We start from the raw sequence: 57,671 nt of genomic DNA on the forward strand, positions 1-57,671 counted from the left end.
TCCAGGTTTATTTGGTATGCGTATTTTTAAAAACAAATAAACAAAATATCAAGCATGTAGGCAACAAGAACGGAAGTTCGCGGAAAATCCAACCTTAGCTTGATGGGCATGGGGTATCGTCAGCATTTCGGAAAAAAACTACGCTAAGAAAAAATATAATAAGCTGCCCATATGGACCATAGCCATCAACTTAAGGAAATGAATAAAATTTAACTAAATGGGTCATCCTTCCATGCATACCGCATGGAAGGATGACCCATTTTATGTCTAAAATTAATGATGTTACACAAGAAGAGTTACGTTTACTAGGTGAAGAATTTAAAAGTAAATTTTCGATTCACCACTTACAACTACTAGCATTTAAAACTGGAATGATTCGACGAAAACGAAAGTGTAGAGCACAAGACCTTGTTTCATTATGCGTGTTTCTCAGCCAAACAATTGGGACAGAATCCCTAGTTAGTTTATGTGCGAAACTAACTAGAGCTACGGGAATCCAATTATCTAGTCAAGGTCTGAACGAACGATTTAATGCACAGACTGTACAATTCTTAAAGGAATTATTTTCACAAGTATTTCGAAAGAAGTTTTCTCCAATGACTCCTTTATCTAACCGTTTTACACGTATCCGTATACTAGATTCAACAGCCTTTCAGCTTCCAGCTCAATATGCATCTTCTTACAAAGGGGTAGGAGGAGGTGGTTCAGAAGCTGGTGTAAAAATTCAATTAGAGTATGAACTGATTTCTGGAGAATTTTTAGAAACAGCTGTAAAAGATGGAACAAGTAGCGATTGCCGTTAAGGACAGGAACGTACGCAAACATTAGAGCCAGGGGAACTTTCTCTTCGTGATCTTGGTTATTTTTCTATTTATGATTTAGAAAAAATTGCGGATCGACAAGCATTTTATGTGTCACGTATTCGCTGGAATACACAAGTCTATCAAAAAGAGAAAGGTGGAAAATGGACTCTTCTCGATTTAGAAAAATTGAAGAAAGATCTATCTGAAGGACAAATACTAGAATTACCGGAAATCTATATAGGACTTCACCAAAAACATAAAACACGCCTTGTCATATATCGTCTAACACAAACTGAGTGGGCGAAACGTTTGAAACATCACAAGAAAGCGAAAAAGAAGATGCCGAAATATGCAAGTCGTATCAACCTTCTTATTACGAACGTATCTAGTAAACACCTTCCGCACAATGAAGTGTATGAACTGTATTCTTTACGGTGGCAAATTGAAATTATATTTAAAACATGGAAGTCTATTTTTAAAATTCATGAAGTGAAACCTGTGAAACTGGAACGATTTCAATGTCATTTATATGGGCAATTAATTGGTTTGTGTTTGGTAGCTAGCATTACATATCGAATGAGAAGACTTATATGGGAGAAAAAACAAAAAGAGGTTAGTGAGTATAAGTGTACATATATCGTCAAAATTTACTTCTCTAGTATACACGACGTGCTTTTCACAACCTTTCAACACCCTGTATCAGTGCTAACCAGGCTCTTTCAGGATCTTGTCAAAAACGGACGAAAAGCACGAAGGTATAAGTGTCGTACGCCGTTCGATATCCTTAGTATCACTCAAGAATGTACGAAAAGACTTCACAAAGCCGTATAAAAAATACGAAATCCAGAGAGTCTTATTTTTTAAACTTGATGGCTATGGCCCATATGGACAGCTTATTTACATAATTATCGTTATATGAAGCTAATTTTTAATATTAGAGCAAACCCCTCCTCATTTGGAGAGAGGCACGATTCGCTCTCAATATTTTTTCTTTTTAAGTAAGTAAAGTCCTGTCAGATTAGCTCCTAGTGCAATGACACCTATAACAACAGAAACACTTAGAGAAACCACCTGATTTGGAATCAGATCAATAAAGTCTGTCGAAAGTAATATAATGGTTGCCAGCCATGTTAAACCGACAATTTGAAGCCAATTTGTTTTCTTTGCCATAACCTATTCACCTCTTTTTTTCATTGTATCAGTCAACAGAAAAAAATTGTACAAATTTGGATGAATAGGATATTCATGTAAAGTTAACATAACGTCTCATTATCAGTAGTCAATGATGCATGAAATTTTCGTTCTGGGGGTAATTAAAAATCTTAGCTTGATAGCGATGTGGCGGTACCCCAATATAAGTTGTAGTCAATGTATTCATCTAGAAACGTAAAAAAAGACACTATAGAAAGTGTCTTTTTTTACGTTTCTAGATGAAAGAAAATGTAGTGATTAATCATAATTTGTTGGATGCTTCTTGGTTAATTTTAGTATAACATTATCATTAGTGATTTTAAATGTAATTATGAATATATATAACTTTTATTATATTATGTTTATATCTATATTTTTTCTTCTTATATATGGTACATAACTTGAGATTGTATAATGCCTTTCCATAAATCCTCCCTTATTGAAGTAGAAGGAACATCTATATTGGGGAACAAAAAACAAAAAAGGAACATTTTAATAATAGAACCAGATTTTATAGTAAAATAGATACCATGGTATGCATGTACGTTTTAGATATGAGCTTAATGGACCATATGCTTATAGAATTGAGAAAGAACTTAAGACAAATAGGTTGTATATTTTAAGACAGTAATGCTTCAAGCAGTATAGATGGCACGTCAATAACTTAAATGATTTAAGATTCACACTATATAAAAGTTAAAGCATACGACTAAGGAAAAGAGGGATTTGCAGTGTGCTGCACATTCAAGAATTAATTCTTACGTAGGGAGTGCTTATATGAAAAGTTTGAAGCATGTAATATTGCTAGTATTATGTTTCTTATGTCTAAGTGGTTGTAATCAAGAAAATGGAGCTGAGGTACAAGAATATATAAAAGAAAAACACGGTATTGATGTAGTTGTAACAGATTGGAGCTCGATAAATGAAAATAATGGTGGTAATACCTACCATACTGTGCAAGAAAAAAATAACAAATATCTAAAATTCCGAGTAAAGGTACAAGGTCTCCTCTATTCAAATCCAGTAGGTGATGAATACCAATACGGAAAAAAAACATTTGAGGAATATAAGAAATTCAAACCAACTCTAGAAGAAATAAAAAAATTAGGCTACGTGGAATCTGAAACAGAAAATCCTCTTCAATATATATTAGATAATAAAGATCCAGATGAAGGAAAACCAACTAATGAATTATTATTAACTTTGCAAATGAGTAATGAGACTGACTTTAGCCAATTGAATTCAGTAGAATTAGATCGTTTATATGCTCTATTTCAACTCATTCAGGAGAATAATAAAAAGATAACAGAACTTGAAATTAAGGATCATACTGGCCAATCTTTAGGTGAACCTTTTAAAAATGTGCAAGAAATGATAACAAAAGAAGAACTGTTACTAACAATAAAATCTACGATGTCAGATGCCATAAATAAATATTGGGAAAACTGGATTAGAACACACACCAAAGTAGAAGAAAGATTACATGAAATGCAAAACGATCGATTTGCAATTAAAAGTATTACTTATTCAAGTTCAGATGAAGAGGATAGTCGAAAATATTTAGTGACTTTAGTTATTAATACCACCAATAATATATTTGAAAACAATCCCCTTTTAATTGAGGATTTAATCAAAGTAACCACAATCCTTAAAGAAGAATTATATAATGAAAAATTTAACATCTATTTAACCAATAAGACAGGAACAATAAATGAAAATTGGTTATCGTCAAAAGAAATCAAAGAAGCAAATAACATCGAAGATCTTGTAAAAGAAAGAGATCCTGCGAATTAAATTTAAAGTCCTCTGCATGTTTGTTATTTGATGTGAATGCACAATATTTCGAAGTCCCAACCCAGGCTAAAAATCAAATGTATTTTTGAAAGAAAAGGGCTTATATTTTCATTTTGAAGTATTTACTTTTCATAGCTTGATAGTGATGTAGTGCTATCTCTATATGTTATTATTAATTGCACTAGGAGCATAGGAGCGTTATAATATTCCCTAATTACATATAATGAGGTGCAGAAAATGAATAAAACAGAATTAACAAAAGTAGTTGCGGATAAAGCAGAACTTACACAAAAGGATGCTGCTACAGCGACACAAGCTGTATTAGACGCTATAACAACAGCTCTTGCAAATGAAGAGAAAGTACAGATTCTTGGATTCGGTACATTTGAAGTACGTGAAAGATCTGCACGAACAGGTCGTAACCCGCAGACAGGTGAAGAAATGCAAATTGCTGCCTCAAAGGCACCTGCATTTAAAGCTGGAAAAGAATTGAAAGAGGCAGTGAAATAAGTATCCTAAGAGAAAAAGGATCTGATACTCATATCGGATCCTTTTTATTTGTAATACACCAATTTCTAATTTAAAGTGTAAAAGGACAATAAATCTACTAAATTTTTAAAACCAAACACAAGCATAACCCCATTCTAATTTAAGGACGGGGTTAAAATATAGTTGTTTCTATAGTGTTTTAAGAAAAGATTGTACTTTTTAATAGACTACATGCTACTGAATTAAGTGAATAATTCTTTGTGATAATTCAACCTAAAATTCTATTCTATATTTTTTTTAGCTGCGTAATCACCATAATAGTAAGTATCATATAAATCCTCACTTTTAGGAGTAGCAATTATAGTATATTCACCATTTCCATCGACTTCAAACAAAGCAATATTATCATATTCTGGTTCTATAAAGTGGGGAAAGTGATCAGGATTTGAATCATCTACTTTCATTTTGATACTGTATATCCCTTTTGCTAATACTCCACTTTTTTGAAAGCCCTCAATTAGATCTTTGGCTTTTGGAATAGGATGTTTATTTTTATTCATGTCAAATTCAAATAGAAAATTCACCACCCCTAGATACATGCCATTACGATTTTTATCTTGTAGGTCACTTGGTATTAATTTAGATAAAAGTTCAGTAGTATCTATCTTTTGGGTCTTCTTAAAATTATCAAGTAGGTCTTGGTGATTATTTACATTTACCCCAATGTTGTCGTAAGGAAATATACGAATAGAACCATTTTCTTCTGGGACAGCTTTATTAGAATATTTTACCAACCTATATTTTTTTATAATCTGCTTCATTACTTGAACTACTTCTGGATGTTGCTCAATATATGCACCCTTGAATTGTTCGAGATAGATATCGTCACTATCATCTTTTAATATTTTCAAAGTATCTTTTTCAATCATTAAGAACGGATAAGCACGATATGGCTTTTTTATTTCTACATAAGTTTGATGGCCAATATCTACAAGCCAATCATTACTTGTCTTAATAACAGAAAATTCACCTTGTATTCCATAGTTTGTTTTTAAATATTCTTGTATTGGTTGATTCAGATCATCTTTAGAGAAACATCCACTAAGAATTAGGAGTGGTGTACTTACTAAGATAACTTGAATGAATCTTTTAATACTCTTCATTTTTCACCCTGCATTTCTAAAATTTTATTAATATTATAACATTTTCCATTAAACTAAACTGCCATGTTGATTTAAATACACTTCTTAACAATGTTAACGAAACAATTAATAAAATCACTCTATAATCTGGCCTAATTGCTGAATAACATGACCGGCATTTTTACAACAACTCTATTATTTCTGTACAAAAGGAGATTTTATGTGAAGGGTATCGTCAGGTTTGTAGAAATACCCCCGTTAAGAGTATGCAAATTTTTATGCGGATTTTCGACTAATTCAGTAACAAACGAGAACTCTAAAACCGAGCTAGGATAGGAATGTACAAAAAATACTTAGATCCATAGCACAAAAAAGAAGGTTCCTCTGTGAGAATATGGTTCCCCTTTTCGATGCTACCGATAATGAGACGTTTTGTTAACATCACATGAATACCCTATTTATGCGAATTTGTACAAAATTGTCTTTGCTGATGGTACAATCAAAATCATGGAGGGATATTATGGGGATTTTTTATGTGATACCACTTTTTCTAATATTCGGCACTGCAACATTTTTATTTATCAAGGCTGGTTCACCAAAAATTAAGAATAAAAATATATCATTGATAATGGTTTGTTTAGCGATAAATACACTCATAATTCCAATATCTTGTTTGGTTGGTTCGTTTGTTTCTTATACAAATGAGGCGGCAACAGAATTTACATATAATAATCCATTTTATTTTTGGAAAGGATTTTTCTTGATTCAAATAATACCGCTTTTCGTGCTATTTGTGGCTTTTTTGAAGTTTGTAATAGCAAAGAAAATAAATCAAGTATAGAAGTACATAATGAAAGGGTGGATTCCTTTTTAGAGGAGGGATCCGTTTTTTTCTTGCTATCGATTATAATGCGTTATGTTAAATAGAATTGTATAGAGCATTCATTTATTTTTCTTTCATAGATCAATTCATAATATAATATAGAAAATATTTCTTTGTTTCGTCGATTAAGGAGGAAATTTAATATTGGAACAAGAAAAGATTGATATTTTAGCTGAAACCTTATTATTGGAGGTTATAACACAAAAAGTTGAAATGATAGAGCAGCTTCCCATTATGCTAAAAGGTATTGCCTATTTAGATGATTGGGCAGAAGTCATTTCAAAAACAACAGAATGTGAAATTTTTGAATCAGATGCACCCAGTGTTATGAATAATTTTGCCGTAGGAGAAAAAGTTTTAATAGAGCTAGAGATGCCATGTCTTATATCAACATGGCAGGATAGAGAACAACTTCTGAGAATTACAACTACTGTGAAAGTAAAATGCTTAGTTTCTCATACAGAAGTATTTGATTGGAACAATATGAATAAAAAAGAATTGTTAAATCGCCAAAAAGATGTGCAATTTGTAGAGTTAAACTATATAAATACTGAATGTGATGATATTCGTGCTTATTGAATTAACTAAAACAATAAATTCCAGTTTTTGTTTTTAGCGTTTTTTACATAAAGGGGTAGCATCCAACCCATCAAGCTAATATTTTGATGTCCCCTAAAACAAAAATTTTATCTCTTCACAGTTAGTTATCTATGAGAATTGAGTTCATTTTTTTGTTTTGGATATTCGCTTTTCTTAGCTTGATGGCAATGGCCCATATGGACAGCTTATTTACATAATTATCGTTAGCGGAAGTTCCATTTTTCAAAACGACTCCATTAAATATGATTGGATGTATAAAACACATTAATAAAGAATTATACTTGACTTTGGTCTACCGCAGATGCTTTCTCTTAATCATCGATATGAATAAATGACTTACTTATGATCAATTTGTAGTTGTTGTTTTTCGTTAAAACACATTGAGAATTGTGGATGTTTTTCTGCTTCTTTCTTTGTTCCTATAAAGAATTGCGAATATGTCAATCCAGCTTGCGATGATACTGATGTATTGTGAATATCTTTGCCTTCTTCTAACCTCTTAATTTGGTTTCCGCTTTTGTCTACATAATAGTATTTTACATTACCCCATCCAGAATCAAGGTCACTTTTCCTACCAATCCTTTCATTCGATGATGTTTTTAATAGTCCATCTTTAGTTACTTGATATATAATTTTCTTATCTTCAATTTTTAGGGGTGGTGCATCCTTGATGTTATAAAGGACACCCACACATCCTTTGTAACCATCAGGTATTAAAAAGACCTTCTTAGCGAAAGAATTATACATATCATATATCCAAACAATAGGGGTACCTAGTATGATAACAGACAAAAAAAAGGCTATTCCAGCATAAGCATATTTATTCTTACGGATAAAGTACCATGCCAAAAATATAAACAATAAGAAAAGTGGTATTGCTTGAATGAAGAGAACTCCTTTTAAAAAATCAAGTTCAGTACTGTCTGGAGGGTCTGTTGTCATCCCGCCTATAAACAATGCTAATGGAGCTGTGATGAGATTCAATCCTAAACTAAGATAAATCAATAACAACAGGTTTTTATTTTTATTTTTATTTTTTGGTACTTCATCCATCCGAATTCCTCCTACACTTAATTCAATGAAATTCATGTTGCACCGTAAATCCTATCCCATTTTGAGGGAGACATGATCTGCTCTCAATATTTTTTCTTTTTAAGCCGATAAAGCCCTTCAGATTGGTTCCCAGTGCAATCAAAGTCATAACGATATAGATACTTAGGGAAGTAACCTGATTTGGAATCAAATTAGCAAGGTTTGCCCAAAGTAATGCAATGCTTGCTAGCCATGTTAAACGGATGATATAAGACCAACCTGTTCACTTCCCTTTTCCTAATTGTACCATTTGGGGTAATCGATTTGTTAGGATTTTTGAATGTATATTCTATACATGCTCGGTTAACATAACGTCTCATTATTGATAGCAAGAAAAAAGTGGATCCCTACTCTCACAAGGAATCCACCTATTCATTATATGCTTCTATATTTGTTTTGTTTTCTTTGCTAGTGCCAACTTCAAAAAAGCTGCAAGTAGTATGAGAAGCGGTATTCCCTGAATGAAGAGAAATCCTCCCTAAAAATCAAGTGCAGTACTATCTGGAGGGGCTGTTGCCATCCCGCCTATAAAAAAAAGCCATTGGACTTGTGAGTAGATTTATCCCTAAACAGACCATTATCAACGATAGGTTTTTAGCCTTAATTTTTGGTGAACCAGACTTAAAAAATAAGAATATTGCAGTGCCGAATATAAGAAACAGTGTTACATAAAAATTTAACATAATATCCCTCCATGACTTTTTTACAAATGGCTGTATTTACGTCTGCATACAGTAATTTTAGAATGGCTTATCTGTTCACTAAACAAAAAACATAAGAGGCCTCACCATACATGTCCATCTCCCGAAAAGAGGGAATAAGAAAAAATAACGTTTTTTTGTACTTAGGGGTAGTGAAAATTCTTAAGTTGATGGCGATGTATGTTGACCCCTAATACAACGATTATTGTGTTTTAAATAAGGAACGACTTCTCACAAGAGAGTCCCTTTTTCATCTTTAAAAATGGTAAAATGTAGTTTAAGGAAGGGTAAGAATGAAAAATGAACATAGGGGGATTTAAATAAGGGATGGGCAAAAACCCCAACTATGATTGTATGAAATATATAATAGAAAAGGGAGAACTTGAATGAGGAAACCAAAAGTAATTGTTTTTATCTTTTTATTGAGCATATCACTATTCCTATTAAGTGGTTGCTCTATAGACACAAAACTATTAGAAAAACCAATAGGAGATTATTTGTCCGAAAACTACGGGATAAAGAATGGGGATTTTAAAATTCTTTCTACTGATAGTGGGTTTGGAGCTTCTGATCAACAGACTTACGTGGAAATAAAAAAACCATACCGCACTCTTGCTTATTTACTTGTAGACAAAGAATCATATGAAATAGTTAAAAATGGAAGCGATGATGTTTTTCTAGAAATATTTAAAGGAGCTTATGTTGAACAACATCGTGATGTTTTGAAACAATCCGATAAGATAATAAAAAAGTATAACTTATTAAGTGAATTCTCCTATCGTAAAAATAAACCAAATTTCTATTACTATTTAGATATACATATAGATAAAGAAAAAGAAAAGGAATTAATTGAAAATTTCAAACGTGATCAAAAAATAAACACTGACAATATAATGAAAATGTTAAAAGATAGTAAACCTAGAGATCATGCTAATTATACAGGAGTTATCAATTTTAATTACTATTACAATACCTACAAAAATAGTGAAACTGTTCCCAATGCTCAAAGTATTATGGATGATTTCGAAAAGAGCCACGTGCTAACAGAGGGCATTTATAAGATAGCTGTTGTGACCATGTATTCCAGCCCTAATGAAACAACCATAGGAGGAACGGACAGTCGTAATAATAATGTCATGTTTACCGTGGATAAACAAGGGAAATTCGAAATATTAAAAACAACTGTAGATTCTTGATAAAATACGTCAATTGTTGTGTTTTAAAAAAGGGTCGACTTCCCACAAGGAAGAGGAGGCACTGAAAAAGTCCTCATGGTTTAAAAAGTGAAACCGACTTATGAGCAGCCCTTTCCTTTTTGAGTATACAAAAAAAACGGCCATCCATTTTTAAAGAAATAAAAAAACCAGCTATATTATGCAAGGCTCTGGTGCAAAAATAGAATAAAAGATAATAAAGCGCATAGATTCCTAACGGAATCATATCTTATGTTGCAAGTCCAAACAATTGATGGATGAATTCTTTCTGATTTTGGACAGACTGATCCTGTAAATCAACCTGTTCTTTTTTAATCATATGCATGGCTTCTACTCCAGAAAGAATGGATGTAGCTGTGTCAAAACATTTGAATCCTAGCATAGAGCGTACTCGTTTCTTAATAAAACGATGATCTTGTTCCACAATGTTATTCAGATATTTTATCTGCCTGATTTGGATGCCTAGTGGCATCTTTTTTTCTTCCTTCAATTTTTCTATGGCTATTGGATAAGCTGGATTTTTATCAACTGTAATCACACGAAGTTTAGAGGCATGGAAAGACCGCAAAGCTTTCTTGAAGAATCACTTTGCAGCCTTTTGGTCTCTTGTTTTGCTTAGATAAAAATCGATTGTGTTTCCTTTCGAATCAACAGCACGGTACAGGTACATCCATTGCCCTTTAACTTTGATATATGTTTCATCGACTCTCCAAGAGTCATTGGTTTGCTTGAGGTGACGACGAATTCGTTTGTCCAATTCAGGACCATACTGATGAACCCAACGCATAATCGTGGTATGAGAAATAGATAAGCCCCGTTCCTCCATCATTTCCACCAAATCACGAAAGCTTAGGTTGTACCGTAGGTATCATCTTACCGTTAATAAGATAATATCAGTCTGATAGTGCTTCCATTTAAACGGATTTTCCTTTTCCATACTGATCACGCACCTTTTTTAGAGTTATACTATCAGTATGTCCAAGATTAGGAGATTACTTGCAAGGATTTTGGAGTTTTTGCACCAGAACCACCACTTTAATTTAAATAATTTATATTGAACTCCCATTCAAGTATTATTTTTCCTAATGAATAATTGGTATATTCTGTCTTACTCCACCTTTTCGGGGGATGGGCAAAAACACCCATATAGTGTCTCATTATCAGTAGCAAGAAAAAAGCGGATCCGTACTCTCAAAAGGAATCCAATCTCTCTTTTTCTATAACTATATTTTTATATGGGGTAGCACCCCATCGCTATCAAGCTAAAAAGGATGGGTTACCTCAAAACAATAAAAACGAGCATAATACACAAAATTTTCGTTTTGGGGTATTTCAAAATTTTAAGTTGATGGGCATGTGCCGTACCCCTATTAAAGTGGAAATTTCTCAAACGAAACTTTAATATATATAATTAATATACTATTCATATTAAAAAATTGAAAAGAGGTGGCACTTCGAACAAATGGGCTATATTATCTTTATTGTGTGTACCCTACGCTCTTTTAACTATAATAAATGAGGATACATTAGAGATAGGTGGATCAGCAAATATCTTTTGGAAAATTGGTTTATTTGCACCACTTATAGGCGTTTTATTTTCAGCTGGAGCCAGTAAGACTTACCAACGCGTTATGCTTGCAATATTTAATTTAGGTTACTATTTTGGGCTTTACATCTATATGCTATACACTTTTTAAAATACTCTTTTTATATTCGTTTTGTAAAAATATATTTAGGGGAGAAAACAATGAAAAAGAAAATATACTATTTATCAATAATTTTCACAAGTCTTGTTTTTTTATTTTTATTCATAAAAGCATTAGGATTTATCTTCTGGATAAATGGTGCACCAATAGACAAATGGGTAGCTTGGGTTAGTTTATTTGCTATTCCCACTTTCATTTACTACTCTTTCCCAGGACAAAACTTCAAAAAAACACAAAAAACGGTAACCATAATTATCATAATAGTTCAAGTAATATGGCTAAAATGGGCAATTAATCAACCTAAATATTATGTATATATTAACAATGATAACATTCTCCCATCTCCATATATAATTCAGGAGACTCCAAATTCGGATACTCCTATTTATCTTAGCCAAATAATTTTAACTAACTATACATCTTATAAATCAATTAATTCATATCTATTTGTAAAAGAAAACGTTACAGAAAACAATCGAGGCTTGGTTGATTGGATAAAAAATTTTGGTGGCGAAGTAAAAGAAAAAGAAGACGGGCGCATTTATATAGACACTTATAAGGGATATTTATTTTTCAAGTAAATTGTAAAAGGGAGAAATCGGTGTGAAATCTCCCTTTTACGACTCTCAATCGCTATAGGATAGGCCTGATTTTTGTCTACTGTAATCACACTGGGTTTTGGAACATGAACAGATTGCAAAGCTTTCTTAAAAAAAAGCCATTGATAATAGCTATTATTTTTGGAAAAACAACTTACAAAAAAGATAATTATAAAAAGTCGATTCCTTATCTCAAATAAGGAATCGACTTTCAAATAAATCATATACTCGTTCTGGTGTCGATATGTATTTATTACAAATTACCTTTAACTTTTCCAACGATCTCGTTTATCGTATTTCGATCTAGCTTGTCACTAATTTCGAATAGCTCACGATCTCCTACTAATTGTACGCCTACGATGTCGTTGCGGTCTTTACCGTATTGCACTTCAATAATAGATCCGCGCTCTATTTGTTTCCAAATGTAACCAGCTTCATCTTTATTGTCTAAAAAAAAGCTGTTTTACTAATAATGTTACGAATTATTTTTGATACAGTATTTTGTTACAGCTAGTTCAACAATTAGGATATTTCATATTTTCAAACACAAAACGTAACAATAACGAACGCGTTTATGTTACAAATGTCTCTGAAAAATAACGTCTGGAAAAAAATGTATCACTATGACCTATTTTTACACGTATCTCGGCTGTACCCCATTTGGACTACCCCACCTTTCTATATATAATTATAAACGGATTCAATGTTTAATTATCATCGGTATACCAGCTATCGCTCAAATGATTTTCTTTCTAGTATTTAAAAATATCCAAATGGGATATTTACTTCACTTCAATTACAATTTAATTAGTATACTTTTTAACTACATAGCTTCTATTTAAAATATTTTATAAATAAAAACAAAAGAAAAGGTACCCCTGCTGCAAGGTACCTTTTCCAAGGGGTATAACTCATTACCTAAGCGGCCGTTGGTTAAGTATACCGCTTAATCTATTACATGAGTTATAATTTTATTATACATTGATCATAACAAAAATATTATCAATGGTGAAATTAACTTTAATTATTTATCATTTTAGGGGTAGCACCACATCGCTATCAACCTAAGATTCTTAATAACCCCCCATAATGAAAATTTTATCTCTATACAAATTGTATTACTATGCAACTTTAAGACAAGTTTTATTATCATTACGACAAGTTAACTTGTCATAATGATAATAAAACTGTACAATGAAAATATAATTAATAAGGGGTGGTTACTATGATGCAAAAAGAAGAGATATTAAGAAAATACAAAAAAATGGGGAGAGATGAACGTAAAGAACTTATAGAATTAGATTCATCTAGTTACGGTTTAATAGCTGTACTTGTTTTAGTCCTATTTTTTGGTTCTTGGAAATTGATGCATGGTATTAAAAGCTACGAATTAATTTCAATTTTTTCTGGTTATATAGCTAGTACAAGCCTTTATAAGTTTAAAAAATTGAAAGAACAAAAATTTCTTATTGCAAGCATTTTAGCAATAATGAGTACAATTGCAAGTGCCATAGTTTTCTTTCTGGAGGGATGATAATTGAAGGATGAATTAGTACTGCAAAATCGTTTGAAAGTAGCAAGAGCTGAGAAAAAAATATCACAGGGAGAATTAGCTGAAATGGTAGGAGTATCTAGGCAAACCATTAGTTCTATTGAAACAGGACAATTTTGTCCAACTGCAAAGTTAGCATTAGTACTTTGTATAGCACTAGATAAAAAATTTGAAGAATTATTTTATTTTTGATTAATTGGTATACTAGGAGTCAAAACAAATCCCTATCAATCTAGTTTTTTTATTATCCATAAAGTAAAAAATACGCTATCCTTGCTATATCATCATAGGAAAGGCTGGCGTTTTTGTATGTCTATTTCTGTATCTGATGAATTACAAATATTTGCTCGAGAAATTCAAAACTTCTTATCTCCAAATTTCTTACGAGATCTTGCTAGAGATGTTGGTTTTGTACAACGAACCAGTAAGTACCAAGCAAAAGATTTAGTAGCTCTATGTGTATGGATTAGTCAAAATGTCGCTAAAACCTCTTTAACTCAGTTATGTAGCGGTTTAGAAGCATCAACAGAGGTGCTCATTAGTCCTGAAGGACTGAATCAACGATTTAATGCCACAGCCGTGCGATTTCTACAACATGTGTTAGCCGAACTTCTCAACCAAAAGTTATCTGCAAATAAGTTGCTCTCTTCTCCATACACTTCTATTTTCAAGCGTATTCGTATCTTAGATTCCACTGCATTTCAACTTCCCAATGTATTTTCATCTGTTTATCCAGGCGCAGGAGGATGCAGCCATACAGCAGGGGTGAAGATTCAGCTTGAGTATGATTTATTAAGTGGACAATTTCTTCATATTCATACAGGTCCAGGTAAACAACATGATCGAACCTACGGTTCCCTGTGTGTCCCAACTGTAACAGCGAATGATTTATGTATCCGAGATTTAGGTTATTTTCATTTGAAAGATCTTCAACACATACAAGATAAAAAGGCTTATTATATCTCACGTATTAAATCGAATACACGTATTTATCAAAAAAATCCTAACCCTGATTATTTTCAAGATGGCAGAATCAAGAAAGGTACAGAGTATATCCAGATAGATATGGAGGTTTTAATGAGCTCTCTTCAACCAGGACAAACATATGAAATATCCGACGCTTATGTAGGAATGACTGATAAAGTCCCAACTCGTGTGATTGTTCATCGGCTAACAAAAGAACAACAACAAAAACGATTGCAAGATCAAACTGTAAGAGAAAAAAAGAAAGGAATAAAGTATTCTCCTCGTAGTAAACGACTCAGTGGTATCAATGTATATATGACAAACACACCAACAGATATTGTCCCGATGAGACAAGTACATGATTGGTATTCTTTACGTTGGCAAATCGAGATTTTATTTAAAACGTGGAAATCATTCTTTCATATTCATCATTGTAAAAAGATAAAACGAGAACGATTGGAATGCCATTTGTATGGGCAACTAATTGCCATTCTCCTATGTTCCTCTACCATGTTTCAAATGCGGCAATTACTTCTTATGAAAAAGAAACGAGAACTGAGTGAATATAAGGCCATATATATGATTAAAGATTACTTTTTTCTTCTTTTTCAAGCGATACAGAAAGACACCCAAGAGCTATCAAAGGTGTTACTTCGCCTGTTCAATCTCCTACAGCAAAACGGGCGAAAATCTCATCGGTATGAGAAGAAAACAGTCTTTGATATCTTAGGTGTCGTTTACAATTGTACCCTGTCTGATAATCAAGCGGCTTAATTCAAAAATGGAAACCCGTTAGGGTTTATTTCGTATGCAAATCTTTAAATTCCCTACGCATATCCTTTAGAAAAAAGAAACAGCCTCTACTATAATTGACGCTGTATGAGCTTAGCTTGATAGCGATGGGGTAGCACCACATTGCTATCAAGCTAACAAAAGTAAATACTCCAAAACGAAAATTTTATCCTTCCATACGAATCCCAACATTTTTTTGTTTTATGAAACCATTCAATTTTTAACTTGCTGACAACGTGGAGTAATACAAAACATAAATAGAAAAAATCCCTAACAATATCCAAAAAAATTGATAGGGATTTTTTTATTCTTTATTAAAAGACTAACCAGTGACTTGCAAAGCAAGTTACCTGATGTTAAACTCTAAATACACGCTAACTTGCTTTGCAATCTACTGAGAGGAGATGAATCGATGCATAGCCAAATGCTAAAAGGAGTATTAGAAGGCTGTATTTTATATATCATCTCACAAGAAGAAGTATACGGTTATGAACTAAGTACCAAATTGAATCAATATGGTTTTACGTTTGTAAGTGAGGGCAGTATTTATCCACTTTTATTGCGAATGCAAAAAGAAAAATTAATCGAAGGAACTTTGAAAACCTCTAATCTAGGACCTAAACGTAAGTATTATCATTTAACAAAGAAGGGATTAGAACAATTAGATGTATTTAAGGTGAGTTGGGATATGGTATCAACAACTGTAAATCAGTTACTAGGAGGGGGAAAACAAAATGAAACCAGATGAAATGGCTAAAATGAATAATAAAAAAAGAAAGTTACTAACAGAAGAAAATGAACTAGCTTATGAAAATATGTTGGTGTATATTCGCTGCTCAAATGTTCCTGAAAGGCAATCAGAAGAACTATTATTGGAGATTTTAGACCACCTTATTGAATCTCAAAAAGAAGGAAAAACTGCTTATGATGTATTTGGGGAGGATCTTCCAGCTTATTGTGACGAATTAATTGCTGCCTTACCTCAACAAACAATGCTTGAAAAATTTTCAACAATTGGCTTTATTATTAGTTTACTACTTGCAATTCAATTTGGAATAGATACGATATCTGCTGTAATAACTTCGTTTTTTCAAAAAAAATACCCAACTGATGGTGTATCATTTGATATTTTGGAAACCACACTATCTGTCACAATTCTTATTGGGGGTCTTTATATTATTTTATATGTAATGAAAGGATTCTCGTTTAAATCGATAATGAATTGGAAGAGTCGAATTATATTTATATTATCAATTTCTATTCCATTTGGAATATCAGTATTATTACATATGCATTTTAAAAAATACCCTTATCTTTCTTATAACTTAAGTTTATGGCAAGGTGCCTTGATAGCTCTATTTTTCTATATTTTATATAAATTTTTATTTAAAGCATCAAGATTCTAATAACTTATTTAAAGAGCACATATATCGTTATTAAGCTAACAAAATTAAATTTTCTTGAAATGAAAAAATACGCTATTCTTTCTGTAGAATCATAGGAAAGGATGGCGTTTTTGTATGTCTATTTCTGTATCTGATGAATTACAGCTATTTGCTCAAGAGATTCAAAGCTTTTTATCTCCAGATGTTTTACGAGACCTTGCTAGAGATGTTGGTTTTGTACAACGAACCAGTAAATACCAAGCAAAAGATTTAGTTGCTTTATGGGTTCTGGTGCAAAAACTCTAAAGCTCTTGCCAGTAATCTCCTAAACTTGGACATACTGATAGTATTACTCTAAAAAAGGTGTGTGATCGGTATGGAAAAGAGAAATTTGTTCAAATGGAATCATTATCAGCCGGAACTAATCTTATTAACAGTAAGGTGGTACCTAAGGTACAATTTGAGCTTCCATAACCTGGTGGAAATGATGGAGGAAAGAGGATTATACATTGCTCACACAACGATTATGCGCTGGGTTCATCAATATGGACCTCAACTAGAAGAGAAAGTACGACATCATCTAAAATCAACAAATGATTCATGGAGAGTTGATGAAACCTATATTAAAGTAAAAGGGCAATGGATGTATTTATATCGTGCCGTTGATTCAGAAGGGAATACCATTGATTTTTATCTAAGTAAATCAAGAGATAAACAAGCCGCCAAGTGTTTTTTCAAGAAAGCCCTGACTTTTTCGTACGTTTCTAAACCTCGCGTGCTAACAATAGATAAGAACCCTGCCTATCCTGTAGCAATTCAAGCGTTGAAAGAAGAAAAACATATGCCTGAAGGCATAAAGCTAAGACAAGTTAGATATCTCAATAATATAGTGGAACAAGATCATCGTTTTATTAAGAAACGTGTGCATCCTATGTTGGGGTTTAAGTCATTTAAAACTGCAACTTCTATATTGAGTGGTGTTGAAGCCATGCATATGATTAAAAAAGAACAGATTGATTTACGGGACCAGTCTGTCCAAAATCAGAAAGAATTCATCCATTAATTGTTTGGGCTAACAGCATAAAATACAATTCCGCTCGAAATATATGTGCTATATTCTCTTTTATTTTATCTTTGCACCAGAACCCAAAAAATAACCGTAGATAGTAGCACGAACACTGTTCTTGTTATAATTAATTTTTTTCAGAACGTCTATAATCCTCTTTTAAAAAATATATGTAAATATAATAAAAAACGAATGATTAATAGAAATATTCTACGCCACTCGTTTTTTATCGGACTTCTTTTTACTGCACTTTTATTTTCTTTATGAGTTATTAGAAAAATAATTGTCTATATAAGTCTTTATTTTTTCAAAATCCTTTTCCATAAATAAGATTGCTGGTACTTCAATTATTGGAAGATTATTTTCATTATCAAAAGGTGGACACGGTTTGGGAACTACCAAATAGTCAACTGAGTTTTTATCCCTAATATAATTAATTGAGACATCATAATACTTAGAAAAATATTCCTTCAAATCATCCTGATTCCTTAAAAATGGTAGAGAAAATATTGAACCATAATTTATACCAGCGTCGACAATTAATACAAAGCATATTTTTTTCATGATACACCCTCCTCGTATAATAAGTTTTAAGTTAATAACTGTTCCTTGAAAATTAAATAGTTTTTATCTTCAAGAGCTACATCAAAAAAATGATGTATGGGTAAAATTTAGTCTTGGATACTGGGGGATTTCCCTAGATAATGGAAGTATGGAAATGGATCCATCGGGAATATGCTTACTCCTCCTGTAGTTCGACCACGTTAAAAGACTGTGACCCAGACCAAAATGCACTGCATACGCACAAGCTGTATCGGTTTCCTTCACTTACCTCTCATAGTGGTGGGAGGGCAGCTTAGGTGAAGGCAATCATTGAATACTCATACGCGAGGTTGTGGCTATGTTTTGGACTCTAGGGAGATCCCACAGTATCCAAGCTCATTCCAAATACTATTCAAAGAAAGGAGGTCCTTTCTTTGAGATTATTCGTAGCTATTGATGTAAGCTCTGAAAAACTTGATGTATGTTTTCTTGACAGTCATGACACTGTTTTGAAAGAAATTTGTCTTTCAAACGATGTGAATGGTGCCAACGCCATTAAGGAGGATGTTCTCCATTTTCACCAGTTGTACAACTATGAAAAAATTGTCATTGGCATGGAATCTACTTCCGTCTATAGTTTCCATCCTTCCATGTTCCTAACGGAAGATAAGGATTTGAGGGCTTTAGACGTGGAAGTGGTCGTACAAAATCCAAAAGCCATCCATCGGTATAAAAAACTCTTTGAAGAAGATAAGACCGATAAAATAGATGCTTTCCGTATTGCCGATTTTTTACGAATCGGGCGGTATAATAAGTTTCTTATCAAGGAGGAAAAATACGTTGCCCTTCAACGTTTAACACGATCTAGATATCAACTCGTTCACCAGCAAACAGAATGTAAGCAACACTTTCTGGAGAACCTTTACTACAAATGTAATACGTTATCGAAAGAGTTAAATACCTCTGTTTTTGGTGCGACGATGATGGAAATACTCTCAGATTCCCTTTCGTTGGATGAAATCGCAGAAATGGATCTAGAAGCACTCGCTACTCTTCTTCAGAAAAGGGGAAAGGACGCTTTAGCGACCCGGAAGATTTAGCGAAAACCATCAAGAAAGCCATACGTGACTCCTACCGACTAGGTAAGGTCGTTCAAGACTCTGTGGACGTTGTATTAGCCACTTATGCACGATTGATTCAAACATTGAAAAAACAAATCAAAGAGATAGAAAAAAGCATTACTGCTTTATTCGAAGCCATTCCAGAAGCGAGATATTTAACAAGTGTTCCAGGCATTGGAGTCGTATACGCCGCGGGAATCATTGCGGAAGTTGGACAAATTGAACGCTTTGAGAACGAAGCACAATTGGCCAAATACACCGGTCTTTACTGGAAAAAATCGCAATCTGGAAACTTTGAATCGGAACGAACACCCATGACACGAACGGGAAACCAGTATCTTCGTTATTACATGGTTGAAGCTGCCAACTCTGTACAACTTCGTGAAGCTACTTACCGTGCTTATTATTTAAAGAAATATGATGAAGTTCCGAAATACACACATAAAAGAGCCCTTGTCTTAACAGCGAGAAAACTAGTGCGTCTGGTGGATGTGCTACTACGCAACCACCAACTCTACATGCCATAAAGGAGCGTGTAAATCAAGAGCTAACTACTGCTTTTGATATCCTTTCAAGGCGGCTTTAGGGATATGAACAAACATTCATGTTTCTCACCTAAAAACACGAACTAACGTTCTGTGCGTTCCTAAGGTTTAGTTTCCTGCGCTCTTTTTTAGAAATTCTTCTCTAGCTTTTATCAATCATATACTTGACTTAATACCACAAGTCTTATTTAACTTTATGTAACCGTTACAATTTATATTGTAACAATAAATTTGCGAAAAAAACATTGAGTTTAAGATAATTTATTTAAAAAATATAGCTTATGGGGTAGCGTCACATCACTATCAAGCTAAGCTTATGCAAAGTCAATTTCAAGTGAGATTGTTTCTTTTTTCTAAAGGGCAAGTGTAGGTGATTGAAAGATTTGCATACGAAATAAACCCTAACGGGTTTCACTTTTTTGAATTAAGCGGCTTGATTATCAGACATGGTACAATTGTAAACGACACCTAATATGTCAAAGACTGTTTTCTTCTCATATCGATGAGATTTTCTCCCGTTTTGCTGTAAGAGGTTGAACAGGCGAATTAAAATCTTTGATAGCTCTTGGGTGTCTTTCTGTATAGCTTGGAAAAGAAGAAGAAAATAATCTTTAATCGTATATATGGCCTTATATTCACTCAGTTCTCGTTTCTTCTTCATAAGAAGAAATTGCCGCATTTGAAACATGGTAGAAGAACAGAGTAGGATGGCAATTAGTTGCCCATACAAATGACATTCCAATCGTTCTCGTTTTATCTTTTTACAATGATGAATATGAAAGAATGATTTCCACGTTTTAAATAAAATCTCGATTTGCCAACGTAAAGAATACCAATCATGCACTTGTCCCACCGGGACAATATCTGTAGAAGTATTTGTCATATATACATTGATACCGCTAAGTCGTTTACTACGAGCAGAATACTTCATTCCTTTCTTTTTTTCTCTTACAGTTTGATCGTGTAATCGTTTTTGTTGTTGTTCTTTTGTTAGTCGATGAACAATCACACGAGTTGGGACTTTATCAGTCATTCCTACATAAGCGTTGGATATTTCGCATGTTTGTCCTGACTGAAGAGAGTTCATTAAAACCTCCATATCTATCTGGATATACTCTGTACCTTTCTTGATTCTGCCATCTTGAAAATAATCAGGTTTAGGATTTTTTTGATAAATACGTGTATTCAATTTGATACGTGAGATATAGTAAGCCTTTTTATCTTGTATATGTTGAAGATCTTTCAAATGAAAATAGCCTAAATCTCGGATACATAAATCATTCGTTGTTACAGTGGGGACACACAGGGAACCGTGGGTTCGATCATGTTGTTTACCTGGACCTGTATGAATATGAAGGAACTGTCCACTTAATAAATCATACTCAAGCTGAATCTTTATTCCCGCTGTATGGCTGCATCCTCCTGCACCTGGATAAACGAATGAAAAAGGATCTGGAAGTTGAAATGCAGTTGAATCTAGGATGCGAATACGCTTGAAAATAGTAGTGTACGGAGAAGGGAGCAGCTTAGCTGAAGATAACTTTTGGTTGAGAAGTTTGGCTAATACTTTCTGTAGAAACTGCACGGCTGCAGCATTAAATCGTTGATTCAGTCCTTCGGGACTGATGAGTACTTCTGTTGATGCTTCTAAACAACTACATAACTGGTTTAAGGACGTTTTTGCTACACTTTGGCTTATCCATACACATAAAGCTATTAAATCTTGAGCTCGATACTTACTTGCTCGCTGTACAAATCTAACATCTCTAGCTAGATTCTGTAAGGTATTTGGGGATAAAAGACTCTGAATCTCCTGTGCGAATAGTTTTAGTTCGTCAGATACAGAAATAGACATATAAAAAACGCCATCCTTTCTTATGATTCTACAGAAAGAATAACGTATTTTTTATTTTAGGGAATTATGTTTTGTTTGCTTGATAGCGATGGGGCGTAATTCCTATATCTAGTGAACCGTTTTTATACTTTCCGAACAATAGCCAAATAAATGGATGATGCTATACTTTGAATAAAAAACACAAGCATTACATAATAAATAAAATATTCCTTATCTATTAATTTAAATATCGCTACTAATGCTACTCCAATTAATATACCAACCGTAAGAACAGAATAAGATAATGACTTAATTTTAAAAATGAAGATTTGTCCTCTCTCATCTTGTGACTCCATCCGACGTTCAAACGTAATTTTGTAAAATTCTGCAATGAACACTAATACTACCAACACACAAATTACAAGCGTAGCAATATTAACCATTATTCATCCTCCTCATATTTAAATACATCAGTTATCTCTTTCTCAAGCGAATTAGCAATTTTGAAAGCTAAAATCAAAGAAGGGTTATATTTATTTTTTTCTAAAGCTACTATAGTTTGTCGACTGACACCAACTGCATCTGCTAATTGTTGTTGCGTCCATCTTTTTTCAGCTCTTCCTACCATTATATTATTTTCGAGCATGTCATTCCTCTCTTCTATTATGCAGTTATCTCAACTCGATAGTAATATATTTTTTACAAAAAGTAAAGAATACATTACTACAAACCGAATAACACATTATATGTTTAACTGAAAAAACGTGAAAATTATAAGCTATTACATTTATTTGGGATAAATACCACGAATTCTTTGCACTAAAGATTATTTTGGCTAGAAACCTTGTTACAGTTTTAGTAATTTGTTTTTGGAGTATCTTGAAGTATCCAAAAACAAAAAGTTTGTACATTTTCACCTGGAGATGCCAATTTTCTCGTTTTAGGGGTATTTGCATTTCTTAGCTTGATAGTGATAGAGCGTGTCCCCTTTTAGAACAAAAAAATAGGATTCCCCTGACCAGGAGAATCCTATTATATACCTTAAAATTATAACAAATAATGGCATAAATAAATTATTTTATCAAGTGAAAATCAGTGATCACAGCTTTTTTCGTACCAATATTGACACCTAGCAAGCGTTAAATGGATAAAAAGGCTTTTCTTTAAGTAGCTCAAAAAAGAAGGAATTCTTGCCGTACCTCTTTTTGAATTCCGTTTCTATAACTTGGGAATCAAATGATTATGGAAAAATTCTATAATTCTACTTATTTGAATGCTTTTCCGATGGGATATTCCGCTGCAACTCATTAATAAATTTATAAGTTAATGGAGCTTTTTCTTCTAACTCAGCCTTCGTGTCTGGACCAGCATAAAAATAGGCAAAGGCTTCGGCGAAATATTCTTCCTTGTAATCGAAATATGGATTGTCATTAAAATCATCATGCTCCAAAGCGTGAATTTCAGTAAACTTATTTGAATAACTAATATTGTCAAATACATAACAATCAATGGAATGGGCTGTTTCATGCAGCTCAAGGCTTACAGAACTATGCATCTTTTTATAGCTGTAACCGATTCGAGCAACAACCGTCTGCCCACCTGCACCTGGCACATCATCCCACGTATATGGAGTATGTTCCCATCCCCTAGGAACGGTTCCCCTTAAATATTCATACTCCGGCAAATCAGTAAGAGGGAAATTAATCAGTTTAACCTGAACTCCCTGTTTATGCATGGTGATCAATATATTAGTTGGGATGCTCCAGAGACGATCAACCATATTTCGGGTCTCTTCACGATCAAATTCACCCTTTGTTTCAACCGTCACAACCCTTTCAAGAACATTGTTCATTTTAAGTGATTGGGTAGTTCCGGATTCTCCAAATGCAGCAGTAGAAAATGAGAATGTTAAAACTGTGGTCAATAATAACGCGGAAAATGCTTTTTTCAATAAGTTCCTTTTCATAAACTCCTCCTAAATTTAGTATTTTATAGTTAAATATTTGACAATTAATTCTTTTTCCCTTTATAGGGTACGACACATGCCCATCAACTTAAGAAAACAAATCCACCGCAAAACGAAAAAAGAGCTTTTTATTACAAGTTAGGACAAAATCTCGTTCTGGGAGAGTTGTATTTTCTTAGATTGATAGCGATGGGGTAGTACCAAAAATACGAATTTCGTACTCTAAGCAAAATTTCATAAAGAAAAATTCGATATTCTAGATGGGTAAGAATTATACAGTGTTGTAGGTAGAAAACATATCCAGATGATTTAAATCCGCTTATATTAATTTGGTCAATAATCTTTAAGGGAATCCACTCTAAGTAAGTTGGGTAATGAAGAAAAGCCTTGAATCTTATTAAAATATAAAAGGAGTAGAAAAAATTTTCTACTCCAATCTCTTTTTGGTAATTTGTATTTTATTTCATTTTAAAAATGTACTTTATACTTTGATATTCAATATCTTTAATGCTATGATAATTTTTTTAATAGCTATGACCTATTAATCCTCATAATCTTCAATTGGACTTTTCAATTTTCTAGATAAGAACTCATAGAAATCTTTAGCTTCAAGTACTGTCTTCTTACTTACAAAATCCCACGTTACCACTGGGCATTCACTATTTACAAGACTTGATGTATCTAGGCAATATACGTATTCACCTACATCCCATATCACAACATAACTGTTAGGAAGTCCCATTTTATGATGCACTCCAGTTTCTGAAAGTATTGGTGAATTATCTATGTAACCTGCACATGTTAAATCTATTCCGAGTATACCTCCGCCACCGTAATGCTTTAAAAACCAGCGATAGCTATCTGGAAATTTACAATCTAATCTTTTTTCAAGTTGGTTAATAAATTCATCTTCAACTCCTCCAAAAAAATCTCCTTTTTCCTCCCGTTCGGAAAAAATGTTAGCAATCCATTCCTTCATTTATATTACTCCTTCTTTTATTTTTGATAATCTTGTGCTCTTTGTTTCCAGTAATACTCACGAAATCTCTCATACTGAGCTGTTAAAACTGGATCATTTCTAAAACTATCTCCATCCTCAATTGTATCATGAGGCTGCTTTGAGTATTTCCGATGTTTACTAGCCGATAATTCAACCATGCTTCCTGGTTCTCGCTGAGTCGTATGGTGCAGTTGAATTTGTGTATCATCCTTGTAAAAAGGATTCCTCTCTTTTTTTGCTAGTTCTAAATTTGATAAAGCTTTCGCTTGCGGGTTTGATGATACATAATTCCAATCAATATCTTTCATCTGATATACACGTCTATCTAAATTTTCGTTATAAAGGAATAGATGGAAAAGAGACTGTAACGAGACATGGCTATGAGGAGTATATCTCAACTGATAAAAATAAAGTTATTTCACACGTAGCAGTTCTTGCCTTCCCAAATGTAAATTTGCATTGCATAATGCCTGTATTTTTAATAGAAATACAAGCGAGTAAGTTTACACGAAAAACAAACGAAGAAGGAGCGGATTCTTCATTACTTAAAAAGGAATAAGTGTCTCGTTGTGGACACCTGTTTTTCTTTTCTACTAGAGAAATATATGTACAAAGTACAAATTGGTACGAGATTTAAGTAATATATACTTTACATTAAGTAATATATAAGTTACATTTATATAGGAGGTTGCATATGAAAAATCACGTGAAGCTTGCTCGAGTAAAAGCAAATATGACCCAGCAGCAATTAGCTGAGGCAGTTGGGATTACCAGACAAACTGTTAGCCTTATTGAAAAAGGGAAGTACAATCCTTCATTAAAGTTATGTTTACAAATTTGTTATGCGACAGATGCAACATTAGACGAAATCTTTTGGATAGAACAGGAGGATTATGAATGAAGAAAATTACAGATGAAAGACTTGTACTAAGGAATCTACAAAATATCCGTATTCTATTCTTTGTACAAACTATGGGTATACTCTGCATTCTTGGATATGATTTGATACATGGCGGTTTTGAACATATGCGTGATAATCCGCTATGGATGCTATTTATTATCACTTCGGTCGTGTCAGGTTATTTATCCATGAGCATCAATGTGCAGCAAGAACATACGAAAAAGAATCCTAAAAAATCACTCCTTACAAGTTTACTCGTATTGGTAGTGATTGTACTTGGCACATCTTATCTTACATCGATCAGCCCAGAATCTAGTACAAGAGATGGGCTACTGTTAGGCATTATCTTATTTATTTGCGGACTCATTCCAATATTGTATGTTTATAAGTTACGAATGAAACAACTTGCTGATTTAGAAGAGGAATAATACATATTTATATACTTTTACTCGTACTACCAAACCACTTGGACACTTGTCTAAGTGGTTTGTTTTTTGTGAAATTTGTTGCAACTCGACTAGTGAAATCGAAAACAGTACAGTAACAACATGTTTGAATGATAGACTCGTAATTACAATTATGACTTCTTATATTTATACCACCCTTCTGAAAATTCCCAGAAAACATAAATTTCTATTCACTAGCAGTTTATGTTAATCAGCAAGAAGCATATACAATAAATAATTCTGTTTTAGATAACACGCAACCACTCAAAAAATCCAGTCATAAAAAAAAGAGGGAGAAGGCATCTTTTATTGAAGTTTGTTTATAATAGTTTTTTAATTTGTTAGGGGGAATCGTAAAGGAGATTAGTGATCTCTTTGATAATTTTTATTTTCCTTATAGTATTTGGCATATTGTATTAAAAAATTCAAATTTTGAAGGGAGAAAGAGATTATCAAGTTCAATCAAAAATCGAAATTCCTCTTTGGAAAGAACAATTAAAAGCACGAGGTCACGTTGATTATCGACTATATCCAAAGTTAAATCACTTCTTTACAGAAGGAGATGGGGAATTAAGTAAACCAGATGAATAGTATAGTCCTGCTAATATCCCTGAGTATGTTATAAATGATATTGCTGCTTGGGTGCAAGGAAGATTGAAATAAAATTAGAAACCATATTTTTTAATAGAGGTCACGATACATGCTTATCAACTTAAGGATGGAAATTAAATGTATTTTTGTTCAAATAAACTAAATAAAGGGGTGTTCTTTATGTGTACTAGTTTGACATTACAGACAAAAAGCGGTCAGCATCTTTTTGCAAGAACGATGGATTTTACATTAGATTTCAATCAAGAAGTAATAATAGTTCCTCGAAGTTATCAATGGAACAATATAACTGGTGAAACCATCGAGGCGAAACAAGCTGTTGTCGGGATGGGGATTAACCATCAAGGAAGGATAATACTGGCGGACGGAGTAAATGAATTAGGTATGACATGTGCAACACTCTATTTTCCAGGATTCGCTACTTATAGTAACAGTATAGATGACAATAAAACGAATCTGGCTCCATTTGATTTTGTGGCATGGAGTCTCACACAATTCAATTCTGTGGAAGAGTTAAAGAAATCTGTAGATAGTATTACCTTTTTGGATGTACCATTACCTGTTTTAGGAGTTACTCCACCGCTCCATTGGATTTTAGCGGATAAATGGGGAGATTGTATTGTGCTAGAGCCGACAACTGAAGGACTAAAAATATATGATAATCCTCTTGGGGTAATGACCAATAGTCCTGAGTTTAACTGGCATTTACAAAATTTAAGACAATTTATTGGTCTTAAATCGCATCCATATGCACCAACACAATGGAGTGATTTGCCGTTAAGTGCTTTTGGACAAGGATCGGGTTCGATGGGGCTACCTGGGGATTTCACCCCACCATCAAGATTTGTGCGGGCAGCATTTGGGAAACAAAATATTCAAGGTATAGATAACGAAGAAGAGGGGGTATCGGCCATGTTTCATATCTTATCAACTTGCGAGGTTCCAAAAGGTGGAGTGATAACGGACGAAGGTACATTAGACAATACCATCTATACAAGTGCAATGTGTATGGAATCCGGTACATATTATTACCATACCTATGATTGTAGACAAATTATAGCTATTCATTTATTTCATGAAAATTTAGATACAGAAGAAATAAAAACATATCCCTTCCACAGGAAGCAGAAGATATTTTATGAAAACTAAGTAGATTTAGAAGAATATTTAAAAAGCAAACTTAATTAAGTTTGCTTTTTTATAATAGACGATACCCCGTTACCATCAACCTAAGAAAATAAGTCACCCCCAAAACGATTAAAATAAATTTCAGGTCTATAAAAACATAAAATTTCCATTTAGAGGGTACTTTAAAATCTTATCTTGATAGCAAAACATCTCCGTATATATAATGTTTTTAACTAAAATAGGTCGCCAGTCATTACAGTCATAAACTCCTTAAAAAACTGTTCATAATTCATTTGTACTGCAATCCTATGTTTTGGACGATTACCGAATGTTTCTGGTTCAAAGGTAGATCTAAAATCTCCTATACTTTGTCCTCTTACAGTATCAAGTACATTAACTGTCACTGCTGATTGATGGTACGTAAAAATATCATCACGATTAATCGCAATTAATGTAAGTGCATCATGAACCGGGCTACCTTGTATTCCAGGAACTTTTTTTTGATAAAATTGATAATAGTAATAGTCTAAAAGAGGTTTTAAAAATTTAGTTTTTCCTTTAGAGTGGATATAATTGACCATTTCTGGTGTTACAATAGCCGATTGTGTAACATTCAAAGGATAAATTGATAGATTCTTTGCGTATCTCATTACAATATTGGCCGATCCAGGATCGCCATAAAAGTTAGCTTCAGCAATGGGAGTAACATTTCCTGGATATAGAAAAGCTCCTCCCATAATATAATAAGAATGTACATATTCCATCACCTCTCCATAAAGGAGAAATAAAGTTGCAAGTGAAGTAAGCCTTCCGGTATTCACGATAATAAGTTCATTTTTATGCTGCTCAATAAGTGTGAGAACCTCAAAAAAATTCTCAAATGTCTGAACCTCTAGTCCTGGATAAATGGGCCCTATCCCAAATTTACCGTGAACTTCTGGATAAAAAGTTTCAGCTTCTGAAGACATGGAATGCTCCGCCCCACCAAAAACTTTTATATATTCTTTTCCTACACTTTTAAGTAAAAAGCGAACATTTCTAACAACTTCAGCTTTAGGTACGTTCCCGTAGTCTGCAACAATTCCTATAACATCAATTTTATCTGTCAAATGCGCGTATATGATAGCTATCGTATCGTCAATTCCGAAATCCCCAAAAAACAGTACTTTTTTCCCCATATAATGTTGCTCCTTAATGTTACTAATTTTTAAAACGGATCATAATTATGTATCGTAGGATAAGATTGTTCTCAAGTTTTTTTGTAATACGGTACATGAATGAATTCATCAAGTTAACATACACTTTCGTTAATAATGAGCAAATTCCTTTTGTATGAAATGGAATAGTATGGACTTACTAATCTTAACAAGTTTTTTCTGATACCCTCTACTCATTATGTGGTCCTTAAAATGATAAAAATACGTTATCCTTTCCTATTTGTTTTAAATCGACAGTAAAACCACAGAAAGATAAGTGAAATTGTTGCTTAACAACAACTTTCACAAGAATCGTTATAACAAAAAACATACATTATTGATACAATATAATTATTCATCAAAATAAGGAGAAAATAAAATATATATTTAGGAGGAAAAATACTTTGGAAATAGATCAAATAAAGAATATCCTAAGAAAAAGAGCAACCATCTTTCAAACAGGCGGAAAAAGACCCGATTTATCTATAAATGAAAGTTGGATTGGAAAGATCCCCTATTCATTACCAAATGAAACTTACCCAATCGACCGCTATCAAGACAAAATGTATGCAACCATGATGATTAATTTAACTCAAATACCTTTTGTTGCAGAAGCAGTAAAAGATATGAAAGCCATCGCAGTATTTCTTTCTCCAAACTTTGCTAAAGACTTATCCAACTTATCAGGAAATTTTTGCATTAGAGAATATGATTCTTTAGAGAAACTAGTACCAAATGAGATGTCACTTACGTTTCCAAATCTAAAACCTTTTCCCTTAATACCTAGATTAGTAACTAATGAGTTTCCACAATGGGATACGGAAGATTTTCCAAACAATATGCAAGATAGAATTTTAGAACTTGAAAACACAAATGAGATTGACTACTACGAGGATATTTTTGAAGAAAATCATTACATACATAAATTAGGTGGCTATGCTTGTTTTGCCCAATCAGGCATCCAATGGCCCTCAGATTATGAATTTATTTTTCAAATAACAGACGATCCAAAAGCACATTTAAAGGTTATTCATGGTGGCGGAATTTATTTTGCTAAAAATAGTAAAACAAATGATTGGATCGCACATTGTGATTTCTTATAGGGGTCCCGCCACATGCCCATTAACTTAAGAAAACAAATCAACCCCAAAATGAAAAAAGAGCTTTTTATTACATTTTAGGACAAAATCTAGTTCTGGGATTAGTTACATTTTCTTAGCTTGATAGGTATGTGGTGGACCCAAAGAAAGAGATTTAGTTGTTGAAGCTCGGATGAATTGATTAGCTAGAAGTTTAAAACTTGGAAAAGCGAAATGTTCATATATTTAGTCTGAATTATGAATGGGAACGAGAGTTATTGAAAGAAAAGCAAAGAGTCAGATTAGATATTGTTAAAAAAGGGGGACAGCTGGGTCGTCCTCGTAAGTGTGGAAAGAAACATGAAGGGATGGAACATGCTATTCATTTATATAAAGAAGGTAAACGTACAATAAATCAAATTTGCAATATTACCAAGTGAGTCGTTCAGTGTTTTATCGTGAAATTAATAAGAGAAATTTGAAAATGAATAAATAAAATTAATAGAACATTGGAAAATTTCATAATTTCAAAAATTACTTTGCTAAATATTGATGCTAATTTTTATAGATATTGTTGGAAGTGGGGTAATATTGTATGAAATCGATAAATGTAAATGGGAATATATATCATATTGAATGTATTCCTTTTGAAGATAAGAGTGAGCAGGACGAAGAGGGATACTACGAATATTTTTACAAAGGAGTCTATTTATTGTTTCACTCCGACAAAGAAACAATAAAAGCCCGAATTTATGACGGAGAAGAAGTAATATATTTCTTGAAAAATCCAGTTCTTGCTTTGGATAAAGATTTTGAAGAGATGAAGGTATATATAATTAAAGAATATGATGTAAAAAAATTTAAGGTTCCGGGTGGGGAAAAAGCCTATATAGAGTTATAGCCATAATAGGTTTCTGTCTTTACCATGGATATATTAAATACAAAAGGTAGGTAGTTATATGATTCGTGAAGCTGAACCAAAGGACAGCAATGTAATTGAAAATCTATATAAAAAATTAGCACCACATAGCAAAAATATTAAGGTTTTACCAGAAAGAATTGAGCAGATAAGGAATGATTCTAATAATTTTTTATTTGTCTATGAGGAAAGTGGTAACGTCAAAGGAAGTATATTTATGACGTTTTGTCTTGATCCTGGATATCAATTTAGACCGTATACTGTTTTAGAGTATGTGATTGTAAATGAAGATTTTCGAGGTAATGGGATAGGGGAAAAGTTATTGAAACATGTAGAAGAGATATCAATTGCAAGGGGATCCACAAGAATTATCTTATTAAGTAGTGCAACTAGAATAAAAGCACATAAATTTTTCACTAAAAATGGATACAATGGAACCATAAGTAAGGGTTTCAAGAAGTATATACCAATTACTTGAATTTTATTTATAAGTGTTTTTTCTTAGAATGCTCCTTCATGATTCTAGACCAAAAACGAATTTCATTTAATGATCGTTCAACAAACTTTACAGACGTAACACCCGTATCAGGGTGTAATGAGGTTTCATCCCTATTCATTCTTAATCCCCCACTAAATACTAAGCTAGTTCTATTCTTATGAGTAAATATATATATAAATACCATCAATAAAAATTCATGATGATAATGATAAATCTCATATACATGTAATATTAACCTACCTTATTATTATCAGTAACCAAAGTAAGTCTACTCCTTATACAAAAATAGATAAGGAGCGGGCTTACTTTTCTTCTGAATTTTTATCATTTTAGCCAAGAAGACTCCTTCCTCAAGGAACGCTAAGTGAGTAGGTGGGAGATGAATTGGCTTCGGACAAGGGATGGCAGGGAGCCATCTTAATTGTTCGACATACATAAATTGTTACTTCACTACCTATCGAATGTATGTTTGCTATATAATAGATACATATCGAAATGGAGGTGAAATGAATGATGATCAATAAAGCATATAAATTTCGTATCTATCCAAATAAAGCACAAGCGACCCTAATCAATAAAACGATTGGCTGTTCTCGTTTTGGATTCAATCGTTTCCTATTTATTTTCAAATCTTTACAGTAATCTCTTTTGTCATACTCAATGTAAGCTATGTGACCATCGGGGCGAATTAAAATTACATCCATATTTTTTAACTGAGAATCCTGTATTTCTCCTACAACCACCTTTATGTGCGAATTAATGTTCATTTTATCTATTTCTTCTTTATAAGACGGATGTATTAATAAAATATATTTACCATCTTGCATCAATTCAAAGAGTTTATAAGTTTTCTTATTTTGAGAAGAAATAGTAAGATTTATACATCTTTTCCCTGTAAATGGGTGCCTTTCTTTCGTATGCATAGAGGAATATATAACCCCTAAGCCACTTACTCTTTCAGCTAAATCTTGATTCACCTCTGGGTATGTGAGTAAATGCGAGAATAACTCTTTTAACTCTATACCTGCATTTGAAAAGTTTATCATTAATTGTTCTTGCGCTTGTACTTCCTTGAAAAATTGTTTTCCTACATCATGTCGTTCAATATGATAACTTCCTAATAAACTTTCATATTTTTTATGTTTTATAGCTAGTCCCAATTTCCATCCTAAATTAAAAGCATCTTGTAATCCTACATTCAAACCTTGTCCTCCAGCAGGGAAATGAATATGCGCTGCATCTCCTGCCAAGAATACACGCTTATGTTGATAAGTATTTGCTAGTTTGGTTGCATTTCCAAAACGAGAAAGCCATATTGAACTCTTAATTCGAATATGTTCACCTGTAATACTATAAATACTATCTATAAGCTCTTTTTCTGTGACAGCAACATGAACAGGTATTGTCTGATTCTTAGGATCTACAATTGCAAAACGAAATACATCACGTGCAATAGGTACCATCATTATTATCCCATTTATATTAGATGTAGATAAAAATGGGTTATCTGGTACATTTTCTAAAATCACATCACCCAATATAGCAGTAGTTGTTGTATCTGTTCCATTAAACGGTATATGTGATAACTCACGAACTACGCTTCTTGCTCCATCAGCGCCTACTACATATGGAACTTCTATTTTATATATTGTTTCTCTTTGCTCTATTTCTAGTTGTACAAATGTATCATACTGTTTTAAATTTTTTAAAGTATGACCACGTTTAATGTCTACACCTAATTCCAATGCACGCTCTTCTAATATTTCTTCTGTAATAGATTGGGGAATAAAAAGCGTATATGGAAAATCAGTATCTAAATTTTTAAAGTTTAATCTTGTATCTAGGGCAGCAAAATGGCTTGTATCTGATTTCTTCCCTCTAGATAAAAATCGATTTTCAATACCTCTCATAGCCATTAATTCTAAGGAGCGGGGGTGAAGTGTGAGTGCTCTAGAATTTCGTATCCGATTTAACCTTCTCTCTAAAACGACAACTTTTACGCCTTGAATAGCTAATTCACATGCTGTCATAAGTCCAACTGGACCACCGCCAACTACCGCGACATCATAATGATTTTCCATGTCATGCCCTCCATTTATTTACGTAATTAAAAGCTAATGCAAATTTAATTATAATATATTTTAGTTTCCGAGGAAACTAAAATGGGATGTCTTAGACTATTTCTTATATTAAACATCCGATATAGGGTCTAATTGGATTCAATATAAGAAAGATAACAGATCAATCTATTTCTAATCATTTAAAGGGAAGGGTATGTGATTGAGATGAATAATACATATAATGGAAAGATACATACTTGGATTAATTGAGACACCTAATTCATCACACGGCTGAACTAGTTGATTATATGGAATTTGCAAGAACTTATGAAGTTAATACAAAACTTATAAATGGACAAGGAACAATAATTTCTCGAGCAGGAAGTTTTATTTTGTGGAAAATAAAGTAAAATGAATATTTACGTTATAGAAGAAGTAATGTAAAATATTGTTTGTATTAAGAATTTTTTGTCTATTTTAATATTATTATAGGGGATGTTTTATTGAATAATATGTCATTATTTCTTTATTCTGCAAGTGTTTTTTGGAGGTCATGTAAAAGTCATTTAATATTTTTAGTGACTATTAGAGTTATAGAAGGTTTCATACCAGTTATTAACATTTTTCTTTTTGAGCGTTTAATAAATGAAGCAGCAAGATTTATAAATCATTCTGGTAACTTGGAGCAAGTATTTGTGTATTTAGCGTGTCAATTGGTCACTTTTCTAATTCAATATATTTTAGAACATCTTAGCATTATTAATGACAAATATATTAATCAAAAAATTGGTTTGCATATCAAAGAAATCACATTTAATAAAATGGAAAAGTTAGCATACATACATTTTGAAAATCCCGAATTCCAAAATAAACTTCAGATGATTAGTGGTATTGATCAGCGTATCGTAAATAATGTAACGAGTTCTTCTAACTTGTTAAAAGAATGTATAACACTAATTTCTATATTAGTTTATTTAATAAATATCCACTGGGTATTGGTAGTTATATTATTTCTTGGAATCATACCATTATTTATTATCGAAATAAAAAACGGTTCATCTAAATATGAATTAATGAGGAATTTAACGCCAGTAAATAGAGAAATGTTTTACATATCTAACCTATTATATAGAAGAGAGAGTGTTAAAGAGCTACGCTTATTTCAGATAACAAGTTTTCTAATAAAAAAATGGCGTCAAAAATATCAAGAAAATAATCTGGAGGAGATAAATTTATTAAAGAAACAAACTGTTTGGTTATTTGCTTCAGAAATTATACTTGTATTGGTATATGCGCTAACTAGTGCTTTTCTCCTATACTTAATGAAATTAGGAAGAGTGTTAGTAGGGTCATTAGTAGCAGTATTACAAGCTATTCAAAACATCCAAGCCAGTTTAAATAGTCTAATTAGATCTATATCAAATATTTACGAGAATTTATTATATGTGAAGGAGTTCTCATCTTTTATCTCTTTACCTGAAATTGATGAGGTGGAAGCTAAAGAAGAGATTCATAGTATTCAAGAAATAAGTGTTCAACAATTAAATTTCACCTATCCTAATCAAGGTAGACAAACATTGAAAGATGTTAATTTGAAAATTACGCCAGGTAAAAAAATCGCAATTATTGGTGAAAATGGCTCAGGAAAAACCACTTTAATCAAATGTTTAACAGGTTTATATGAGACGGATTCATCTATGATACATGTGAACGGTATGCCTTTAAATAAGATAGATTTAAACAAATATTTCAAGAAAATTTCCGTTCTATTTCAAGATTTTAATCGCTTTGAATTTACGGTAAGAGAAAATATAGGTTTTGGAAATTTAGAGGATTTAGCCGATACAGAAAAATTAAAAGAAGTAATAAAAAGGGTTGGATTAGAAAACCACATTAAAAGTCTACCTTATCAATATGATTCAAGATTGGGAAGGTTTTTCGATGGAGGAAATGAACTTTCAGGGGGGCAATGGCAAAAGATTGCGATAGCTAGATGTTTATTTAGAGAGTGTGATCTTATAGTATTGGATGAACCAACATCTGCTCTTGATCCAAAATCTGAAGTAGAAATTATGGAGGAGTTTTTTCGATATTCCAGTGATAAGGCTGTCATATTTATTACTCATCGCCTTGGGGCAGCGTGGTTGGCCGATGAAATTATTGTAATGGAACGAGGAAGAATTGCTGAACGAGGTACACATCAGGATCTCTTACATTTAGATGGTATATATAAAGAATTATTCGTTTCTCAATCGAAATGGTATATGGAACATAAAGAACTGGTAAAAGGGAGTTTTTAAAAATTAAAATAGGAGGAGTATGATGTCGATACTTTTAATGTTCATTTGTGTTTGGTTATTACTATTGTGCATTGTATTGAGGCAGATACATTTTTTAAAAAAGGAAATAGATTTACTTCCATTAATAGAGAGTGGAAATTTTAGCTATAAGGATAATAATCTTATGGGAGTAAATATGAAAAGATATTTCTTAGAAAACCATTTGAATTTTGAAGATATAACTATAATTGCATTTACGTCAATTACATGTCCTTTTTGTAAACAAGCATTAATAGAAATGATTGAGGAGAATAACGATATCTATAAAATACCACTAATAAATATTGAAAAGATATTTGAATTGCCAGGTAATAATAAAAAAAACACAGATTATAAAGGCTTTGTCAAGATACAGGAAAATGAGAGCTTTTTTACTACCTTAGATATAGACACTTTTCCAACATTCACCCTAGTTGATAATAAAGGAACAATAATATATCAAAATTCGTATCATAAGGGAATTTTCTCACATTATGAAAAGATGAGAAATATTAAGGAGGATAAAGTTATTTAAAAATATGAGGTGAATAAAAATGATTTCTTTGTTTTTTATGATGAAAATTGGAATTGCGACTTTATTTATTAGTACAGGCATTGATAAAATTAAGAAATTTAATATCCATCAATTGATTATAAAAGAATATCAGATTATTCCTGAGAATCAAATTAGGTTATTTACTATTATAGAAATTTTTGCGGAATTATTTATAAGTTTATGTTTGTTTATAGGGTTGTTTCATACATTTACTCTAATTTGTGCAGTAATACTACTTCTTGTATACTCTGTTGCTATTTTAGTAAACTTACTTAGAGGAAGAAAGGAAATATCTTGTGGATGTGGCGGTGTATTAGGAAATCATAAATTATCATGGATGTTAATTGTTAGGAATCTTTGTATTGGTGCTGTTTCGGTAATCTTATTAATGTATCCGGTATCATTAGGGAGCTTAGATCATTTATTAAAAACTAATCAATTTGTGCTTGATATCTTTAATTTTCAGTATTTTACTTTAGTATTTACTAGTTGGATTATTATATTAATAGGAATAAATATGATACAACTATATAATATTTCTTTACGAATAGACCGTTTAACAAAAAATTGAGTTAGTTCAAATTATTAGGAGAGGACTTAAAAAATGAGTGAAAAATGGTATGTCATTTCTAACATCACATTGTGGATTGTTGTTATCTTCCAAACTATATTAATACTATATCTGGGTAGGCTAGTTGGACAATTTTTAAATCGTTTTCGGATTCGTGAAAATAAGCAAATTGGACAATTAGAAGAAAAATCATTAGCAGTCGGACAAAAGGTACCGGTGTTTCAAAAGAACTCTATGGGAGGAAAAACACTAGTAGTACCATCTGATGAATATGAATACACTTTACTTTTATTTGTAAGTAATACATGTTCTAGTTGCAAAGAACTATTTAAGAAGATGCCTGATGTTATAAATAAATATGATATTAATTATATCTTTGTTTCTAGTGAAATATTAGATAGTAACATGATGCAAAGCAGTTCAAATGCACACTTTATAGTAAGTTCGGATATAGTTGAGGATTTCTTTGTCCATACCTCACCTTATATATTATTAATTGACAAGTTAGGTGAAATTAAGCATATTGCAGATTTATCAAACTTTGGTGAACTAATAATGAAACTAGATAGTATTTTAGAACAAGAACTGGTTAATGTGTGATATAAACAAATCTAGCGATTTATTTCTGATTATTCAGAATGTTATTGACAGTTACAAGGAATAAATGTATCCTAAAGTTGTTGTTTCCAATTAAATGTAATAGGAGGGATAAAATGTTAAAAAGATTGCTAGGTATAGCACCATTAAGACCTGTATGTTCTTGTACTGTCGAAAGGTATTCTTGCGAGGGTGGTAGAGAAGTATATCGCTACTATGATTGTACAGTAAATGAGTTATGTGAAACGATTCGTACAAAGTATCCGTGCTAATTTGTTAGATAATTATTTTTATTTTTTTAATGAGAGGATGATTAAAATGTTAAAGAAAATATTAGGAATAAGTAATAAAGCAGGAGAATGTGCATGTGTAAGGTCTCATTATGAGTGTGACAGCAGTGGACGCGTTTATGATGTATATATAAATTGTATTGGTCAGGTATGTAAGAGAGTTAGCACTCCGATGAGGTGTAATTAATAGTTAGAAGTCTAAAGGGGATCAAGCAACTTCTATTAGCTATAAAAGACTCGAACTATTTTTAAAATTAAAAGCACGTTACTATTTTCTTGTATTAATGAGAAAGGGTAACGTGCTTTTTATAAATATATCTCAAAAACAAGAATTGTCTTCATTTACCTAAAATTCTAGCGCTATTATCCTGATGCTAAAGGGAAATACGTATTCCACAGTTTTACCTATTTTATTATAAATTTTTAAGCATACGGAAATATGACTATCAGGTCAAACAACCTAGTATCATAGGAATATCAACTTAAACACAAAATAGCCCCATGTCTATTTTGTGGGTTAAATATATTTCTTTGGAAAAGTAACTGTAAAAGCCCTGGATAATTAATTTTATTGGCTTTCATTCCAAGCAAAAAACTGTCATAAAAGGAGGGGGAGAAGACATTTTTTGTTGAAATTTGTTTGCAAAAACTTCTAAACTGTTAAGGGCAATCGTAAAGTAGACTATTAATTTTTTTAATAATTTTTGCTTTCCTTGGCATACTGTGTTATAAAGTTTAAATTTTGAAAAAATAATTTGAAATTTTATATATAGCATTTTTTATTATATTTCTAACCATTCAAAGAGAAGGGTATGTGATTAAGATGAATAATACATATAATGAAAAGACACATACATCGATTAAACAATTATATAATAAGTTTTCATCAAAAGCTCCTGGATTTGCATATATTTCTAGTTTCGATAGCGGTGTAACTTATAAAGGTGCAGTTGGCTTAGCTTCTATAGAGAAAAATTTACCCATAACTACCAAAACCGTTTTTAATATAGCCTCAGTTTCTAAACAATTCACAGCATTTTCTATATTACTCTTAGAACAAGAGAGAAAATTGAGTTTAGATGATTCAATTTTAAAATTTGTCCCTTCTATAGGTGCATATGCTGAACCTGTAACATTGAAACATCTAATTCATCACACGGGTGGACTAGTTGATTATATGGAATTGGCTGAAGCAGCAAATATTAAATATACGGACACATTAACTGTAAAAAAATCGCTAGAACAACTTAAAAGTCATCAAATTGCAAGGTTCCCAGTTGGAACAAAATTTGAGTATAGCAATACAGGATATTTTTTATTGTCACTAGTGGTAGAGAAGGTAAGTGGCAAGTCTCTACGTCAGTTTGCAAAGGAACGAATTTTTGATCCTTTACACATGAAAGACACAACAATTGTGGATTGCTACCCAACTACTATATCAGTTGCTAATGGATATTCGAGGAATGAGCAAGGAACATATAAAATCTATGAAAGCCCTTGGGAACATACAGGGGATGGGGCAGTTCATACAACAGTTGAAGACCTGGTAAAATGGGGAGAAAATTTAACCACAGGTACCGTTGGTGGAAAAAATCTTGGTAAAAGAATGAGCGAAATAGGTCCGGAAATTTCTCCAACTGGGGATACAATTATTGACAATGAAGATTATGCTTTTGGGCTAAGGCTTGCTGAAGGTTTTAACTATCGGTACTTGGAACATTCAGGAAGTTGGGCGGGTTATCGTTCACACTTTATGCGGTTTCCAAAAGAATATTTGTCCGTTGTAGTTCTAAGTAATTATGATGGATTTGACTCTAAAAAATATGCTAATAAAATAGCAGAAATTGTTTTAGAAAAGTAAAAAATAGAGGGTAGAATACAGTATTGGGATTTAGTTTATCTCACGTTGTTTTATATTGTTTTAACGGTATTTGCCTTACACTTCCTCCAAATCTAATCAAACAAATGGAAATAACCTCAGAATCAGAGTTGGATTTTTTATGTTTTTATTTCTCTTTTTACATTTATCTTTTAATGAGATGAATGCTTTTTTAGTTCATAATAAAAAATAACCAGAAAAACTGTCACAAAATCCGTTTTTCTGGTTTCTCTATAATACAGGTATCAAATAGAGAGTAAGATTTAAACTAACATGTTAACCATAGAAAATGAAGAAAGTCATGCGTCTGCTATGACCTTTGAAGATTTATTTAAGCAGTAATATGCTTTTGCTGTGAAACATATCATATGGATTGTTATAGATAAATATATCGCTGAAGAGTTAGCATAAGAAGTATTTTTACAATTATATCGTAGCGATTGGGTAAGTTTCATTACCAAATGAAACTTACCCAATCGACTGCTATCAAGACAAAATGTATGCAACCATGATACTTAATTTAACTCAAATACCTTTTGTTCCAGAAGCAGTAAAAAATATGAAAGCCATCGCAGTATTTCTTTCTCCAAACTTTGCTAAAGACTTGTCCAACTTATCAGGAAATTTTTGTATTAGAGAATATGGTTCTTTAGAGGAACTAGTACCAAATGAGGTGTCACTTACGTTTCCAAATCTAAAACCTTTTCCCTTAATACCTAGATTACTTTTTGGGAATATAGAAAAGCAAATAAAACAACACTTCAAAAAGTTCATTTTTTCATTTTGGGGTAATTCTAAATTCTTAAGTTGATGGATATAGATTATTACCTTAAAACATCATAATTTCAATTATCTAGAGAGAACGGTCTTTCATTAATATAATAAATGGAAGGTTATTAAATTCCCTATTTTTGGATATGTAAAATTACATAAAAAAACATGTTTAAATAAGGCGCGCTTTTATATATAACTAGAGGTAGAGAAGAAAAATTATTGTTTAGGGTTAATTTAAAATTTTTAATTTAATCGATGTGTGTTGGTATTCCATTTAGAGAGAAATTAAGCAATTAGCCTTTGCTAATCGCTCTTTTATTAGAGCTATTTAACTTTCGTTAATAAGATGAATATCCGCATAAGAATCTTTATATTTAGAAAGGGATAAAAAATGAAAAAAATCGTATCAACACTATGTATAGCTGGAGTGACCTTAACTATTTTAGGAGTATGTCCTCAAAGTAGTTATGCTCATCTCGATCAAATTGATTTAAATGAGAATGATCCTATTACTGCAAGATGGTCTGCAGAAGCTCCGTATCATTCTGATAAAAGTACACATTTATGGATTGCAAAACAAGCTATTGAAATTATGAAAACAGAATCTAATATTGAAGCAAATAAGCAGGCTGTGGACTTTTTAAATTATCCACAATATAAAGATTTATTTTCTAAAGGATTATATGATGCAGATTATAATGCAGAGTTTAACGATGGTGGTACAGGAATAGGTGGCGTTTTTAAAGGCGGATGGAAATCTCATTTTTATGATCCTGATACTAAACAAAATTATAGAGGAGAAACAAATCCAACCGCTCTTACACAAGGTAAGAAATACTTTTATGAATCTGGAGAACATTTACGAAATAAGGACTATGAAAAAGCTTTCTATTACTTAGGAGTGGCCACGCACTACTTTACAGATGCTACTCAACCTATGCATGCAGCAAATTTTACTGCAATTGATACGAGAGCTATAAAATATCATAGCTACTTTGAAAATTATGTTACAACCATTCAAAAGCAATTTGCAGTCAATACTGGAGGGAACTATAATAATTCTCTATCCACACCTGAAGAATGGATTGATTATGCAGCTCGAGTAGCTAAACCTGAAATCCAAAATATTACTAATGATAAAACATTTAAGTATTATAATAGTGGTAAGGCACAATTGTGGCAAGAAATGGTTACCCCAGCTGTGCAGCGAAGCTTAGGAGAAGCTCAGCGCAATACAGCAGGTTTCTTAAATCTGTGGTTTAAAACTTTTACTGAAAATGTGAAAGCTCCAAGTATAGAGACTGCATTAATCTATGATATAGAAGGAAACGTCATAGAAGCAGGGAAAAACTATTATATCGTACCAAGTGAATCTCCTTATCAAGGTCTAACATTTGAATGGTATATAGCAAATCGTTACGATTATGTTACACTTGCAAATAAAGAAAACAATGGTTTATCTGGTACACCTATGGAATTTGAATTCTACAAAGAAAATGATGCAAAGCTACACCACGGGGAGAGTATATATCTTCGTATGAAGCACTCAAATTACGACCAATTCCAATATTTAAATTGGTCTAATTATTCTAGTTGGATTCACCTTGCTCAAAAATCTGATAGTTTAGCTGATTTTAAAATTAAAATTAACCTGGATAATCCTACAGAATATAATATTTTTACAGATGACTATCCATTAAATTATGAGAATATAAATGCAAAGAAAAATTGGATTGTACTAGGTGAAAAAAAACAAAAACCTAGCTCATGGAAGTTTATCCCTGTTAGATAACCTAAAAAGAAAAACACTCGTCCTTAATCAGAACGGGTGTTTTTCTTTTTAGGAATTATAACCCAGAAATTTAATGTTAAAATTTTATCGTTTTTCGACAGAAGACTCCTTCTTCAAAAATGAGAAGGTGTGAAATACCAATTTTAGGTGAACAAAAATTAGAACATAAAAATGAATTAGTTTATTTTGTAATTGCTGAAAATAAGCAAGTATACAATTCATATCAAATGTAAAGCATGTTCCAATCGTATAACTTGTTTGTTTGAAAATTTATTTCATGATTTTACATTTGTAACCATCCACGTTTTTTGAGCTCTTTATACAAATTACTCACGTGGCACCCCATTTCCTTTGCAATATCTGGATAATTTACTCCTTGATTATATAAAATTATTGCTTGTTTGCACTTTTCATCCCATTTTTCTTCTATAGTTTTTACTTTTGTCAATCTCTTTCTAAATTCTTTTTTACCCAGCGTAATAAGTTTTTTTCCAATTTCGCATTGTTCAATACAATACTGTTCTACATCCGTTTGATATTTACAATTTTTACAATATTCATCCTGCAAACGTATTATTCTTATTTTTTTCGCGACCGCTCTCATATCGTATTCACTCCGATTTGATTTATATATATCATAATTTTACGAGCGTACTCTTGCTATTTACGTTAATCTTATAATTAATTCCAGTAAAAGCTTTACCGGTGGTCTTATTCTCTGTCCTTTCTTAGCAAAATTTACTGTTGACAAATATCATTCCACTTTAATTTCCTAAAGGGTAATTTTATTTAGAATTGTTAACTTGGAACTGATAAATATCCAAAAATGAATGCATTAATAATTCTGTATTCCTAGAAGAATGATAGTGGCCATCACTATCTCCAAAATAGAAGAGATTACTAGTACTATAACTAAATAAATCCACAAAACAGGTTTTATTTGCTTTTGTAGACAGTCTAACAATAGGAGGTGTTTCGTCTGTTACAGGTTACCCACCAATCTGTAGTAAAGCTTTACTTAAATTTTTTTCTTGAAAATTGTATTTAAAATGTACTCTATACGTAAATTGATCCATTTTTTGCATCCGTATTCTTTGTTTCGTGTATCTTTTGACCTGTCTTTAATGCTTTATATTTTCAATGATTGCTTTTTCTTTTGATATAATAATTTCTATCTGATATATATTACTATTAACTTCCTAATATTTTTATGCTTATCTATATAATAAAAAGAATTTTAAGAATTGAGACCAGCCAATTATATATATATTTTCTCAGCCATTGTGAATCCTTCATCCCTTGCCACGAATTTTTACAATGTTATTTTTTTACTGTGTTTATTTCATTTTTTAGCGATAATTCTAATGAAAAAACAACAGATTGATTTACGGAATCAGTCTGTCCAAAATCAGAAAGAATTCATCCATTAAAAATAGAATAACATATAGAAAATCATATATTATAATTAATAAGCTTAATTTTATTGAAAATTGAAATATTAAGTAATATCCCTATTGCTATTAAATTAACCATTAAAGAACTTCCACCAAAACTTACAAATGGAAATGGGGTACCCGTAAGAGGAAGTATTCCCGTAATACCGCCTAAATTAACAACAGATTGCAAACCAATCATACACCCTATACCAATTGCTATAAAACTTCCGAATGAATCTTCACATAGCTGTGCAATTTTTAGTGAGCGAAGAACTATAGCTAATACTCCGGCCATTATAATGAATACACCAATGAATCCTAATTCTTCAGAAACGATTGCCATTATAAAATCAGTATGTGGTTCGGGGAGATAACCTGTTTTTTGAATGCTATTTCCAAATCCACGTCCAATAATTCCTCCTGAGCCAATGGCAATAAAAGAATTTACAAGTTGATATCCATTTCCTTGTGCATCAACAAAGGGATTGATAATTGTAGTAATACGTGTCTTTTGAACATCTGACAAACTAAATTGAATCAAAAAATATAAAATAGGTAACCAAAAAATAGCACCTATTATAGTTCTTTTAATTAATAGATTTATATTTATTCCCGAGCAAAGAAATATGCTAAAAACTATACCTAATATTAAAAGTGCAGATCCTAAGTTTGGCTGTTTATAGATTAGGAAAAAAATTGTAGCTAAAAAAAATAAAAGTTTTCCGCCCCCAATCCAAATTTGTTTAGCTGACCCTTGTCGCAATGCAAAAAAACGGGCTGTTACAAGTATTGTTCCTAATTTAAGAAATTCAGCTGGCTGTATTCCAAAGATCCATGATTGAGCATTATTTACCACCTTTCCTTTCCATAAAACCATAATTAACAAGAAAATCCCTCCAATCATAATACAGATTGAGACTATTCGTTTTTTCCATATTTCATATGGGAGAATAGCACAAACTATTAGCCCAATTGTTCCTAAAAATAGTTTTGTTAATTGAGAATCAACAAAATGCCTACTGTTATAACCGTAATGTTGAACAGCAACAATGGAGCTAGCGCTATACATCATGATAATACCTAAAGTACATGTTATGAATAGAGGGAGGAGCAATAGATAATCGAGTTTTATTATTTTTTTCATTTTAAAATCCTCCTGATTTACATTAACACTTAATATTACATTTGCTAATGAATAGAATCTTGTTCTCAACAAGTATTAAATAGTACTTTTGTTTTGAGAGATTCTATCGCTTACACCCTGTTTTCTTACGCAAAAATCCCCCTTAGTTACATACTAGGGAGGATTCAAAATGGCATGACTAAATAAAGCTTTTCTCCCCCTAGTAGAGCTTTGGCACTATACAACGTAAAGTAATGGAAATTCATTACTTAGCTATCTTAAGAAGAGCCTTAATCCGACAATTCCTGTTCTACCCATTGGCGTCTTTCGACATTTTTGGGCAATAGCCTGTGTTTGTATAGGAGCCTCACCTAACAGGATTAGCAATATAAATTTTATGTGTTTGTTCGTGTAGCCAGCATAAATACTTTTTTTTTGCTTGTCAAGTAAACGTATTGCTAACTTTATATTCTTTATTGCTTTATAAATCTTTGAGAAATGATGTGAGAAATTATATTTAATTGTCTCATATAGATACATATTTGCGACTTGGAATGTATAATTTGATTAAGTAGTTTAACCATATAAATTTGATAAACAGTAAAGAAGATATTAATCATAAAATAAGATTTTTTGAAGAATGTTCTTTTGAAGTACGGTATGACTAATGATGTAACTACTGCTATAAAGTTACGAATTAATCATAAACAATAAGTTTCTTATACGAAATTTCATATGTTTTATAACGTTTTTTTGAACTAATTGTATTTAAATTTTAAATCTTTTAAGCTGAATTTCAAATTTGTAATAGAATCTAATTACATTTCTCTAAAAAAGAATTTTTTATGAATCAAATCGAAAGTTAGTTGACAAATATTAAATTCTGGTTTAAATTTTGAAGTAATTCAATAATCTTTGTTAGGTGAGGCTCCTGTATAGAGAAACGCTGCTGCCCAAAAATGTCGAGAGACGCCAATGGGTCAACAGGAACGGTCGGATTAAGGCCCTTTTTAATGTAGCTGGTTATAAAAACCTATGCTATACAGTGCTAAAACTCAACGAGGGAGTGGTATACGATTTGATAGAAAGGCACCTCTGGGATTATTGCAGAGCTGTCTTAATAATCATTTATTTGTATTGTAAAAAAACCTTTACTCCTTTTTGAGTAAGGTTTTTTTTGTTTAATGTTATTTATACTTATCTTGTCTATATTCAAAAAGGAGGTAGTTCTTAATAAATTGATTGCAATGTAACTATTAATGCTCTAATCAAAATTTTAGACAGATAAAATAATACAAAACCACTCATGAAACTCTAGAGTCTCCCTTAGCAATATGAGGAGGAGTTAACATGAAGAAATTATTAAATGAATTACTTGTAACCCAAAATGATTTGGATGCAGATAAAGTTTTACGTCATCCGTCGTATGATGTTGCGCAAGAAATAAAACGGTTTTCAATTGAAGATCAAGTCATATTACTAGATAAGATTCCTGTATTAAAAAGCTCAAAAATTCTACAACATTTGAGTACAGAAGAAAAATATAATATCTTAATTCACTTATCTGAAAACAAAGCTAAAAAGTTACTAAATTTACAACCGATTGATGAAACAGTAGATTTACTTCTAGCGGTTCATCCGGAAAAACAAGCTAAATTAATGGCGTATCTAAATAAAATTACAAAACATAATGTGAAAAAATTAATGGCTTTCAAACCTGAAACAGCAGGAAGTCTTGTCACAAGTGATTTTGTTGCAGTTAGAGGGAATTGGTCAGTAAAAATGACATTGAAGTACATTAGGGAACATTCTGAAAATGTAGAATCAATTTCTTATATTTATGTTCTTGATAGTCATGGTTATCTTAAGGGAATCATTTCCATACATGAGTTATTACTAGCAGCAGATGAAGAGATATTATCTAATATCATGATTCGAGAGGTGATTTCAGTACCTGCTGAGATTGATCAGCAAGAAGTTGTAAAAAAGCTACTGAATTATAATTTAGCAGCAATACCCGTAACAACAGCAAATAATGAAATGATTGGTATTATAACATTTGATGACGTAATGAATGTTATGGAAGCAGAGGCTACAGAAGATATCCAAAAGTTAGGTGGAAGTGAACCATTAAATCAATCTTACTTTGAATCTAGTATTTGGAGCATTTTCTTTAAACGTCTACCATGGTTATTGCTTCTTTTTGTTGCTGAGGCATATACAGGTACAGTACTAAAGTATTTTGAAGACGAAATTGAAACAGTAGTTGCCCTTGCTTTCTTTGTTCCATTATTAGTGGGTACTGGAGGGAATACAGGAACACAGGTTGTAGCAACAATTACTCGTGCAATCGGTATTGGAGAGGTGAAATTTAAAGACATTTTCCGTGTAATGAAAAAGGAATTTGCAATTGGCATGCTTCTCGGACTTGCACTTGGGGTAGCTGGGCTCATTCGTGCTTATATGTTAGGGGTTGGAACAGAAGTTGCACAAGTTGTAGCAATCACTTTATTATTTATTGTTATTTGGGCTTCGCTTGTCGCAGCTGTTTTACCTTTGATTTTGAGAAAATTCAAATTAGATCCTGCAGTCGTTTCTGGTCCATTTATTACAACATTTGTTGACGGAACAGGATTAGTAATATATTTCTTGGTTGCAAAAACGTTATTAAATTTGTAAATATACACTGAAATAAATAAGAAATGTAGAATAAGTATTTTGCCTTGCTTGCTAAGACATAGTGAGGAACTCGGGAATAAGGGAAACAAACACTTTTGTCTTTAGGTAAATAATATTTTAAAGGATTCATTGAATGTAATTAATGCCGGAGGATATAACTATGAAACATCTAAGAAAAATCTTCAAACGAATTTTGCTTCTTCTTTCTATTTTCATGCTTATTGGCATAGGAATATTATTTGGTACTAACTATGGCCGAGATCTTCGTGTAACAATTGCTGGGAGTATACTAACTTCTCAGCATCCACAATATGCGAAATATACATTCCTATCCCAAAAGGAACTAGATAAATTACAAGATAGAATTAATCATCCCAAATGGTCAAATAGTGATGAGAATATTTATAAAAAAATAGCAGGAAAAAGATTAGAAGAATTAAAAAATCAGCCATTAAAAATTGACGTAGAAACGATTAAAAGTAACAAAGATAGTCGCTTTCTTTTCGAAGGAAAATTAGTCACTATTAGTAACCCTTTCAATGTTAAACTTGTTAGCCATCAAGGAACACAGGGCGATAAAAGAGGAGAAAAAATTAGCGTAATGGCAAAACGTAATCATGCACTTGTAGCTGTGAATGCAAGTGGATTTGCTGATGAAACAGGAAGGGGTGGAGGAAATATTGCAACTGGAATAGTAATAGAAAATGGGAAAGCAATTGATACAAATATAGATAAAAATACCCCTACAATTATTACGGGCCTAACAAAGTTTGGACAAATGATAACAGGGAATTATTCTACCCAACAACTTTTGGATAAACAAGTCGTTTCAGCAGCAGGATTTATGCCACAGTTAATTGTAAATGGAGAAAAAATGATTACAGAAGGAGACGGTGGTTGGGGCTCTGCTCCGCGAAGTATTATGGCACAAAAAGAAGATGGCACAATAATGTTTCTAGTGATTGACGGTAGGCAGACACATAGCATAGGAGCTACGTTAAAAGAGTGTCAAGATATTCTATATGAAAAAGGAGCAATAAATGCGATGGCTATGGATGGAGGTTCTTCTGCTACGCTATATTTAGGAGGAAAGGTTATAAATTCACCTTCTACATTATCCCATGAAGATCGTTATTTACCGAATGCTTGGATGGTAACAGCAAACCAAAAACAAGAAATAAGGGTGACAATAGATGGGGAAAAAATAGATACTAAAAAATCAGATGAATTTGATGCAAATATTGCAACTGATTTATGAATGCTTAAATAAATGAAGGTTTAATTAAAGTTTAAAAACTAACATACAAATAGTGTAATAAAATTGAAAGTTTTATCATTTAAAATTCATTAAAGAAAAGCGTATAGAGATACTCAATCATATGGATAATCTCCAAGAATTTAAAAGAAGGATAATTAATGTATACAGCTTATACTCATATTCAATTATATGCTTTTAATCTTATAGTATTTGCTACAGCTATGTGAAATGGACAACCTGTAAAAATAATTGTTGTGATCAGATGAGTAAAGATTAATGCGCAGAATGAATTAGTAATCATGCCTGAAGACATTTCATCAAACATCAAAGCAACACATTAGTCGCTTTGATGTTTGTAATGATAAAAGCATGGCATATTGTGTCACTCTTTTTTACACTTCATAACAAATAAGGATAAAAGAACAAAGTAAGTTATGCTTTAAACATTTACTGATGAGAAAATGCTTGTATAGACCCACACACTTATTATTGGGTAATGTATGAAAGAAATTAAAATGATAAGACACAGACTTATAACTACACAATTGAATTAAACAATAATATTTTGAAACAAGAGTAAAGTTAAGGTGGGGATAAATATGAATGCTAACCAAAAAACGTCCTTATTGGCAGCATGGATTAGTGTAATTAGCAATATATTTCTGACTCTCATCAAAATTATAGTCGGTTTACTTTTCAAAAGTCAGGTATTATTAGCCGACGGGATTCATAATGCTGCCGATGTTGTAGCATCCGTAGCCTCATTGGGATCAATGAAAATTTCAAACCAGCCAGCTGATGAAGATCATCCTTATGGACATGGTAAAGCAGAAGTTATATCATCAGGAATTGTAGCTGTGATTTTAATTTTAGCGGCTTTATTTATGGTTTATGAATCAATAAAGTCATTATTTGAACCAGCGACAGAACCCCATATAATTGCTTTTATAGCAGCGATTATTTCATTAATATGGAAGCAAATTTTATATGTATACACAATACGAATTGGTCGAAAAACAAGCAGCAAAGGGCTTATAGCAACTGCTTATGATCATCTTGCTGATGTTTATGCCTCAATTGCAGCTGTAATTGGAATTGGTATTGCTTTGATAAACAATATCTATTCCATTCCATATGCAGCTTATGGGGATCCTTTAGCCGGTATTATTGTTTCTTTTTTCGTATTAAAATTAGCGATTAGTATGGGGAAAGAAGCAATATATATATTAATGGAAGGTGGTATTCCTACCGAGAAATGTAGTGAATATAAGAGAGTAATTCAGGCCCATCCTTTTGTAAAAAGAATTGATAGAATGCGCGCACGTGATCATGGTCACTATGTATTAATTGATATTAGAATTAGTGTTCCGGCACATTTAAGCATCCAGCAAGGACATGATATTTGTAGGGATATAAAAACTACTATTATAAATCAGAACCCAGAAATATATGAAGTACTAATTCATTTAAACCCATGGTATGAGGAGAAGTAGGTTAATTGAATTATAGATAGATATAAGTAAGTAGTTAAACCGTCCTTTTTAGATATTGGAGAATACATTATTTATAGAAGAAAAAACGTCCTATTAAAATATAGGACGTTTTTATCTATGATTTACTAATTTCCCAACCTTCGCGTATTTTTCTAATTCAATTACAATTACCTTTTTAGAATCTTTTTTTACAAAGCATCAACAAAATCTGAAAGATAAATATCATTGAGGGGGAATGAATTAATATATGAGGGTTCATTTTCATTATTTGGTTCTCAAATGAAGCAACTTTAGTATTCACTCAAAAATCCATTGTCTATGAAACAACTAGATTTTTAAACGGTTTTAATAGACATCTGCCAAAAATACAATAGACAGATATCTATTGTATTTTTGGCGGCAAGATTAAATAGCTTTTTTGTTACTTTACAGTAAAGTATACTTAATATCAGTAATTTATGTAATTAGGAGTGATTTCTATATTTAAGGAAAATGTAAAAAGGTTACTTCTGTCATTAGTAACAAATCCAATACTAATAATTGTATACGGGATTTTTTGTTATGAGTTAGCCTTATACTGTAAGTACGGAAGGATGAATTATAATATTTATATTTTATTATTATGTATAGTACTTTTTATATCCATCACTACATTTACTACAATGCGGGTGATAAAAAATAGAGAATATGAAACTAACAAATTAACTAATTCAATAGCATGGAGATCCATTTCTATTATCATTATTGTTGCAATTACATCATTTTATGGGCTGCAGATTTATAAAAGTGCAATAAATTACAATGGCAAATTGGCATGGTTTATAGAAAGGTTAAAACATGAAAGGTCAGTTAAACTTAAACATAATAATATATATGAATCTGGAGTAGAAGGTATTTTTGAAGATATAAATAAAAAATTTTCTTTGCCAAAGAAATTGTATATGGCAACTGATTTTGATCTTACATTTCATTCAGATGGAACAATCACAGCGTTTGATACATTTGTTTATGGGAAAAATGTTGATGGAAAAGAAGAAACTTATTTAATCTCTTATAATAAGAAGAAATCAGAGGATATTACTATAATACGAGACGGGTATGCAAAGCCTGATTATAATGATGATAAATTAGTAGAGCCTTTAATTAAAACGGTTAATGCGATTCCAGTTAAGCAAACGGTTAGAAAGTGGAATGAAAGTAAGTATGGGTTGATTTATTATGGAAAAAGAAATTGGGGATCAAATACAGAGGGAATTATTAATATTACTGAGGATGGTAAGGGGCAGAGTCTTAAAGAAGCAGCTTCTGAAATCATTGGATATACTGTATCTATATTTGTCCCTGGAAAAGAGAAAGAGCTAGTACCTGCTAGATATAACTTAATATGTGACGCAAGTTGGAGTAAATCAAAGACGCCTCCAAATGAAGATAGGCTTAAAGAGAAGAAACAACAAGATTTAAAGAATGAAAAAGAACAGTTTTTCCTATCAAAAGAAGTTGGTTATAAATTAAATATGACAGATAAAGCATTAGGGAGCGCCTTTTATTCATTAAGCAGGACTAGTGATGAAGGAGAAACATGGGAGGTTATTAATCCAGACCCATTTAATAGGGGGATTGGGAGTGTATCAGGAATCACTTTTATAAATAATAAACTTGGGTTTTTAGGAGCTGTTAGACCTTCTGGTAATGAGGGAGAGTTATATCGCACAGATGATGGGGGAGTATCTTTCAAAAAGGTAGAATATCCGCCGCATGAAGTGAAATTAGATCATACACAGTCCACAATAAGTCCTTTTGATTCTCCTAGTATGCCATATGAGAAAGATGGGGTTTTTAATATGTTAGTTGGACAAGGGGCAGATGGAGACTACAATGGCGATAGTAGTGCACTTTATCAATCAAAAGATAACGGAGAGACATGGGGGTTTATAGAAGAAGTGAAAAAGAAATAGTCAGAATGTTTTTTTTGAAAATAAGGTAACTACTCAGCTATACATTTCATTTAGAAGTTAGGTATGGAGCATAATTCCAGCGATGAAGATAAAAATGGACCTACACCTCGCTTCCTTCCTTTCTTTGTTTTAAAGCTTTGCGCGTGGCAGGAAAAGGCCCTGACCGCTTCTATGCATGACCAGTCCCTCTTGCCCATTTAAAAAGATGCTTTTCTGGCTTTTTTCATAGAGGGGCTGAGTAGTTACTAAAAGTACATAATTTAAATCGAACCATAAGCTTACCGGCAAATTTATGGTTCGATTTTTTTTAGTGCAAAGATAGCGTTCTAAACGGGTATCACCACATCGCTATCAACTTAAAAGAGTAAACACCAATTGTAGGAATCTAAAATTTTCATTTATCTAATTCTAACAAGAGACAGTTTTTATATACCAATTAAAGTAGAATTTTAACTATGTATTTTTTATATAATAAAATTAAATATGTAATGAATAATGCATGACATTTAAAACCACTACACTAACTCTAGCAGAGAAAAGAATAAAAGTTCAGCAATTTTGCATTACTGAACTTTTATTCTTTATTTTTTCCAATTCTCCCCAAACTATCTTTGATAGTTGTTTCTCCAAGTTGAGTGTATAACAAGGCTGTATCTTGACTGGTATGCCCAAGTTGTTGCATGACTTGTAACGAGTCTTTTTCCTCCATGTATAGCTTATTTGCCAGTGTGTGTCTTAATTTATGAGGAGACATTTTTTTGCCATAGGCCTTTGTATATTTTTCTACTATATCCTGTATAGCTCTAACCGAAAGAGGCTGTGCAGTATGTTTATACTTCGATAAAAACACATTTTTTAATTCTTTCCCTGGGGCGTATTTGTTATCTCTAATTTCCATATACTTTTCAATATCATTCAATGCAATTGGGGTAATCCATACTGAGTCTTCTTTATTTCCTTTGCGAATTACATCAATTAGTCTTTCTTTTAGGTTTATATCCTCCATACGAAGATCGGCTAATTCACTTACACGAATACCACTACCAAGAAAGAGGGAGAGGATAGCTACATCACGATCTTTATCTCTTAGGAAATAGAATAACTGATGTTTTGTTAAAGATTTTTCATGTTCGTACTTAACGTAATTCAAAAATTCTTGATCGTCATCATTATGGAATATTTTAGATCTCATACGTTTTGCACGAGCATTTAATGTTTCTTTATCTTTATGTATTTCTATTTTAGCCATTACATTTCTATAAAAATAACATTCTCCATCTTCATTCTCTGATAGGGAGGTAAGATACTTAAATAATGATTTTAAGGCTGAAATTTTTCTGTTAACAGAGGAATTCTGCATGTTTTGTTGTAGTTTTAAAAATCTCATAAAATTTTCAACATCTTTTTTCTTTAAATTTTCCAAATCAGAGAAGGATATGTCTTTAATGGGTTTCAATTCAATAATTTGTTCAGATAATAACCAATTAAAGAAGACTCTAAAATCATATACATAATTCAGTAGGGTGGAGGGAGAGGCATCATGCAATTCTTTGTACTCCACAAATTCTTCTATGTAAAAGGGCATTTCATTTAGATTTTCGTATAATTTCTTACGATGTACGGATTTTTGACGTTGCTTGCTGTATTCCATAAAAATCACCTCATATACAATATAACAGAAAATAGACACGAACACAAGTTCGCATTAAATTCAATTTTTACACAGACTTATTTACATAATTAAATTATGGGATGATAAAATATACTCGAAATTAAATAAGGATAGTGTAGTCATTCTAATAAAATTATAGATAAGCACATGATAAAGCTGTATTAAGTTATAAAAATTAGTACAAAAATCACATTCATAGGTGTGCAAAATAAAACAATTTTCATATATAAATTCATACAAAATGAATACACGAAAAATTTTTAACAGTTGTTATAAAATACGAATTGGTTAATTTAATCATGATTATAAGGAGTTAATTAGATCATCATAAGAAAAACTTTTATAAATTTAAATGTAATTTGCTATAAAAATTTTGCAATGAGTAATTTAGTATTTGATAATTTCTATATAAAATATGAATTATATAGAAATTATCAAATACGGAGATTCATGCTAATGAGCTCGAAATCCCTAAATACTGTATTAGATTTTTATTTATACATCTTATTGTTCGTAAAATTGGTATTTCGCGCGAAGTTGTAAATGTTTATTTTTCTCTCCTTTTATAAAGGTATCATATACCTTATCTTTCATCAGTATAAATATGGTACATTCAGCTATACATATTTATATTGATGAAATTGTTGCTTATAGGACATTGCCAGTGTATAACATTTTAATACAAAACAGTTAACTTTAACTCCTTAAGACAAAATAGATGGTGTATTTTACAAAATTTAATTGTTGTGATGTCGAAGTAGAGCATTTCCTTTAATTCTTTTTATTGTACTTGGTTTAGCTGAGCATTCCGCTAAATATTATTTAAATACAGATTTTAAAATATAACTACTAAATTTCTCTTTCTGTCTCAATGATATAAGTATTCTTTTCTTTTTGAGATTTATTCACTTGTTTTTTACAAATACCTATGTGATGTATTATGTAAGTGCGAATCCGTACATCCGCATTCGCACTTACATAATAACATGCCAATTTGACTTAGATAACTGCAATCCAGTATATATCGTTTAATCTTTTGATTATCAACCGGGATTGTAATGGCGTTTGCGCGAGATGCGTATATATTCTATCTTTTAAAACTCTCACTACTAATACTAACTAGATCAATTCTTTATTTTTTTTAGATTCATATATTCTTCTAAAGTTAGCTTTTCTTGATATATATTGTCAGCGATATCTCCTACATAACGAATATGCCAAGGTTCATATGCATATCCTGTTATACTTTCCTTACCTTTTGGATAACGAATGATAAATCCTGCACGATGCGCGTTATCTTTTAGCCATTTGCCTTCCTTCGTATTTGCAAAGGCTAGCTCTAGTCCATTGTTCGCGCTTTTCGATGAAACATCCATTGTTAACCCTGTTTGATGTTCGCTATGCCCTGGCTTTGCAGAGAAGCGATTCGTATGCTCTTGCCCATTCTTTTTAACATTGCTGGCATACAGGCCTTTTTGATACTCATAGGAACGAAATCCTGACACAGCATTCAACTGTATACCATCTTGCTTAGCTAAAAAGAATAGTTTTTCTAACGCTTCCGCTGCCTCTTTACGAAGGTGACTTTTTTCTACCGTTCCACTAAATGAGAATGGTACATTTGGTACAACTAAATCCTCTGGTTTATAGTTTTCGGGTAAACCATATTCCTTATTTATTACAGCCTGTATACTTGAAAAAGAGCTTGCAATCTTACTTGAAGTCCCATTTTGCTTTCTATTTTTTTCATTATTTATGGAGTTTTCACTAGTTTCATGGTTTGTCTTATATGGCTCTTTACCAATAGATATATTGGTGTAAATGATAAAGGTACCTAACATTACTACTATACAAGTTAAGGTTCCTACTAATTTAAGTCTCATCATTCATTTCCTTCCTGAAACTCCTACAGTTACTCGTTTATCATACTTCAACCATATCAAATCCATATTAATTCCCTGTGAACTTTTCTTCATAACGTATTTCTTAATAGATTGATAGTTTTTCTTCCTGTTCTTTTTACACCCTTAAAATACCAGTTCTATTCATACATGTAGAAAAATAATTTAAAAATTTGTATAACAAGATAAGAAGTGTAGCATTCTATTATAGAAAGGTCTTGGTATAATGCTAGGTATTGATGTAAAAAAAACAAAAGAAGCGTTAATTATTTCATGGCAATTGGCGGAGGTTACGATCCCATTACGTGATGTGCTTGAGGTTACCGAAGATGCTACCTATGCTGGAGTTGAAGAACCAACTGCAATCCGTATTGGAACAGCATATGGGACAACTGACCGTATATTAATTAGAACTGTAAAACAAAATTATGTATTATTTACTACAAACAAAGTGTCGATTTTAAAAGCTATTCTTGCTTAAATATGGTCATATAAATAGACTCCAACAAAGTTCGAATAAAGCAAAGGAGAGAAGTCATAAAATAGACTCCTCTCCTTTATTTAATTGAAATGAATATTATAATCTATACTCATTTCAGTATAGCTTTTACAACATAAGAACGTCTTACTTTTTTGATTCTGATATTGCTAATCAAATTAAGACCAAATCCACACATCATCATTATTTTGAGTGCTATTGTTTACATCATGCACTTTTTCGATGTGATCAACTGTGTTGTAATTAATAGAAATGCCGCCCCAGCCTACATACTTCATATCAATTTTCACTTTCTCACCTGTTTTAAATACTTGTCCCTTTGTTAAGAACACGTCAATAACGTCTTTCTCCCCATTTTGTGTTGGATACTCAACTACGACATATTTAGTAGTACTGTCTTCCATCTTACCTACTTCTGATACTTCACCAATCAAATAATCAGGTGAGCCATTTTCTTTCAAATGCATACCTAATTTGTTTGTAGTATTCTCAACTTCTGTTGCAACCATATACTCCGTAAAGTTACGCATCATAGATCCAGTCGCTTTTACTTCGTCTCCTACTTTCACATTTGAAATATTTTCTATATAAACACTAACTGGTTCTTCATATTGTTTAGATTTCACAACAATCACACCATGATCCACTTCTACTACGCGTCCTTCTAACGTCGAATAATTCGTTTCAATAGAAGCTGCACTCGCTTTTGTTGCTTCTAATCCTGGTAGATTTGTTCCTGATAATGCTGCGAACCCTAAAGCACCTGCTAAGATTAATTTTTTCATACCCATTCGATAACATCTCCATTCATGATGATTGTATTTGTTTGATTGGTATTCACCAACCTGTAACAATTATAGTTACAGGTTGTGCAAAATTGCAACCATTTTACACATGCAATCTTGCATATCATTATCCTAAAATATAAAAATGTGAGCTCACGAGCTTTTATTTGTGTAATTTTAATTTATTTTAATAAAAAAATACGGGAGCTTTTCTACATTTGAAATTATTAAGACCTAAATTTAAAAAGGTTAATGAATTAAAGAGCATAATA

At 32.0% G+C, this 57,671-nt stretch carries 48 protein-coding genes, 15 pseudogenes and 2 riboswitches; of the genes and pseudogenes, 41 read left to right on the plus strand and 22 right to left on the minus strand.

Annotated features, from left to right (window positions below; genetic code table 11):
• Positions 1 to 263: 263 nt before the first annotated feature.
• A pseudogene (locus tag ACS2MN_RS24780) lies at positions 264 to 1,564 on the plus strand (IS4 family transposase).
• A gap of 217 nt (positions 1,565 to 1,781) precedes the next feature.
• On the opposite strand, the gene ACS2MN_RS24785 reads toward ACS2MN_RS24780, so the two are convergent.
• Entirely contained in the window at positions 1,782 to 1,973 is a 192-nt protein-coding gene (locus ACS2MN_RS24785; protein ID WP_044438556.1) for a hypothetical protein, read from the minus strand.
• A 798-nt stretch (positions 1,974 to 2,771) separates the two neighbouring features.
• Between ACS2MN_RS24785 and ACS2MN_RS24790 the strand changes: the two genes are divergently transcribed.
• Both ACS2MN_RS24790 and ACS2MN_RS24795 read left to right on the plus strand, forming a co-directional pair.
• Entirely contained in the window at positions 2,772 to 3,788 is a 1,017-nt protein-coding gene (locus ACS2MN_RS24790) for a hypothetical protein (protein ID WP_346994550.1), read from the plus strand.
• Positions 3,789 to 4,025: 237 nt separating this feature from the next.
• The gene (locus ACS2MN_RS24795) at positions 4,026 to 4,298 is read left to right on the plus strand and encodes an HU family DNA-binding protein (RefSeq protein WP_001043938.1); all 273 of its coding nucleotides are present in this window, start codon (positions 4,026 to 4,028) and stop codon (positions 4,296 to 4,298) included.
• Between the two features lie 260 nt (positions 4,299 to 4,558).
• On the opposite strand, the gene ACS2MN_RS24800 is transcribed toward ACS2MN_RS24795, so the two are convergent.
• Positions 4,559 to 5,440 (minus strand): hypothetical protein, encoded by an 882-nt coding sequence (locus ACS2MN_RS24800; protein WP_346994551.1) that lies wholly within the window; start codon positions 5,438 to 5,440, stop codon positions 4,559 to 4,561.
• A gap of 499 nt (positions 5,441 to 5,939) precedes the next feature.
• Between ACS2MN_RS24800 and ACS2MN_RS24805 the strand changes: the two genes are divergently transcribed.
• Positions 5,940 to 6,260 carry a hypothetical protein gene (locus ACS2MN_RS24805; protein ID WP_346994552.1) on the plus strand — a complete coding sequence of 107 codons (321 nt, stop codon included), beginning with the start codon at positions 5,940 to 5,942 and terminating at the stop codon, positions 6,258 to 6,260.
• A gap of 186 nt (positions 6,261 to 6,446) precedes the next feature.
• Complete coding sequence (locus ACS2MN_RS24810; RefSeq protein ID WP_346994553.1) at positions 6,447 to 6,881, plus strand: hypothetical protein; 435 nt, start codon at positions 6,447 to 6,449, stop codon at positions 6,879 to 6,881.
• 357 nt (positions 6,882 to 7,238) lie between these two features.
• On the opposite strand, the gene ACS2MN_RS24815 is transcribed toward ACS2MN_RS24810, so the two are convergent.
• Both ACS2MN_RS24815 and ACS2MN_RS24820 read right to left on the minus strand, forming a co-directional pair.
• Positions 7,239 to 7,955: a DUF6843 domain-containing protein gene (locus tag ACS2MN_RS24815; RefSeq protein ID WP_430384454.1), complete on the minus strand. Its 717-nt coding sequence runs from the start codon at positions 7,953 to 7,955 to the stop codon at positions 7,239 to 7,241.
• Positions 7,956 to 8,379: 424 nt separating this feature from the next.
• A pseudogene (locus ACS2MN_RS24820) lies at positions 8,380 to 8,677 on the minus strand (hypothetical protein).
• A 404-nt stretch (positions 8,678 to 9,081) separates the two neighbouring features.
• Here ACS2MN_RS24820 and ACS2MN_RS24825 point away from each other — a divergent pair.
• Positions 9,082 to 9,891 (plus strand): hypothetical protein, encoded by an 810-nt coding sequence (locus ACS2MN_RS24825; RefSeq protein ID WP_346994554.1) that lies wholly within the window; start codon positions 9,082 to 9,084, stop codon positions 9,889 to 9,891.
• 247 nt (positions 9,892 to 10,138) lie between these two features.
• Here the strand turns inward: ACS2MN_RS24825 and ACS2MN_RS24830 are convergent.
• Positions 10,139 to 10,846: pseudogene (locus ACS2MN_RS24830) on the minus strand (IS6 family transposase).
• 499 nt (positions 10,847 to 11,345) lie between these two features.
• Between ACS2MN_RS24830 and ACS2MN_RS24835 the strand changes: the two are divergent.
• On the plus strand, positions 11,346 to 11,606 hold the full coding sequence (locus ACS2MN_RS24835) for a hypothetical protein (protein WP_346994555.1): 261 nt from the start codon (positions 11,346 to 11,348) through the stop codon (positions 11,604 to 11,606).
• A gap of 50 nt (positions 11,607 to 11,656) precedes the next feature.
• Positions 11,657 to 12,196 carry a hypothetical protein gene (locus ACS2MN_RS24840; RefSeq protein ID WP_098338419.1) on the plus strand — a complete coding sequence of 180 codons (540 nt, stop codon included), beginning with the start codon at positions 11,657 to 11,659 and terminating at the stop codon, positions 12,194 to 12,196.
• 29 nt (positions 12,197 to 12,225) lie between these two features.
• Here the strand turns inward: ACS2MN_RS24840 and ACS2MN_RS24845 are convergent.
• Positions 12,226 to 12,330: pseudogene (locus ACS2MN_RS24845) on the minus strand (IS6 family transposase); the annotation flags it as partial.
• A gap of 137 nt (positions 12,331 to 12,467) precedes the next feature.
• Positions 12,468 to 12,665: pseudogene (locus ACS2MN_RS24850) on the minus strand (hypothetical protein); the annotation flags it as partial.
• Between the two features lie 193 nt (positions 12,666 to 12,858).
• Between ACS2MN_RS24850 and ACS2MN_RS24855 the strand changes: the two are divergent.
• The 8 genes and pseudogenes from ACS2MN_RS24855 to ACS2MN_RS24890 all read left to right on the plus strand — a co-directional run.
• Positions 12,859 to 13,056 (plus strand): annotated as a pseudogene (locus ACS2MN_RS24855) (hypothetical protein); the annotation flags it as partial.
• Between the two features lie 386 nt (positions 13,057 to 13,442).
• Positions 13,443 to 13,748, plus strand: coding sequence for a DUF6442 family protein (locus ACS2MN_RS24860; RefSeq protein ID WP_098139703.1), 306 nt, complete (start codon positions 13,443 to 13,445; stop codon positions 13,746 to 13,748).
• Positions 13,749 to 13,751: 3 nt separating this feature from the next.
• Positions 13,752 to 13,958, plus strand: coding sequence for a helix-turn-helix transcriptional regulator (locus ACS2MN_RS24865; protein ID WP_000651002.1), 207 nt, complete (start codon positions 13,752 to 13,754; stop codon positions 13,956 to 13,958).
• Between the two features lie 117 nt (positions 13,959 to 14,075).
• Entirely contained in the window at positions 14,076 to 15,506 is a 1,431-nt protein-coding gene (locus ACS2MN_RS24870; protein ID WP_346994556.1) for an IS4 family transposase, read from the plus strand.
• A 430-nt stretch (positions 15,507 to 15,936) separates the two neighbouring features.
• On the plus strand, positions 15,937 to 16,272 hold the full coding sequence (locus ACS2MN_RS24875) for a PadR family transcriptional regulator (RefSeq protein WP_346994557.1): 336 nt from the start codon (positions 15,937 to 15,939) through the stop codon (positions 16,270 to 16,272).
• On the plus strand, positions 16,259 to 16,930 hold the full coding sequence (locus tag ACS2MN_RS24880) for a DUF1129 family protein (RefSeq protein WP_098821768.1): 672 nt from the start codon (positions 16,259 to 16,261) through the stop codon (positions 16,928 to 16,930). Before ACS2MN_RS24875 ends, ACS2MN_RS24880 begins: the two co-directional genes overlap by 14 nt.
• A 114-nt stretch (positions 16,931 to 17,044) precedes the next feature.
• Positions 17,045 to 17,197: pseudogene (locus tag ACS2MN_RS24885) on the plus strand (IS4 family transposase); the annotation flags it as partial.
• An 88-nt stretch (positions 17,198 to 17,285) separates the two neighbouring features.
• Positions 17,286 to 17,972: an IS6 family transposase gene (locus ACS2MN_RS24890; protein WP_346994558.1), complete on the plus strand. Its 687-nt coding sequence runs from the start codon at positions 17,286 to 17,288 to the stop codon at positions 17,970 to 17,972.
• A 264-nt stretch (positions 17,973 to 18,236) separates the two neighbouring features.
• Here the strand turns inward: ACS2MN_RS24890 and ACS2MN_RS24895 are convergent, their stop codons facing one another.
• A complete protein-coding gene (locus tag ACS2MN_RS24895; protein WP_000717614.1) occupies positions 18,237 to 18,539 on the minus strand; it encodes a hypothetical protein in 303 nt (100 codons plus the stop codon).
• Positions 18,540 to 18,952: 413 nt separating this feature from the next.
• Between ACS2MN_RS24895 and ACS2MN_RS24900 the strand changes: the two are divergent.
• Positions 18,953 to 20,166: pseudogene (locus ACS2MN_RS24900) on the plus strand (IS110 family transposase).
• 442 nt (positions 20,167 to 20,608) lie between these two features.
• On the opposite strand, the gene ACS2MN_RS24905 reads toward ACS2MN_RS24900, so the two are convergent.
• The 6 genes from ACS2MN_RS24905 to ACS2MN_RS24930 form a co-directional block, all read right to left on the minus strand.
• Positions 20,609 to 22,039 (minus strand): IS4 family transposase, encoded by a 1,431-nt coding sequence (locus ACS2MN_RS24905; RefSeq protein ID WP_438894791.1) that lies wholly within the window; start codon positions 22,037 to 22,039, stop codon positions 20,609 to 20,611.
• A gap of 122 nt (positions 22,040 to 22,161) precedes the next feature.
• Entirely contained in the window at positions 22,162 to 22,461 is a 300-nt protein-coding gene (locus ACS2MN_RS24910) for a hypothetical protein (protein ID WP_098805418.1), read from the minus strand.
• Entirely contained in the window at positions 22,461 to 22,664 is a 204-nt protein-coding gene (locus tag ACS2MN_RS24915) for a helix-turn-helix transcriptional regulator (RefSeq protein WP_000892393.1), read from the minus strand. The genes ACS2MN_RS24910 and ACS2MN_RS24915 overlap by 1 nt, the downstream gene beginning before the upstream one ends.
• A 615-nt stretch (positions 22,665 to 23,279) precedes the next feature.
• On the minus strand, positions 23,280 to 23,984 hold the full coding sequence (locus ACS2MN_RS24920; RefSeq protein WP_098805416.1) for an anthrax toxin lethal factor-related metalloendopeptidase: 705 nt from the start codon (positions 23,982 to 23,984) through the stop codon (positions 23,280 to 23,282).
• A gap of 541 nt (positions 23,985 to 24,525) precedes the next feature.
• Positions 24,526 to 24,963 (minus strand): SMI1/KNR4 family protein, encoded by a 438-nt coding sequence (locus tag ACS2MN_RS24925; RefSeq protein WP_098805415.1) that lies wholly within the window; start codon positions 24,961 to 24,963, stop codon positions 24,526 to 24,528.
• A 17-nt stretch (positions 24,964 to 24,980) separates the two neighbouring features.
• On the minus strand, positions 24,981 to 25,292 hold the full coding sequence (locus ACS2MN_RS24930) for an HNH/ENDO VII family nuclease (protein ID WP_232353603.1): 312 nt from the start codon (positions 25,290 to 25,292) through the stop codon (positions 24,981 to 24,983).
• A 386-nt stretch (positions 25,293 to 25,678) separates the two neighbouring features.
• Here ACS2MN_RS24930 and ACS2MN_RS24935 point away from each other — a divergent pair, with 386 nt between their 5' ends.
• The 4 genes and pseudogenes from ACS2MN_RS24935 to ACS2MN_RS24950 all read left to right on the plus strand — a co-directional run bounded on the left by ACS2MN_RS24935 (position 25,679) and on the right by ACS2MN_RS24950 (position 28,089).
• Positions 25,679 to 25,885: a helix-turn-helix transcriptional regulator gene (locus ACS2MN_RS24935; protein ID WP_098805414.1), complete on the plus strand. Its 207-nt coding sequence runs from the start codon at positions 25,679 to 25,681 to the stop codon at positions 25,883 to 25,885.
• Complete coding sequence (locus ACS2MN_RS24940) at positions 25,882 to 26,313, plus strand: hypothetical protein (protein ID WP_000724354.1); 432 nt, start codon at positions 25,882 to 25,884, stop codon at positions 26,311 to 26,313. The genes ACS2MN_RS24935 and ACS2MN_RS24940 overlap by 4 nt, the downstream gene beginning before the upstream one ends.
• 447 nt (positions 26,314 to 26,760) lie before the next feature.
• Positions 26,761 to 26,994: pseudogene (locus tag ACS2MN_RS24945) on the plus strand (alpha/beta hydrolase); the annotation flags it as partial.
• A 108-nt stretch (positions 26,995 to 27,102) separates the two neighbouring features.
• Positions 27,103 to 28,089 carry a choloylglycine hydrolase family protein gene (locus ACS2MN_RS24950; protein ID WP_098805413.1) on the plus strand — a complete coding sequence of 329 codons (987 nt, stop codon included), beginning with the start codon at positions 27,103 to 27,105 and terminating at the stop codon, positions 28,087 to 28,089.
• A gap of 212 nt (positions 28,090 to 28,301) precedes the next feature.
• Here the strand turns inward: ACS2MN_RS24950 and ACS2MN_RS24955 are convergent, their stop codons facing one another.
• The gene (locus tag ACS2MN_RS24955; RefSeq protein WP_097954788.1) at positions 28,302 to 29,246 is read right to left on the minus strand and encodes a nucleoside hydrolase; all 945 of its coding nucleotides are present in this window, start codon (positions 29,244 to 29,246) and stop codon (positions 28,302 to 28,304) included.
• Between the two features lie 422 nt (positions 29,247 to 29,668).
• Here ACS2MN_RS24955 and ACS2MN_RS24960 point away from each other — a divergent pair, with 422 nt between their 5' ends.
• The 4 genes from ACS2MN_RS24960 to ACS2MN_RS24975 all read left to right on the plus strand — a co-directional run bounded on the left by ACS2MN_RS24960 (position 29,669) and on the right by ACS2MN_RS24975 (position 31,740).
• The gene (locus ACS2MN_RS24960; protein WP_098805412.1) at positions 29,669 to 30,367 is read left to right on the plus strand and encodes a DUF1963 domain-containing protein; all 699 of its coding nucleotides are present in this window, start codon (positions 29,669 to 29,671) and stop codon (positions 30,365 to 30,367) included.
• 197 nt (positions 30,368 to 30,564) lie between these two features.
• Positions 30,565 to 30,783, plus strand: a complete 219-nt coding sequence (locus ACS2MN_RS24965; protein ID WP_232353602.1) for a helix-turn-helix domain-containing protein — start codon at positions 30,565 to 30,567, stop codon at positions 30,781 to 30,783.
• Positions 30,784 to 30,938: 155 nt separating this feature from the next.
• On the plus strand, positions 30,939 to 31,244 hold the full coding sequence (locus tag ACS2MN_RS24970; protein ID WP_000836235.1) for a hypothetical protein: 306 nt from the start codon (positions 30,939 to 30,941) through the stop codon (positions 31,242 to 31,244).
• A 58-nt stretch (positions 31,245 to 31,302) separates the two neighbouring features.
• Positions 31,303 to 31,740, plus strand: coding sequence for a GNAT family N-acetyltransferase (locus ACS2MN_RS24975; RefSeq protein WP_098805411.1), 438 nt, complete (start codon positions 31,303 to 31,305; stop codon positions 31,738 to 31,740).
• A gap of 25 nt (positions 31,741 to 31,765) precedes the next feature.
• Here ACS2MN_RS24975 and ACS2MN_RS24980 read toward each other — a convergent pair.
• A pseudogene (locus tag ACS2MN_RS24980) lies at positions 31,766 to 31,945 on the minus strand (DUF2935 domain-containing protein); the annotation flags it as partial.
• A 326-nt stretch (positions 31,946 to 32,271) separates the two neighbouring features.
• Between ACS2MN_RS24980 and ACS2MN_RS24985 the strand changes: the two are divergent.
• A pseudogene (locus ACS2MN_RS24985) lies at positions 32,272 to 32,388 on the plus strand (helix-turn-helix domain-containing protein); the annotation flags it as partial.
• 5 nt (positions 32,389 to 32,393) lie between these two features.
• On the opposite strand, the pseudogene ACS2MN_RS24990 reads toward ACS2MN_RS24985, so the two are convergent.
• Positions 32,394 to 33,842, minus strand: a pseudogene (locus ACS2MN_RS24990) (FAD-dependent oxidoreductase); the annotation flags it as partial.
• 491 nt (positions 33,843 to 34,333) lie between these two features.
• On the opposite strand from ACS2MN_RS24990, the gene ACS2MN_RS24995 reads away from it, so the two are divergent.
• The 9 genes and pseudogenes from ACS2MN_RS24995 (at position 34,334) to ACS2MN_RS25035 (ending at position 42,598) form a co-directional block, all read left to right on the plus strand.
• The gene (locus tag ACS2MN_RS24995) at positions 34,334 to 36,121 is read left to right on the plus strand and encodes an ABC transporter ATP-binding protein (protein ID WP_257209477.1); all 1,788 of its coding nucleotides are present in this window, start codon (positions 34,334 to 34,336) and stop codon (positions 36,119 to 36,121) included.
• 22 nt (positions 36,122 to 36,143) lie between these two features.
• Positions 36,144 to 36,674 carry a thioredoxin fold domain-containing protein gene (locus tag ACS2MN_RS25000; RefSeq protein ID WP_198130858.1) on the plus strand — a complete coding sequence of 177 codons (531 nt, stop codon included), beginning with the start codon at positions 36,144 to 36,146 and terminating at the stop codon, positions 36,672 to 36,674.
• 19 nt (positions 36,675 to 36,693) lie between these two features.
• Positions 36,694 to 37,266, plus strand: a complete 573-nt coding sequence (locus ACS2MN_RS25005; RefSeq protein WP_098806063.1) for a MauE/DoxX family redox-associated membrane protein — start codon at positions 36,694 to 36,696, stop codon at positions 37,264 to 37,266.
• Between the two features lie 33 nt (positions 37,267 to 37,299).
• The gene (locus ACS2MN_RS25010) at positions 37,300 to 37,866 is read left to right on the plus strand and encodes a TlpA family protein disulfide reductase (RefSeq protein ID WP_198130857.1); all 567 of its coding nucleotides are present in this window, start codon (positions 37,300 to 37,302) and stop codon (positions 37,864 to 37,866) included.
• Between the two features lie 113 nt (positions 37,867 to 37,979).
• Positions 37,980 to 38,135: a hypothetical protein gene (locus tag ACS2MN_RS25015; protein WP_000919787.1), complete on the plus strand. Its 156-nt coding sequence runs from the start codon at positions 37,980 to 37,982 to the stop codon at positions 38,133 to 38,135.
• Between the two features lie 841 nt (positions 38,136 to 38,976).
• Positions 38,977 to 40,014, plus strand: coding sequence for a serine hydrolase domain-containing protein (locus tag ACS2MN_RS25020; RefSeq protein ID WP_098806151.1), 1,038 nt, complete (start codon positions 38,977 to 38,979; stop codon positions 40,012 to 40,014).
• A gap of 291 nt (positions 40,015 to 40,305) precedes the next feature.
• Positions 40,306 to 40,440 (plus strand): annotated as a pseudogene (locus ACS2MN_RS25025) (RNA polymerase subunit sigma); the annotation flags it as partial.
• Positions 40,441 to 40,507: 67 nt separating this feature from the next.
• Positions 40,508 to 40,759, plus strand: a pseudogene (locus tag ACS2MN_RS25030) (DUF1963 domain-containing protein); the annotation flags it as partial.
• Positions 40,760 to 41,197: 438 nt separating this feature from the next.
• Positions 41,198 to 42,598: a zinc dependent phospholipase C family protein gene (locus ACS2MN_RS25035; protein ID WP_098806065.1), complete on the plus strand. Its 1,401-nt coding sequence runs from the start codon at positions 41,198 to 41,200 to the stop codon at positions 42,596 to 42,598.
• 283 nt (positions 42,599 to 42,881) lie between these two features.
• Here ACS2MN_RS25035 and ACS2MN_RS25040 read toward each other — a convergent pair whose 3' ends face one another.
• On the minus strand, positions 42,882 to 43,202 hold the full coding sequence (locus ACS2MN_RS25040; RefSeq protein WP_001202913.1) for a helix-turn-helix domain-containing protein: 321 nt from the start codon (positions 43,200 to 43,202) through the stop codon (positions 42,882 to 42,884).
• Between the two features lie 311 nt (positions 43,203 to 43,513).
• On the opposite strand from ACS2MN_RS25040, the pseudogene ACS2MN_RS25045 reads away from it, so the two are divergent.
• Positions 43,514 to 43,734: pseudogene (locus tag ACS2MN_RS25045) on the plus strand (ISNCY family transposase); the annotation flags it as partial.
• Between the two features lie 316 nt (positions 43,735 to 44,050).
• On the opposite strand, the gene ACS2MN_RS25050 reads toward ACS2MN_RS25045, so the two are convergent.
• Positions 44,051 to 45,178, minus strand: coding sequence for an FtsW/RodA/SpoVE family cell cycle protein (locus ACS2MN_RS25050; protein WP_098806066.1), 1,128 nt, complete (start codon positions 45,176 to 45,178; stop codon positions 44,051 to 44,053).
• A gap of 188 nt (positions 45,179 to 45,366) precedes the next feature.
• Positions 45,367 to 45,543: riboswitch (M-box (ykoK) riboswitch) on the minus strand.
• A 521-nt stretch (positions 45,544 to 46,064) separates the two neighbouring features.
• Positions 46,065 to 46,232: riboswitch (M-box (ykoK) riboswitch) on the plus strand.
• Between the two features lie 275 nt (positions 46,233 to 46,507).
• Here ACS2MN_RS25050 and mgtE point away from each other — a divergent pair.
• The 4 genes from mgtE (at position 46,508) to ACS2MN_RS25070 (ending at position 52,542) form a co-directional block, all read left to right on the plus strand.
• Entirely contained in the window at positions 46,508 to 47,836 is a 1,329-nt protein-coding gene (gene mgtE, locus ACS2MN_RS25055; protein ID WP_098806067.1) for a magnesium transporter, read from the plus strand.
• Between the two features lie 160 nt (positions 47,837 to 47,996).
• On the plus strand, positions 47,997 to 49,094 hold the full coding sequence (locus ACS2MN_RS25060) for a phosphodiester glycosidase family protein (protein ID WP_098140119.1): 1,098 nt from the start codon (positions 47,997 to 47,999) through the stop codon (positions 49,092 to 49,094).
• A gap of 599 nt (positions 49,095 to 49,693) precedes the next feature.
• Entirely contained in the window at positions 49,694 to 50,587 is an 894-nt protein-coding gene (locus ACS2MN_RS25065; protein ID WP_097879424.1) for a cation diffusion facilitator family transporter, read from the plus strand.
• A 470-nt stretch (positions 50,588 to 51,057) separates the two neighbouring features.
• Positions 51,058 to 52,542 (plus strand): WD40/YVTN/BNR-like repeat-containing protein, encoded by a 1,485-nt coding sequence (locus ACS2MN_RS25070; protein ID WP_346994561.1) that lies wholly within the window; start codon positions 51,058 to 51,060, stop codon positions 52,540 to 52,542.
• A gap of 574 nt (positions 52,543 to 53,116) precedes the next feature.
• On the opposite strand, the gene xerS is transcribed toward ACS2MN_RS25070, so the two are convergent.
• Positions 53,117 to 54,193 carry a tyrosine recombinase XerS gene (xerS, locus tag ACS2MN_RS25075; RefSeq protein WP_087968757.1) on the minus strand — a complete coding sequence of 359 codons (1,077 nt, stop codon included), beginning with the start codon at positions 54,191 to 54,193 and terminating at the stop codon, positions 53,117 to 53,119.
• Between the two features lie 1,145 nt (positions 54,194 to 55,338).
• Entirely contained in the window at positions 55,339 to 56,097 is a 759-nt protein-coding gene (locus tag ACS2MN_RS25080; protein WP_098144874.1) for a M15 family metallopeptidase, read from the minus strand.
• A 244-nt stretch (positions 56,098 to 56,341) separates the two neighbouring features.
• Here ACS2MN_RS25080 and ACS2MN_RS25085 point away from each other — a divergent pair, with 244 nt between their 5' ends.
• Positions 56,342 to 56,596, plus strand: a complete 255-nt coding sequence (locus ACS2MN_RS25085) for a SunI/YnzG family protein (protein ID WP_097954855.1) — start codon at positions 56,342 to 56,344, stop codon at positions 56,594 to 56,596.
• Positions 56,597 to 56,772: 176 nt separating this feature from the next.
• Here the strand turns inward: ACS2MN_RS25085 and ACS2MN_RS25090 are convergent, their stop codons facing one another.
• The gene (locus tag ACS2MN_RS25090; protein ID WP_098806069.1) at positions 56,773 to 57,405 is read right to left on the minus strand and encodes an ATP F0F1 synthase subunit alpha; all 633 of its coding nucleotides are present in this window, start codon (positions 57,403 to 57,405) and stop codon (positions 56,773 to 56,775) included.
• Positions 57,406 to 57,671: the final 266 nt, after the last annotated feature.

It is taken from the genome of Bacillus cereus group sp. BceL062, from assembly GCF_051780025.1.
Classification (GTDB): domain Bacteria; phylum Bacillota; class Bacilli; order Bacillales; family Bacillaceae_G; genus Bacillus_A; species Bacillus_A toyonensis.

What these genes read in the sequence shown, in the direction of transcription:
- ACS2MN_RS24785 (WP_044438556.1), bottom strand. Translation starts at nt 1,973, where the DNA reads ATGGCAAAGAAAACAAATTGGCTTCAAATTGTCGGTTTAACATGGCTG.
- ACS2MN_RS24940 (WP_000724354.1), top strand. Translation starts at nt 25,882, where the DNA reads ATGAAGAAAATTACAGATGAAAGACTTGTACTAAGGAATCTACAAAAT.
- xerS (WP_087968757.1), bottom strand. Translation starts at nt 54,193, where the DNA reads ATGGAATACAGCAAGCAACGTCAAAAATCCGTACATCGTAAGAAATTA.
- ACS2MN_RS24975 (WP_098805411.1), top strand. Translation starts at nt 31,303, where the DNA reads ATGATTCGTGAAGCTGAACCAAAGGACAGCAATGTAATTGAAAATCTA.
- ACS2MN_RS25000 (WP_198130858.1), top strand. Translation starts at nt 36,144, where the DNA reads ATGTCGATACTTTTAATGTTCATTTGTGTTTGGTTATTACTATTGTGC.
- ACS2MN_RS24790 (WP_346994550.1), top strand. Translation starts at nt 2,772, where the DNA reads ATGAAAAGTTTGAAGCATGTAATATTGCTAGTATTATGTTTCTTATGT.
- ACS2MN_RS24795 (WP_001043938.1), top strand. Translation starts at nt 4,026, where the DNA reads ATGAATAAAACAGAATTAACAAAAGTAGTTGCGGATAAAGCAGAACTT.
- ACS2MN_RS24950 (WP_098805413.1), top strand. Translation starts at nt 27,103, where the DNA reads ATGTGTACTAGTTTGACATTACAGACAAAAAGCGGTCAGCATCTTTTT.
- ACS2MN_RS24840 (WP_098338419.1), top strand. Translation starts at nt 11,657, where the DNA reads ATGAAAAAGAAAATATACTATTTATCAATAATTTTCACAAGTCTTGTT.
- ACS2MN_RS24860 (WP_098139703.1), top strand. Translation starts at nt 13,443, where the DNA reads ATGCAAAAAGAAGAGATATTAAGAAAATACAAAAAAATGGGGAGAGAT.
- ACS2MN_RS25005 (WP_098806063.1), top strand. Translation starts at nt 36,694, where the DNA reads ATGATTTCTTTGTTTTTTATGATGAAAATTGGAATTGCGACTTTATTT.
- ACS2MN_RS25090 (WP_098806069.1), bottom strand. Translation starts at nt 57,405, where the DNA reads ATGGGTATGAAAAAATTAATCTTAGCAGGTGCTTTAGGGTTCGCAGCA.
- ACS2MN_RS25080 (WP_098144874.1), bottom strand. Translation starts at nt 56,097, where the DNA reads ATGAGACTTAAATTAGTAGGAACCTTAACTTGTATAGTAGTAATGTTA.
- ACS2MN_RS24995 (WP_257209477.1), top strand. Translation starts at nt 34,334, where the DNA reads ATGTCATTATTTCTTTATTCTGCAAGTGTTTTTTGGAGGTCATGTAAA.
- ACS2MN_RS25085 (WP_097954855.1), top strand. Translation starts at nt 56,342, where the DNA reads ATGCTAGGTATTGATGTAAAAAAAACAAAAGAAGCGTTAATTATTTCA.
- ACS2MN_RS25010 (WP_198130857.1), top strand. Translation starts at nt 37,300, where the DNA reads ATGAGTGAAAAATGGTATGTCATTTCTAACATCACATTGTGGATTGTT.
- ACS2MN_RS24805 (WP_346994552.1), top strand. Translation starts at nt 5,940, where the DNA reads ATGGGGATTTTTTATGTGATACCACTTTTTCTAATATTCGGCACTGCA.
- ACS2MN_RS24875 (WP_346994557.1), top strand. Translation starts at nt 15,937, where the DNA reads ATGCATAGCCAAATGCTAAAAGGAGTATTAGAAGGCTGTATTTTATAT.
- ACS2MN_RS24910 (WP_098805418.1), bottom strand. Translation starts at nt 22,461, where the DNA reads ATGGTTAATATTGCTACGCTTGTAATTTGTGTGTTGGTAGTATTAGTG.
- ACS2MN_RS24890 (WP_346994558.1), top strand. Translation starts at nt 17,286, where the DNA reads ATGGAAAAGAGAAATTTGTTCAAATGGAATCATTATCAGCCGGAACTA.
- ACS2MN_RS24935 (WP_098805414.1), top strand. Translation starts at nt 25,679, where the DNA reads ATGAAAAATCACGTGAAGCTTGCTCGAGTAAAAGCAAATATGACCCAG.
- ACS2MN_RS25060 (WP_098140119.1), top strand. Translation starts at nt 47,997, where the DNA reads ATGAAACATCTAAGAAAAATCTTCAAACGAATTTTGCTTCTTCTTTCT.
- ACS2MN_RS24880 (WP_098821768.1), top strand. Translation starts at nt 16,259, where the DNA reads ATGAAACCAGATGAAATGGCTAAAATGAATAATAAAAAAAGAAAGTTA.
- ACS2MN_RS24905 (WP_438894791.1), bottom strand. Translation starts at nt 22,039, where the DNA reads ATGTCTATTTCTGTATCTGACGAACTAAAACTATTCGCACAGGAGATT.
- ACS2MN_RS25035 (WP_098806065.1), top strand. Translation starts at nt 41,198, where the DNA reads ATGAAAAAAATCGTATCAACACTATGTATAGCTGGAGTGACCTTAACT.
- ACS2MN_RS24930 (WP_232353603.1), bottom strand. Translation starts at nt 25,292, where the DNA reads ATGAAAGATATTGATTGGAATTATGTATCATCAAACCCGCAAGCGAAA.
- ACS2MN_RS24815 (WP_430384454.1), bottom strand. Translation starts at nt 7,955, where the DNA reads ATGGATGAAGTACCAAAAAATAAAAATAAAAATAAAAACCTGTTGTTA.
- ACS2MN_RS24925 (WP_098805415.1), bottom strand. Translation starts at nt 24,963, where the DNA reads ATGAAGGAATGGATTGCTAACATTTTTTCCGAACGGGAGGAAAAAGGA.
- ACS2MN_RS25015 (WP_000919787.1), top strand. Translation starts at nt 37,980, where the DNA reads ATGTTAAAAAGATTGCTAGGTATAGCACCATTAAGACCTGTATGTTCT.
- ACS2MN_RS24920 (WP_098805416.1), bottom strand. Translation starts at nt 23,984, where the DNA reads ATGAAAAGGAACTTATTGAAAAAAGCATTTTCCGCGTTATTATTGACC.
- ACS2MN_RS25050 (WP_098806066.1), bottom strand. Translation starts at nt 45,178, where the DNA reads ATGAAAAAAATAATAAAACTCGATTATCTATTGCTCCTCCCTCTATTC.
- ACS2MN_RS24870 (WP_346994556.1), top strand. Translation starts at nt 14,076, where the DNA reads ATGTCTATTTCTGTATCTGATGAATTACAAATATTTGCTCGAGAAATT.
- mgtE (WP_098806067.1), top strand. Translation starts at nt 46,508, where the DNA reads ATGAAGAAATTATTAAATGAATTACTTGTAACCCAAAATGATTTGGAT.
- ACS2MN_RS24825 (WP_346994554.1), top strand. Translation starts at nt 9,082, where the DNA reads ATGAGGAAACCAAAAGTAATTGTTTTTATCTTTTTATTGAGCATATCA.
- ACS2MN_RS25040 (WP_001202913.1), bottom strand. Translation starts at nt 43,202, where the DNA reads ATGAGAGCGGTCGCGAAAAAAATAAGAATAATACGTTTGCAGGATGAA.
- ACS2MN_RS25020 (WP_098806151.1), top strand. Translation starts at nt 38,977, where the DNA reads ATGAATAATACATATAATGAAAAGACACATACATCGATTAAACAATTA.
- ACS2MN_RS24955 (WP_097954788.1), bottom strand. Translation starts at nt 29,246, where the DNA reads ATGGGGAAAAAAGTACTGTTTTTTGGGGATTTCGGAATTGACGATACG.
- ACS2MN_RS24800 (WP_346994551.1), bottom strand. Translation starts at nt 5,440, where the DNA reads ATGAAGAGTATTAAAAGATTCATTCAAGTTATCTTAGTAAGTACACCA.
- ACS2MN_RS25065 (WP_097879424.1), top strand. Translation starts at nt 49,694, where the DNA reads ATGAATGCTAACCAAAAAACGTCCTTATTGGCAGCATGGATTAGTGTA.
- ACS2MN_RS24895 (WP_000717614.1), bottom strand. Translation starts at nt 18,539, where the DNA reads ATGAAAAAAATATGCTTTGTATTAATTGTCGACGCTGGTATAAATTAT.
- ACS2MN_RS24970 (WP_000836235.1), top strand. Translation starts at nt 30,939, where the DNA reads ATGAAATCGATAAATGTAAATGGGAATATATATCATATTGAATGTATT.
- ACS2MN_RS24915 (WP_000892393.1), bottom strand. Translation starts at nt 22,664, where the DNA reads ATGCTCGAAAATAATATAATGGTAGGAAGAGCTGAAAAAAGATGGACG.